Origin of the sequence: Hyalangium ruber, assembly GCF_034259325.1 — a bacterium.
Lineage (GTDB): Bacteria > Myxococcota > Myxococcia > Myxococcales > Myxococcaceae > Hyalangium_A > Hyalangium_A rubrum.
Genome location: NZ_JAXIVS010000005.1, coordinates 1 through 56,753, shown reverse-complemented (window position 1 = coordinate 56,753; position 56,753 = coordinate 1). Strand labels below are relative to the sequence as shown.

The window sequence follows — 56,753 nt, the reverse complement described above, 5'->3', positions numbered from 1 at the left end:
TGAATCCGATGATGGGCGGGATGATGCCCATGAACATGATGGGCGGGATGATGCCCATGAACATGATGGGCATGAACCCGATGATGGGCGGGATGATGCCCATGAACATGATGGGCGGCATGAACCCCATGATGATGGGCGGGATGATGCCCATGAACATGATGGGCGGCATGCCGATGATGATGCAGATGCCGATGATGATGCGTCAGATGGCGCCGATGATGTGCCGCATGACCTGCGAGATGACCAAGGACGGCATGATGTGCAAGATGATGCCGATGGAAGGTCAGGACATGGCGATGATGAAGGAGTGCTGCGACGCCATGACCAGCATGATGGCCATGGGCGCGCCGATGATGATGATGTGCAACGGCATGCCCATGATGATGTGCATGTCGAAGTAGCTCAGCCCACCTCTTCGGCGTACGTCATCACCAGGTACATGGTGAGATCGTCCTGCCCCACGTTCCGGTAGACGTGGGGCTTGTCCGCCTCGAAGAGGATGGCGTCCCCCGGGGCAAGCACGTGGCGCTCGGCGCCAATCTCCATCTCCAGCGTGCCCCGGGTGACGATCAGGTTCTCCAGCGTGCCAGGAGGGTGGGCGTCGGCCCGCTCCTCGCTCTGGGTCCTCAAGGTCAGCTCGTAGAACTCCACCCGCCGCGGCTCGTCGAACGGGAAGAGCGCCCGGGAGGCGAAACGCCCGTCATGCGAGGTGAGCCGCTTGGCTTGCTGCGCGCGCATCAGCCGCGTGCCCGTGCCACCCGTGTTGCTGATCAGCGCCGAGAACGGCAGGTCCAGCGCCCGGGCGATCTTCCACAGCACGTTGATGGTGGGCGCGCTCTGGCCCAGCTCGATCTGCCCGAGCATCGCCCGGCTTACGCCCGAGGCCTTGGACAGCCGCTCGAGCGACAGGCCGCGCTGCATGCGCAGCCTCCTCAGGTTGCGGCCCACCACGGGTGCCATGTCCTGGTCGGCATCTGGGTGTGCCACCTCGTACGCCCACGCCTCGTCGCCAGGGGCGGGAGGCATGGCGGGGGATCGCGTCGAGAGGAGCTCCTCGGAAGAAGACTCGGGGGACACGTCCGCGGGTGCCGAGGCCTCGGGCCCGGCACTCTTGCGGCGTGGTGGACCGCTTCGGCCTTTGCGTCCGCTGTTCTCCCGTACCGACTTCATACCGGCCAGACTACCACCCACACCCATACCGGCATCCACGGCCGAGCGGGGGTGGCTCGCGTCATCTGACACTGCTCGGCCTCGCGCTTCTTGCGGAAGTCTTGCAGGTCGATGACGGCGGCGTTCATGGGAGAACCTCTTTATCGGACAGACGTCCGTCAAAACGGATGTAGCTATATATCCGTTATAGCGGATGGAGTGTCAAGGGGGGCCCGGGAGGCGAGCGCCCGGCTCCACGTTTCGGGGTGGGGCGGCCTTCAGCCCTCGAACGAGGAGGCCCTGTTCCCCGAGCCCTGGCCCGCCAGCGGCTTGTAGGGGAAGTAGAGGTTGCGCACGAAGCGGGTGAAGACGTGCTCCTCGTTCCAGCGCTGCCGCGCCATGCCGTACACGCCCGGGGCGCGCAGGTCGTGCCCTGTCACCGTGGGGATGAACTCGCGCTCGCTGTAGAGGGCGAACACCTCATCCACCATGGCGCGGCTGCGGTAGGTGCGCAGCATGGTCCGGTAGACCAGCTCGTTCTCCTCCTGGGTGAAGGCCAGCCCCTGGATGGCGTGCGCCATCTCGTGGAAGACCAGGTGCGGCTCGGGGGCCAGCTTGTCCTGGCGCAGGGCGATGCGCGCCCGCTCCCAGTCCGGGTGATCCCAGAAGAGCCCCGCAGCCTGCGGCGAGACGGAGCGGGGGTAGCCGTAGCGCGCCATCGGCTGGCCGGGGGGAATGAGATCGATCGCCACGGGCCGTGAGGCCTCCAGCCGGCCGATGAGCTGCAGGTTGCCCGAGAGCTGCCGGACGATGTCGCCCTCCACGCGCTGGAGCTGCTCGGGCGGCGCGCCGTGGGCCACCATCGTCACCTTGGCCTTCACGTACGCCCGGGCACGCGCGGGGCCCTCCGGGGGAGGCTTGCCCTGGCGGGACTCGAAAACATCTCCGCCCGTCAGCAAGGTGAAGGCGGACAGGGGAAGCCGCTTCCCGTGCTCCGCCGCCAGCGGGGTGATCTCCGGCGTGGAACCGTCCAAAGTCTCATAGGTTGGCGACGTCATGGGTCGCTCCTCCAGAGGGTGGGCGAAAAAATACCAGGCAATATGGCAACTTGGGCGAGGGCTGTGCCGAAAACTCCTCCAACGACGTACGCCTATTCGACCCTCTGGAGTTGTCGACCATGACCTCCCCCATCCGCAACCGCGCTGACGGCTTCGTTCGCCCCAGCACCCTGGGCCCTCAGCCGACGGCCCTTACCCCTCCGCAGCAGAACACCGTCGCCCCCTCCCGTACCAGCAACTCGAGCGCGCAGTTCCGTTCCACCCTGGACCAGAGTGGCTTCGAGACGACGACGGCCGCTCCCTCCCAGCAGCAGACGGCGAGCAGCTTCGAGACGACGGCGGCCGCTCCTTCCCAGGACGTGGGCGGCGCGGCGCCGGTGAACAACGGCCTCGCCGTGGCGGAGCCCGCTCCCGCGGCGCCCCCCAACCCGCATGCGCAGCTCGATGCGCTCAAGCAGTCGTCGATCGAGGACAAGAAGGCCTTCCTCCAGCAGTTCGGCGTCGACGCCAAGCACCTGAACAAGGCCAAGGAGAGCGAGATCAACGCCGCCTTCGATAAGGCGATCGACTCGCTGAAGAACCCCGGCAAGGTGAAGTTCAAGTTCAAGATCGGCGGCAAGAAGTACGAGGCGAAGATCAACCTCGACGCGCGGACCGGTCAGCTGGAGATCAAGTTCAAGCGCAAGAAGGGCTTCTTCAGCAAGCTGGGCAGCGCCCTGAAGAAGATCGGGAAGATCGCCCTGCAGGTGGCCAGCTTCATTCCGGGCCCCATCGGCGTGGTCGCCCGCGTGGCCAACGCGGTGATCAGCGCGGTGAGCGCCTTCAAGAAGGGTGACATCCTGGGTGGCATCGCCGGCATGGCGGGCGCCATCGCGGGTGGTGCCGGCGCGCTCGCGGGCAAGGCGACCGCGGGCGTGGCCCGCACGGTGGCCAACGTCGCCACGGCGGTGCAGCGCGGCGCCACGGCGGTCAGCTCGGGCATCACCGCGGTGCGCAACGGCGACTGGAGCGGCCTGCTCGGCGCGGTGGCCAGCGGCGCGCGCGGCGTGGCGGACTCCATCGGCGGCATGGCCGGCGGCGTGGCCAACGGGCTGAACAAGGTGGCGGACTGGGCCACCCGGGGCAACCAGGTGCTGCAGACGGCTTCGGCCGCTCGCAACGGCGACATCCTCGGCGCCATCACCTCCGGCTCGGAGCTGGCCAACACCGTGGCGCCCAACAGCCGCGTGGCCCGCGTGCTCGGCAACGTCTCCAACGGCGTGTCTCAGCTCGGCAACGTGCAGAGCTTCCTGAACGCTCGGAACTGAGTCCGCGCCGCTCGCGGCTCGAAACGGGGAGGGGGCTCGAGGCTCCTTCCCCGTTCCTTTTCAGGGGGACGCGGGCTTCAGGAAGTGCTCGCGGAGGTGCCTCCACTCGGCGTCATCCATCACCCAGTCGGAGTAGAGGGCCACGCCCTGGTAGTTCGCGGGCAGGCTTCGGGCGGACAGGCCCGCGTGGATCCCCCGCAGGCCCGTGGGGACGTTCTCCACGTGAGGGTGGTGGTACCCCACGCCCGTGTCCTCGTAGGCGGGCAGCCCCAGGAGGACCGGAGTGCCGCCGGACCAGGCGAGGACCTCCTGGGTCCACTCGGTCATGAGCCACTGGTAGACCTTCGGCACGCGCAGCGCGGTGTCGTACATCATCACCGCGAGCTGATCCGTGCGCCGCGCCACCTCGCGGTAGTAGGCCGCGTCCCAATGCACCTCGGTGTAGGGGTGCCACCGCGTGGGAGGTGGGTAGGCCGCCACGGACAGGAGCTTGCCCGGAGGCAGCACGGCGCGGATCTCCTCCAGCAGCGTGAGCAGCTCCGGGTGACCGCTGGGCCAGGGCTCGATGTTGACGTGGACACCGGCCAGCCGCGGATGGGCCTGGAACAACTCCTGGATCGAACGGACGAAGCCCGCGCGCCAGCCGGGGATCTTCGGGAAGCAGTCGTCATCCAGCACGCCGCCGACCCAAGGCATTACACGGAACCCCTCCATGCCCTGGAGGAAGCGCTCGGTCTGCACCGAGTCGACGGGAGGCAGCTTTCCGTCGAGCTGGGCCGGAGCGACGTGGGGGAACACATCGGTGATGCGGTGCTCGCGGAGCCGCTGCGCCAGCTCCGCGACGCGCGCCGAGTCCCGGAAGTGCGGGATGCGGTCCTTCTTGTTGTTGCGCTCGAACCAGCTGTCGTCCCCCATCCAGCCGTGCTGCAGCCACATGCCGTTGCGCCCCAGGTCATGCCGGCCATCGGTGACGTCCTGCCCGGGGGACCAGAGGGCGTAGCCGAGGCACACGAGCAGGGCGAGCGTGATGACGGGCGTCAGGATGCGCCAGCCCGGGCGGCGCACGAGGCTCCAGATCTTCGCGGCGGCACTCACGGAGATTCCTTGTCGAGAGGGCTCAGAGGGGCTTGAGCGTGCCGCCGGACCAGCCCAGCACCCCCATCAGCCGCAGCGACTTGCGACGGCTGGCCATGTTCGCCACGAACTCATTGCTGAGCACCACGAGCGTGTTGCCCGAGGGAGAGACGAACACCCGATCCAGCGCCGCCTTCCGGGCGCCGGTCATGCGGGTGGAGTAGGAGAACGGCACCTTGCGCGTGAGCACCTTCTGCCGCGTCTCGCCCTTGCGCAGGTAGAGCTCCTGCTCCGAGGTGCCGCGCGCCTCTCCGGACTTGGGGTGGGTCGTGGTGCCCTGGAGGCGCTCTTCGAACTCGAAGGTGAAGGGGGCCTGGGGGCCCTGGTTCACGGTAAGGGTAGGGCCGTTGAACTGCGGGATGAAGGTCTGCCCCCGAGCGTCCAGCTTGATACCCAGCGCGTCGAGCTTCTTCTGGGCGGCCTCCTGACGCTTCTTGGACTCCTCCGGAGGGGTACACTTCTCCCGGTCGTAGATGGGGAAGGTGGAGAGCAGCCGGCCTCGCTCGTAGACCAGCACCACCAATCCTCCGTGCAGGGGATTGCCCTCGTTGGTGAGGTATCCCTCGCAGGCGACGGGATCGGTGTGGCTCCCATCGGTGATGGCGGCGTCGCGCAGGTAGAGCCGGAGCGCGAAGCGCTTCTCGTCGGAGGACCAGCCAATGAGCTGGGCCTCATGATCCTCCGTGCCTTGGGCCAGCGGATCCGTGGCGGCGTGGGCGGGGAGGGCGAGGAACAGGGCGCAGAGCCCCAGAGCGCGCAGGAGGACAGTCATAGGAGGCCATTGTACTGTGCGCCCTGCATGTTCGCCTTTCTCGCTCTCGCCATGCTCGCGCAGGCCCCGGTGCCTGCCCCGCCGCCGGCGATCGCCCAGCCTCCCGTGCTCCCCCAGCCCGACGAGCCCCCTCCGGAGGGCGAGCAGGCCCCGGAGGTCGTCCCTCCGCTGCCGGTGGCCACGCTGCCGCCCGCCACCCACGAGCTGTTCGAGCGCATCAAGCGCCGGGTGGCGCAGGTGCGCATCATCGAGCGCCGCTCGGGCACCAAGTCGTCCATCGGCTCGGCCTTCTTCGTGAGCGCCGACGGGCACGCCGTCACCAACTACCACGTCGTCTCCGACCTGGTGTTCCACCCGGAGGACTACACCGCCGAGCTGGTGCGCGATGGTCAGGAGCCCGTGCCGGTGAAGCTGGTGGACGTGGACGTGGTGCATGACCTCGCCGTCGTCCGCCTCGGCCAGCCGGTGTCGGACTTCTTCGCGCTGCTCGACAAACCGCCACCCCAGGGCACGCGCCTGTTCGCCATGGGCAACCCGCAGGACCTGGGCACCACCATCGTCGAGGGCACCTACAACGGCCTCGTCCAGGACGCGCTCTATGATCGGGTGCATTTCAGTGGAGCCATCAACCCGGGCATGAGCGGCGGGCCCACACTCACGGGCGAGGGCCGCGTGGTGGGCATCAATGTGGCCACCATGGGCAACCAGGTGGGCTTCCTCGTGCCGGTGGACCATGCCCGGGCGCTGCTGACGCGGGCGCTCGCGGTGAAGGCGGAGGACACCGGCTCGGAGGCGCTCCTGGCCACGGTGCGCACCCAGTTGCTGGACCACCAGCAGCGCATCACGGAGCGCCTGCTCGCCACGCCTCTTCCGCAGCAGTCGCTGGGCCCCTACCGTGTGCCCGGCCGGTGGCTGCCGTTCCTCAAGTGCTGGGGAGACACTCCGCATGATCCGGAGACGCCTTACACGGTGACCAACTACCAGTGCTCCTCGGAGGACGATCTGTACCTGTCCTCGCAACACCGCACGGGGGTGGTGGCCTACAACCACCAGCACGTCTCCTCGACGAAGCTCGGGGCCCTGCGGTTCTCGGCGCTCTCCAGCGCGTTCTTCGGCTCGGATCCGCCGAGCGTGGAGGCCACGCGCGAGGACGTGACGAACTTCCGCTGCCACTCGGAGTTCGTGCGCTCCGGAGCGCTCACGCTGAGGGCCGGGCTGTGCCTGCGCGCCTACAAGAAGTTCCCCGGGCTCTATGACCTGGTCCTGCGCGCCGCGACGCTGCCCTCGGCGGGGCAGGGCGTGGATACCAGCTTCACCCTGGCGGGCTTCTCGCCGGAGAACGCGCGGAAGCTCGCGCGCCACTACCTGGAGGGGCTCGCGTGGACGAAGTAATTTTCCTGGAGGTGCTGGAAGGGGACTCCCTCCACGCACGCCACCGGCTGGAGCGCTTCCCCGTCACGGTGGGGCGCGGCTACTTCAACGACGTCATCCTGGATGACCCCAAGGTGTCCGCGGCGCACCTGCGCATCGATCGCACTGAAGAGGGAGCGCTGGTGCTGCGCGACGTGGGCAGCCAGAACGGCACCTTCCGGGTGGAGCCCTGGGCCCCGCTGGCCGAGCTGACGCTGGCGCAGGACTCGCGGGTGCAGGTGGGCGACACGGTGCTGCGCTTCCGGGGGCGCACCTACGAGGTGCCGCACACGCTGGTGGGCGAGGCGCCAGTGGGGCCGCAGCAGCGCATCTTCGAGCGGCCCTGGAGCTTCGTGTCGGCGCTCGGAGCGGCCGTGGGCTTCTCGGTGCTCTCCTCGTACGTCACGAGCTACGACAAGACGGACTGGGGCGAGGTAGTGTTCTCGGTGCTGCTGCCGGTGGCGCTCGCGCTCTTCTGGGCGGGCGGCTGGTCCGTGGCGAGCCGGATCGCGCGCCGGCCGTTCCACTTCCGCGCCCATGGGACCATCGGCAGCGTGGTGCTGCTGGCCGTCATCGGCATTCCCGGCGTGCTCACGGTGCTGGGCTTCAGCCTCTCGCTGGGGCCGAGCCTCGCGTGGCTGGCGCTGCTGGGTTACCTGGGGGTGATGGGGTGGGGCCTGTTCTGGCACCTGCGCTATGTGACGCGGTGGGACTCGCGCCGTCTGGCGACGATGGTCACCGCGGTCGTGCTGGGCTTCGGCCTGCTTCTGCAGGCGCAGGAACTGCTGGGCAACGAGGACTTCGACACAGCGCTGGGCTTCCCGCGCACGCTGCTGCCCTCGGCGTTCCGCCTGGCGCCGGCCGCCTCCATGGACTCCTTCTTCGAGGAGACGGCCGGGCTCCAAGAGCAGGTGGACGCGCTCACGAAGGAGCCGTGAGGCGCTACATCCCTCGGACCGGGTGGGGCTGGTAGGGCGCCTCGAGCGCCTTTACCTCGTCCGCCGTGAGCTGGACCTCCACCGCGCGGATGGCCGCCTCCAGGTGCTCCATCTTCGTGGCACCCACGATCGGCGCCGTCACCGCGGGCTTCGACAGCAGCCACGCCAGGGACACCTCCGCCATGGGAGTGCCTCGCGCCTCCGAGACCCGCTTCACCGCCTCCACCACGTCCCAGTCGCTCGGGTGGTCGTAGAGCGCGTCCGCGAATGCGTCCGTGCTCGCGCGGGTCGTGGAGGCGCGGTCCTTCTGCGACTTGCGCGAGCCCGTCAGCATGCCTCGCGCCAGCGGGGACCAGGGGATGACGCCGATGCCCTCCGCCTCGCACAGGGGCAGCATCTCGCGCTCCTCCTCGCGGTACACCAGGTTGTAGTGGTTCTGCATCGAGACGAAGCGTGCCCAGCCGTGGCGCTCGGCCATGCCCAGCGCTCGCGCGAACTGCCACGCGAACATGGAGCTGGCTCCGAGGTAGCGGACCTTCCCCTGGCGCACGAGCTGGTCCAGCGCCGCCAGCGTCTCCTCGAGGGGGACGCGCGGGTCGTACCGGTGGATCTGGTACAGATCGATCGTCTCCACGCCCAAGCGCCGCAGGCTCGCCTCGCAGCCCTGGACGATGTGCTTGCGCGACAGGCCGCTCATGTTCGGCCCCTCGCCCATGTCGAAGAAGACCTTGCTGGTCAACACCACCTCTTCCATCCGCGCGTAGCGCTTCAGCGCTCGGCCCGTGACTTCCTCGCTCACGCCTTGCGAGTACATGTCCGCCGTGTCGAAGAAGTTGATGCCGCTCTCGACTGCTTTGCGGAAGAAGGGCTGCGCGGCCTCTTCGTCCAGCACCCACGGGCGCCATGCCGGGGTGCCGTAGCTCATGCACCCCAGGCAGATGCGCGACACCTTGAGTCCCGTGCGGCCCAGATACGTGTACTTCATCGATTGGCTCCTGTCCGAGAAGCAGGGCTGAACGCCCGTTCCAGTTTTGCTGCGTGGATGGCGGAATTTGCCTGAGAAATTGAAGGTTTAGATGGGGTTCAGGGGGAGCCCCATGGATGTCCGCCAGAAGCTGCAGATCCTCGCCGATGCGGCCAAGTACGACGCCTCGTGCGCGAGCAGTGGAGGGAAGCGCAAGACGCTCCCGGGAGGCCTGGGCAGTGTGGAGGGCACCGGCATCTGCCACAGCTATACGCCCGACGGGCGGTGCGTGTCGCTGCTCAAGATCCTCCTGACGAACTTCTGCATCTACGACTGCCAGTACTGCGTCAACCGCATCTCCAGCGACACGCCGCGAGCGCGCTTCACCCCCGAGGAGGTGGTGCGGCTCACGCTCGACTTCTACAAGCGCAACTACATCGAGGGGCTGTTCCTGAGCTCCGGCGTCCTCAAGAGCGCGGACTACACGATGGAGCAGCTCATCGAGGTGGCGCGCACCCTGCGTGAGGAGCACCAGTTCCAGGGCTACATCCACCTGAAGGCCGTACCCGGAGCCTCGCGCGAGCTGATCGACGCGGCGGGAAAGTACGCGGACCGCCTGAGCGCCAACATCGAGCTGCCCACGGATGGCGACCTGCGCAGGCTGGCGCCGGAGAAGAGCTTCGCCACCACGGGCGAGACGATGCGGGAGATCCACGCGCGGGTAGAGCAGTCGAAGGCCGAGCGTCAGGAGAGCCCCCAAGCGCCGCGCTTCGCGCCGGCGGGCCAGAGCACGCAGATGATCGTGGGCGCCACGCCTACTCCGGACGCGATCATCCTGGACACCGCCAGCAACCTCTACACGCGCTATGGGCTCAAGCGGGTGTACTACTCGGCCTACAGCCCCATCCCCAGCTCGGATGTGCGGTTGCCGGCGAAGTCTCCGCCGCTGGTGCGCGAGCACCGGCTGTATCAGGCCGACTGGCTGATGCGCTTCTACGGCTTCTCCGTGGGGGAGCTGGCCCCGCCCGAGCAGCCCGACTTGCCGCTGGACATGGATCCGAAGCTGGCCTGGGCGCTGCGTCGACGTGACGCGTTCCCCGTGGATGTGAACCGCGCGCCGCGCGAGATGTTGCTGCGGGTGCCAGGGCTGGGCGTGCGCACCGTGGACCGGTTGTTGCGCATCCGGCGGTGGCACCAGGTAACGCTCGCGGACCTGGGACGGCTGCGGGTGTCGCTCACCCGCGTGAAGCCGTTCATCGTGACGGCGGACCACCGGCCCACGGTGCTCCTGGACTCGCCGCGCCTGGCCGAGCGGGTACGGCCTCCTCCCACGCAGCTCTCGCTCTTCTCCAGCGCGGTGGCGGCGCGCACGGGAGAGCTATGACGCGCGTGGGCCTGGAGCCGGACCTCGAGTCGTTCCGGAGCGTGGCGCGGGCGCTGATCGCGCGCGGAGAGGCGCCCGGGCAGGTGCTCTTCGAGGAGGCGCGGGGCAGGCAGGGCTCGCTCCTGGCGGCGGAGCCCCTGCCGGATGCGGGCACCGGGCCCGCGTTGGCCGTGCCGAAGGCGTTCCTGTCGCTGGCGGAGCTCGTAGCGTGCCACCGGGAGCCGGGGCGGTGGGCGCTGCTCTACCGGGTGTTGTGGCGGCTCACCCACGGGGAGCGCCAACTGCTGGAGGTGGAGAGCGACGCGGACGTGTACCGGCTGAGGAGCCTGGAGAAGGCGGTGCGGAGGGATTCGCACAAGATGAAGGCCTTCGTGCGCTTCCGGCGAGTCGAGCGGGAAGGGCAGGAGCACTTCATCGCGTGGCACCGGCCCGATCACCTCATCGTCCGACATGTGGCGCCGTTCTTCGTCGAGCGCTTCGCGACGATGCGCTGGAGCATCCTCACGCCAGATGCCTGCGTGCATTGGGACCTGGAGCGTCTCACGTACGGGGAAGGCGTGCCTCGCTCGGAGGCGCCGGAGGGCGACGCGCTGGAAGCACTGTGGTCCACCTACTACGCCTCCACCTTCAACCCGGCGCGGCTCAACGTGAAGGCGATGCGCGCGGAGATGCCGAAGAAGCACTGGGCCACGTTGCCCGAGGCAAGGCTCATTCCCGCGCTGGTGCGGCAGGCGCCGGAGCGCACGGCCTCCATGGTGACTCCCGAGCTGGAGGTGTCCGAGGCCAGCCACTTCCTGCCCGAGCGCCGGGATCTGCCCGCGCTGGCGTCGGCGGCGAAGAGCTGCCAGGCGTGTCCTCTACACGAGCGCGCGACGCAGGCCGTCTTTGGAGAGGGGCCCCTGGGAGCACCGGTGATGTTCGTGGGCGAGCAGCCAGGCGATCAAGAGGACCGCGAGGGGCGACCCTTCATCGGGCCCGCGGGACAGCTCTTCAACGAGGTGCTGGCGCGGGTGGGCATCCGGCGCGAGGACACCTATGTCACCAACGCGGTGAAGCACTTCGGGTGGACCGGAGACGAGAAGCGGCGGCTGCACGCCACACCGAATCGGCGCGAGGTCCTTGCATGCAAGGCGTGGCTGGAGGCGGAGGTGGCCGCGGTGAAGCCCCGGATGATCGTCTGTCTCGGGGCAACGGCCGCCCAGACCTTCCTGGGGCCGGGTTTCCGCATCAACCGGAGCCGGGGCCAGGTCTTCGAGACACCCTGGACACCGTGGTGGATGGCGACCTTCCACCCCTCGGCGCTGTTGCGGATGCCGGATGAGCAGGCCCGCGAGGAGGCTCGGGCCCACTTCGAGGCGGACCTGCGCAGGGTGGCCGAGCGGCTTCGCTCGCTGTGACTGGTATTTCAGGTCTATCCTGAATTTATTGGGAAATAAGAAAAGCAGATGCTAGGCGGGGCGAACGATCAGCCGGCCACCTTCGGCTGAGAAGGGGAGCATCGCCATGCATTCGAGAGGGAGCCTCCAGAAGTCATGCCGGGCCGCGTTGGCCTGTGGGCTGTTCGGACTGACGGTCGGGAGTGGTTGCGGCGAGGAGCCAATCGCGGAGGCCGAGGCGCTGGGGACGGTTCAGGCGGGGATCCAGTCCGCGTCCGCGACGATCGCGGGCTACCCAGTCTGGGCACACTTCACCAATCCCCCGGCGTACTCGGGCCGGGACTACACGATCCACAACGAGCTGCGGCGGCTCATCGACGCGGCGCCAGCGGGCTCGAGCATCAAGGGGACGATCCACTCGCTGAGCATGGATGGCGTGGCCACCGCGCTACTGAACGCGCAGAACCGGGGCGTCTCGGTCATGGTGGTCATCGACGGGAAGAACGAGAGCTCCACCGATCCCGCGGTGGTGACGATCAAGCAGCTCACCTCGCGTAAGTTCTGCCAGAACTCCAGCGGTGGAACCGGCTGCATCAGCACCAGCGCTGATGGTGACATGCACACGAAGATGTTCACGTTCAGCGCGACCACGGATCCGAACTCCGTGGCTCGGAGCAACGTGTCCTGGTTCAGCTCGGCGAACCTGACGTACGCCTCCGGCTCGGATGCGTTCAACAACGCGATCACCGTCTACGGGGATGCGACCCTGATGAACGGGCTGAACGCCAACTTCTCGGACATGTGGAACCGGCGGCGCTTCTCGGGCAACGACTACTACGACTCGGCCTCGGGGCGTGGGTACTACCAGGCGACGGCGGCGGACGCGTACGCCTCTCCCGAGGGAGTGAACCAGACAGACACCATCGTGACGCGGCTGAACGACCTGACGCCGGATGCCAACTGCCGGCTCCGCGTCGGCATGGCCAACGTTACTGGGGGGCGCCCTGGGCTCGTGGAGCTGGTCAAGCGCTTCAAGGCCTCCGGGTGCGCGGTGTGGATGGTGGTGGGCGGAGACTCCACGGACGGGATCAGCATGGATCAGACCATCTACAACACGCTGCTTGATGCGGGCGTGGCCATCCGGAGGAAGGACAAGGTGCATGACAAGTTCTTCCTCGCGTACGGCAAGTATGGCAGCGCGTACCAGTACCGGGTCTACACGGGCTCCCAGAACTGGACGCAGGACGCGCTGAACGAGAACGAGGAGATCTTCGTCAAGATGGCGCCGGAGACTGGCACCACGCATCCGCTCTATGACGCGTACTACACGCACTTCAACGACGCCTATAACAACGGCGTGACGTGCAGCCGGAGCAACTATCCCTGCAGGTGAGGCGCGGGGGGCGGGCTACTTGCTGGCCGTGACCCCGGTCGAAGTAGAAGGGGCAGAGGAGCGCGGCGTGGAGAGCGCGTCCACGAGCCCCTGCGCCACGGCTGCTCCGAAGGCTTCCAGGGTGCGCTCCTCCTTCCAGCGAGCGGCCTCCTCGAAGTCGAGCGCGTGGTGCGTCTCGATGATGACGGAGGGAATGCGCGGCCGGCGCAGCACGTGGATGCGCCGCCCGGGCTCGTGACGGCTCACGAAGACGCCGGGCTGCGTGTCGCCGTCATACAGGCCCACGTAGTCGGCACCGTCGTAGGGTGGGAAACCCGCCTCCGTCATACGTCGGGACAGAGCGCGCGCCAGGGTCACGCGTCGGGTCTTCAGGGGCTCAGCGGTGTCGTCGGCCCAGAGCACGCTGTAGCCCGGGCCCGTATCCTGGCGGAGACAGGACTGGCCCGGAGTGGGCTCCCACCAGGTGGCCTCGCCGCGAGAGTCCGAGTGCAGGCTGACGAAGACGTCCGCGCCCCAGCGCTCCGCCTCAGCGACGCGGTCAGGGTAGGAGACGTCTTTCCCAGCCTTGCGGCTGAGTCGAATCTGGAAGCGTCCGGTGGCCTCCAGCCGTCGAGCGAGATCCTCGGTGACCCGGAGGGTGAAGTCCGCCTCGTTCTCACAGGTGACGGAGCTGTTGCCCGTGTTGCCGCGGAAGCCATGGCCCGGGTCCAGGTAGATGCGCTTCTTGCGGAAGCCCTTGGGCACACTCAACGGCTGAACCGTGAGCGGAGCGCCCAGGGCAGGCCAAACTTTCGAGGGCTCGGGAGGAGCGCTTGGGGCCGGCTGTGCGTACGCGCGCTCACTGAATCCGGTGACCAGGACCAGCCCCAGCAACGTTCCCACGATTCTCCGCATGGCGGTTCCGACACCCGTATTCATCCCGGCGTTCCCCATGCGCAGGTCCGTCCAAACCTGTCTGACAACCATACAGGTTTGGCAAGAGCGCACCACGGGGGTACTCGAACCCGTGAGCCGAGGGAGAGCGGGACGGCCGGCGCGGGAGGACCCGTCCGCTGACGGGGGGCCCCGCGCCGAGACGAGGGACCCGCGACCTGCGCCCCAGACCGTGCCCCTGTCACTTGGGACAAAAGAAAACGGGCGGGCCCCACATGGGAACCCGCCCGCCTCTCAACTCGCTACCGGACTTCAGTTAGGCATCTCGGCGCCCATGGCCCGGATCTCCGGCGAGGGCTCCGTGCCCGTGGCCGGCACCGGCGCCGCGGTCTGCTCGCCACCGGCCGGCGCGTTCGACGTGCCCTTGAACGGCGAGGACTCCAGCGCCGCCTTGAGCACCTCGTCCATCTGGCTCACGAAGATGAACTCCAGTTCCTTCTTCGCCTGATCCGGCACGTCCACCAGATCCTTGCGGCACCGCTCGGGCAGGATCACCCGCTTGATGCCCGCCCGGTGCGCTGCCAGCACCTTCTCCTTGATGCCGCCCACCGGCAGCACCAGGCCACGCAGCGTCGCCTCGCCCGTCATCGCCGTGTCGCTGCGCACCCGGATGCCCGTCATCAGGCTCGTGAGCGCCGTCAGGATGGTGACGCCCGCCGAAGGACCATCCTTCGGGATGGAGCCTGCCGGGAAGTGCAGGTGAACGTCCGTCTTCTCCAGGAACGTCGGGCTGATGCCCAGCGACTCCGCCTTGCTGCGCAGGTAGCTCAGGGCCGCCGTGGCGCTCTCCTTCATCACGTCGCCGAGCTGACCGGTGAGCGTCATGCCGCCCTTGCCGACCATCTTCGTCGCCTCGATGAAGAGCAGATCGCCGCCCGCCGCCGTCCAGGCCAGACCCGTGGCCACGCCCGGGACTTCCGTGCGCTCGGCCACCTCGGAGTAGAACGTCTCGGGCCCGAGGATCTCCTTCACCCTCTCGCCGTTGACCGTCTGCTTCTCCGTCTTGCCACCCGCCACCTCCACCGCCACCGCGCGGCACAGGTCCGCGATGCGGCGCTCGAGGTTACGCACACCCGCCTCGCGGGTGTACGAGGTGGTCAGCGTCAGCAGCGCCTCGTCCGTCACCTCGATGTGGTCCGACGACAGCCCGTGCTCCTTGAGCTGCTTGGGCACCAGGTGGATCCGCGCGATGCTCTGCTTCTCCTCGAACGTGTAGCCCGACAGCTCGATGATCTCCATACGGTCACGGAGCGGCCCAGGGATCGGATCCAGCTGGTTCGCCGTGGCGATGAACATCACCTTGGACAGGTCGAACGGCACATCCAGGTAGTGGTCGCTGAACGTGTTGTTCTGCTCCGGGTCCAGCACCTCCAGCAGCGCCGCGCTCGGGTCGCCGCGGAAGTCCGCGCCCAGCTTGTCGATCTCGTCCAGCATCATCACCGGGTTCTTCGTCCCGGCCTTCTTCATGCTCTGGATGAAGCGGCCCGGCAGCGCGCCGACGTAGGTGCGCCGGTGGCCACGGATCTCCGCCTCGTCACGCACGCCGCCCAAGCTCAGGCGGACGAACTTGCGCCCGGTGGCCTTGGCGACGCTCTGGCCGAGCGACGTCTTGCCCACGCCCGGAGGACCGACCAGGCAGAGGATGGGGCCGCGCATGTCGTTCTTCAGCTTGCGCACCGCCAGGTACTCGAGGATGCGCTTCTTCACCTTCTTGATGCCGTAGTGGTCCTTGTCCAGCACCTGCCGGGCGTTCTCGATGTCCAGGTTGTCCTCGGACACCTTCGACCAGGGCAGATCGGCGATCCAGTCCAGGTAGGTGCGCGCCACCGTGTACTCGCTCGAGGCCGCCGGAATGGTCTTCAGGCGGTTGAGCTCCTTGGTGGCCACCTTCTCCACGTCGGGCGGCAGGCCGGCCTTCTTCAGGCGCTCCTGCAGCTCGTCGAGCTCCTCCTCCTCCTCGCCCATCTCGCCGAGCTCTTCCTTGATCGCCTTGAGCTGCTGGCGCAGGTAGTACTCGCGCTGGGTCTTCGACATCTCGCCCTTCACGGCGGAGTCGATCTTGTTCGACAGCTTGAGGATCTCGCGCTTGCGGTTGAGCAGCTCCAGCACGAGCTTCATGCGCGCCTTGAGGTCCACCGTCTCCAGGACGGCCTGCTTCTCCTCGATGGGCACGTCCACGTTGGCGGCGATCAGGTCCGCCAGGTGGCCCGGGTGCGTAATCGACTCCACCAGCTCGGTGGCCGCCGCCGGCAGCTCCGGCATCAGCTCGATCACTTCACGGGCGAGCTTCTTCAGGTTGATGCCCAGCGCTTCCACTTCGACGTTCTCGGCCGCCGTCTTGTCCTCCACGGCGTCCACGCGGGCCTTGAGGTAGGGGGCCTCCTGCACCAGCTCCAGCACGCGGAAGCGCGCCAGGCCCTGCACCACCAGCGAGTAGTTGTCCTCGCCCATCTTCAGCAGCTTCACGATGCGGGCCACGGTCCCCATCGAGTAGAGGTCGCTGGCGCCCGGATCCTCCTCCTCGGCGCGGCGCTGGGTGACGACGCCGATGACCTGGTCGTCACGCACCGCGTCCTTGATGAGGGCGATGGTCTTCTGGCGACCCACCGCCAGCGGCAGCACGCCACCGGGGAAGAACACCGAGTTACGCAGGGGCAGGATCGGCAGCACCTGCGGGATGTCCTCTTTGTTGATCAGGCCCGGAGGAGCCATGGCCGTCGGCATGGCGCTGGCGGCGGAACCTTTCTTCTTGTCGTCAGACATGTTGGTTTTTGACCCTCGAAGGGCCCGACCGGGAGTGTCGGGCTGTTGAACACATCAAATTTCTTCTGTGGCAGTTGACCCAACGTAGCAACCAAAACGCGCATGGCAAACGCGACGTGCATTTTTCCGACCGGGAGTTCACCTGTCAGACGGTTCTCGCGGAGCCAGAGCGGGTGGGGCATGCTGCACCCCGGATCTATTCTGATGCGCCGCGTCCACGCGCGTTGCGCGTCGCGGAGGGAGTCCTCGTGAAGGCCCGTATTCCCCCTCGTCTCATCCTCCTGTTCGCCGCCCTGGGAGGAGTGGCGGCCTGTGAGTCGCCCGTGGACCGGCCGGGCTCGACCCTGCCCGGTCGCTGTGAGGCCGAGGCGCCCGTCATCGCTCCCCAGAAGACGGACATCCTGTTCGTCATCGACAACTCGGGCTCGATGGCGGAGGAGCAACAGGCCATCGCCACCGAGCTGCCCGCCTTCCTGGAGGAGCTGCGCCAGGGGGGCGGGGTGACTCAGGACTTCCGGGTGGGCGTCATCACCACGTCGGTGTATCTGCGGTCGTTCTTCAATAACCGCGAGAATTATCGGGAGTACCCGAATGAGGCGGGCCTGCTGCGGCCCGTTCCCACCCCGAGCGGGGGGACGGGCACCGAGCGCTACATCGAGTCCTCGGATCCGGAGGTGCTGGAGAAGTTCCGCCGGCTGGTGAAGCAGGGGGTAGAGGGCAGCGGCCAGGAGACGCCTTTCGAGGCGGTTCGGCTGGCGGTGGCCTCCTCGCTGGCTTCCGCGCCCCTGGAGGAGGGAGGGAACGGGGGCTTCCTGAGGGATGGGGCGCGCCTGCTGGTGGTGGTCGTCACGGACGAGGAGGACTGCAGCACCCTGCAGCGGCCGCCGCCGGTGCTCCTCACCCTGGACACCTCGAGGGATCTCTGCTCGGAGCAGGCTGCGGAGCTCACCTCGGTGGGGGACTACTTCAACATCTTCCAGGGGCTGAAGGACAGCACGGGCGCGGGGCGCGAGGTGCTGTGGGCCACCATCGGCCCGGTGGCGCTGAGCGACAAGCGGGCGGAGCTGGTGTCGGATGGCGCCTTCGTGCGCAACGCGGAGTGTCCGACCTCGTACGGTCCCGGCTTCCGGCACCGGGCCATGTCGGAGCGCTTCAACAGCCGGCTGGAGAACCTGGACTCCATCTGCAAGGCGAGCTACCGCGACACGCTGGTGGCCATCGCCGAGCTGGCGGCCATCTCGCAGAGCATCGAGGTGGTGAACCTGCCGGATCCGCTGCTGGCGCGCGTGGAGGTGACACGCGGCGACGGTACCGTGCAGACGTGCAGCGTGGCGGGGGGAGACCTGCGCTACGACCCGTCCGGGGAGGGCCGGCCCGCGCGCCTCTTCTTCCTGGGCAACTGTCTGCGCCAGTCGGATGACAAGGCCGTGGAGGTGAAGCTGCTGTGCGCCGGGTAACGGCGACGGCCAGGCACGCGCTGCCCGAGGGCAGGTGTACCTGGCCGTGTCCGCGCTAACGCGGTGAGCGCCCGGGGGGCTCTGGAATCAGGAGATGCCCTTGCGCAGCCGGTTCCAGTCGAAGTTGGCGGCCGGGTCGCTCTTGCGGCCCTTGGGCACCGCCACGTCCTTGTGGCCGACGATGTTGTTCATCGGCACCTTGTACTCCTGCTTCAGGTAGCCGGTGAGCTGGGTGAGGGACTTGTACTGTGCGTCGGTGAAGGGCGTCTTGCCGCTGCCGTCGTTGACGATCTCGATGCCGATGGAGCGCCCGTTCACGTCCGTGGGGACGCCGTGCAGCTCGCCCGCGCCCGCGTGCCAGGCGCGCTTCTGATCATTGACCAGCTGGTAGATCTTCCCGTCCTTGTCGATCATGTAGTGCGCCGACACGTCGGAGGCGGGGTTGCGCATGTGGGCCAGGTCCCCCGCGCCGTTGTTGGAGGCGGTGTGGTGCAGGACGATGGTGTCGATGTCCTTGCCACCACGCTCGTTGAAGTTGGGCGAGGGCGCGTTGATGACCGGCGGCTTCTTGAAGACGCCCGGCTTGGGCTCCGGCTTCGGGGGCGTCACCACGGGGCCCGCCAGCGCCTTCTTCATCGCCGCGTGGGTCAGGTCCCCGTAGTAGCCGGTGTTGGGCACCTTGTGGTCGGCCTGGAACTTCTTCACGGCCGCCTCGGTCTTGGGGCCGAAGGTGCCGTAGCCGGTGTTCACCTGCGCCCGGGTCATGTACTTGAGCTGCACCAGCGCGTCCTGCAGCTGCTTGACGCGGGGGCCCTCATCGCCCTTGCGGAGGCCCGCGGCGGGGGCGGTGACGGAGCTGGCGGTGGCGGCGATACGGGGGGCGGTGGCGGACGTCGCGCGAGTCACGGACATGGGAAATTCTCGGAGAAAGAGGAATTTGGAAACCTTGCGCTGATTATCGAATCAGCGTCTCCGGAGTTGCGTGGCCCCAGGGCCCGGCGCGGCGGGAGCCGAGAAATCGGCCTCGGAGCGATTGTCCACAGCGGAAATCCCGGGATTTTCCTCCGGCTGGAAGGCGGCCGGGTGGACAGAGCGATTCGACTCGTCCTGCCGGCGGATCCGGCCTGCAAGGTTGGGCTGAGGGGGAAAGGGCTCGTGATCCCGCGAGGATCGCGAGGGCCCTCGGCATTCGCACATGGCCACCGTCCCAGGTCCTTCGGGCCACCCGTCAGATCCATGAGCATACTGAACTTGTGTGTAGCGGGATCCGGCTCGGAGATTGACGGGATATGAGCGCGACGGCGGAACAGCGATCGGGAGCAGTGGTGGAGCAGCTGCGCGAGCGGATCCGCCAGCTGCAGGCCGCGCCCCGCAGCTACCTGGCGACGCTGCGCACCGGAGTGGACGAGGTAGACGCGCTGCTGCCCTCGGGAGGGTTCCCGCTGGGGCAGGCCGTGGAGCTCTGTGGCGAGGTGGCCTCGGGGCGTACGAGCCTGGCGCTGCGCGCGGTGGCGGCGGCGCACCGGGAGCGGCGGCTGTGCGCCTGGGTGGATGGGCCCAAGGAGCTCTATCCGCCCGCCGCCGCGGCGATGGGCGTGGACCTGTCCCGACTGCTGATCGTTCGTCCCAAGGAGCAGGCGCAGCTGGCGTGGACGGCGGTGCAGCTGGCCCGCAGCGGGGCGTTCGCGTGCGTGGTGGTGGATCTCACCCAGGGCCTGTCGGGCAGCGCCGGGAGCGGGAAGTCCTCCGGGGTGCGGCTATCGCTGGCGGAGGGCAAGAAGCTGGCGGATGCGGCCTTCCGGGGAGGCGGCCTGCTGCTGGTGCTGTCGTCTCCGAGCGCGCCGGCTGATGGCGTGACGCGCATTCGCACCGAGGCGCTGGGGCCCGAGGGGCTCGCGGTGGAGGTGGTGCGAAGCCGGCAGGGCGGCCTGGGCTCACGCTCGGTGATGCCGTGGGCCTCGCTCTACCCGGCGCTGGGGCCCGAGGGCGAGGAGGCGCCGCTGCTGGCCGGAGAGACGCCGACCCAGGCGGACCTCACCCCGGACTTCTATCGCGGGCGCGGTTGGGAGACGCGCAACGCGTGCGGAATCCTCGGCCAGCGCCCGGGGCGTGACGCGCCGATGCCGTCCCTCCGCTCGCGGGCGGGCACGCGCGGCTGAGAAGGGCAGAGGAGGAGGGGAACATGCGGTGGGGGTATCTGCACTTCTCGCGCTTTCCGGCGCAGCGCAAGGTCATCGAGGTGCCCTCGCTGGCGGGGCAGCCCTTCGCGCTCGAGGAAGAGGTGCGCGGCCAGCGGCGGGTGGCGTTCGCCTCGTCGAGCGCGCTGAAGGTGGGCGTGCGGACGGGGATGACGCTGACGGCCGCGACGGCCCTGGAGCCCTCGCTGCAACACTTTCCCTACCGAGCCGATGATGAGGCCCGCGCGCTGACTTCGCTGGGCGAGGCGCTGATGTGCGTCGCGCCGGGCTTCCAGCTCTCGGCGCCAGAGGGCATGTGGTTCGACGCGAGCGCGGCGCACCTCTTTGGCGGAGAGGAGGGGCTGTGCCTGCGGGCGCTAGAGGTCTGCTCGGGCCACGGCTACCGGGGCCGGGCGGTGGTGGCCTCGGAGCTGTTCACCTCCCGAGTGCTGGCTCGCTACGGCACGCGCCCGGTGCTGGTGGTGCCGGAAGGCGGGAGCGCTCGGGCGCTGGCGCCGCTGCCGTTGGCGGCCCTGGAGGGCAAGGAGAGCGAGGCATTCGCCGCGCTGGGGCTGCGCACCTTGGGAGAGGTGGCGGCGCTGCCCTCGGGGGCGGTGACGGCGCGAGGAGGCGCGGGCGCCCTGCGAGCCCACACGCTGTGCAGGGGAGGGGATGACACGCCCTTCGTCGCGGAGGTGCTGGAGGAGGTGCTCGAGGAGCGGATGACGCTGGACTGGCCCGCCGAGTCCTTCGAGCCCCTTCAGTTCGCGCTCAAGACGCTGCTGGATCGGCTCTGCGCGCGACTGGCGGGGCGGCGCCAGGCGGCGGTGCGGCTGCTCTTCACGTTGAAGCTCGATCCCACCGGCAAGGTGGAACTGCCGCTCACGCTGGCCCGGCCCGCGGCGCGCTCGAAGCTGCTGCTGGACCTGGCGCGCCACCAGATGGCGGACCTGCGGCTGGAGAACCCCGTGGCGAGCCTCTCCGTGCGGGTGGAGGAGCACAGCGAGGATCGGGGCCAGCAGCTCGTGCTGGGAGACACCCCGGAGGGAGACGCCGCGCTGGAGGTGGTGCTGTCGCGGCTGGCCACGACGCTGGGCGAGGAGTCGCTCTTCTCCGCGGCGCTGGAGTCGGTCCACCGCCCCGAGCAGGCGTACGCGGCGCGGGCCTTTCGTCCTCCGTCCTCGCCACGAGGCATGGCGGGGGAGTTGCTGCCGGAAGCGGAAGTGGAGGTGCCCGTGGACGAGGTGGCCCGGGAGCGTCCCTCACGCCTGCTGGAGCAGCCGGCCACGCTGGATGCCGAGGTGGCCGAGTCCGGCGAGCTGCTCGCGGCGTGGCTCTTGGGCAAGCGGCGCCGGGTGACGTCGATGGCGGGCCCCGAGCGCCTGAGCGGCGAGTGGTGGGCCGCCGACCCCTACAGCCGCGACTACTACCGGGTCCACTTCGAGGGCTTGGGGCCAGCTTGGGTCTTCCGGGATGCGAAGGACGGTCGCTTCTACCTCCAAGGCCTCTTCGACTGAGCCTGCCTCCACGGCTCCGCGTCCTCGCTTCAGTAACAATCGCCGAGTGACGAGTGGCGCTTAGCCGAGCACGCGCTTCACCATCGCCTCGGAGCGCTCGTACAGCTCGCGCGCGAGCGCGGCGTCCTGTGCCAGGCGGCTCGGTGTCCGCTCCCGGGAGTTGTCGTAGTAGCGGCCGCACACGCTCTCCAGCTCCGGGGCGGTGGCGCAGTACAGCGAGGTGCGCGCGCCCTCCTCGTTGGAGAGCATGAAGAGCTTCATCACCGGGCGGATGGGCCAGGGCGCCTCCCGCCAGATGTCGGACGCCACGACGCCGGGGTGCAGGGAGTAGGTCGTCACCCCGGTGCCGGCCAGCCGCCGCGCCAGCTCGGCCGCGTGCAGCACGTTCATCAGCTTGCTCACCCCGTACATTCGCAGCCGCTCCTGCACGCTCCGCGTGGGCCGCTCGAGCATGGCCCAGTCGATGCCGGGCACCCGCTGGTGCGCGCGGCTCGCCACGTTGACGATGCGCGCCCGCTTCGCCTCCTGCAGCCGGGGGAGCAGCAGCGAGGTGAGGAGGAAGGGCCCGAGGTGGTTCGTCCCGAACGTCACCTCGAAGCCGTCCTGCGTCACCCCGGGCGTCGCGGCGATGCCCGCGTTGTTGATGAGCACGTCGAGGGGCCGGCCAGTGGCGAGGAAGCGCTCGGCGGACTCCTTCACTGCGCGCAGCGAGGCGAGGTCCAGCGCGAGGAACTCCAGGTCGGCGCCCGGGTGCTTGCGGCGGATGTCCTCGAGAACGGGCAGGGTGCGCTCGGCCGAGCGCGAGGCCATGACCACCGCGGCTCCGCGTGAAACGAGCGCCTCCGCCGTGGACCGCCCGATGCCTGAGTTGGCCCCGGTGACGAGGAACGTCTTGCCCTTCAGGTCCTGCTCCGCCATGGATTCAACCCTTTTTTGCGCTGAGCGAGGAGGTTGAGCGTCACGTCCACGATCAGGTCTTCCTGGCCGCCTACCATAAGGCGTCGTCCGACCTCGACGAGGATCTCGATCGGCCTCACCCCGAGACGGCTTTCCTCACCGCAGGACGTTGACTGTGGCGCTTGACGTACTCCACCAACCGCGGATGGTCGTCGAGCAGCTTCAGCGTGTTTGCCAGGTGGAGGATGGACGCCATCACCACATCGGCGGCGGTGAACGCCCCTCCCACGAGGAATTCACGGCCGCCGAGGCCCCCTTGGATGACGTCGAGCACGGCCGTGAGGCGGGTCCTGTGCTTCGCGAGCGCTTCCTCCGAGTGCGCGCGGGCCTTCTGCTCTTCGGGCAACTGCGCGTGCCTGTAGAACGCCATCACCACGGGGTCGAGGCTCACCTCGGCGAAGACCATCCATTGGTAATAAGGGCCGCACTCCGCGGAGCCCACCGGTGGCGCCAGGTGCTTCTCCGGGAACCGGTCGGCCAGATGGAGGCAGATGGCCAGGGACTCGAGCAGCGTGACGTCCCCATCCACCAGGGCGGGGACTTCGCCCAGCGGATGCACCGCCAGGTATGCGGGGGTGGCGTTCTCCTGTCGAGCGAGGTCGAGCTTGACCAGCTCGTACGGTACTCCGAGCTCCTCCAGCAGCCATCGGGCACGGGTCGCTCGGGTTCTGGGGGCAAAATAGAGCTTCATGGGTGCGCTCCTGGGGGTGGCGGGAAGCGGCAACATGCGGCGACCGGGGCGCACAGACAATGCAGCCACAGGCGAACTCATTGTCAGGCTAGGCTTGACGGTCATGATCTCACCCGCCGACATGATGCTCTTCGCCGCGGTCGTTCGAGAGGAGAGCTTCACCCGGGCGGCGCGCCAGCTCGGCATCACCAAGCAGACCATCAGCGAGCGTATCCGCAAGCTGGAGGAGCGGCTTGGGGTGCGGCTTCTGGAGCGAACGACGCGGCGCCTGCGGGTCACTGGGGCCGGAGCGACGTACTACGAGCGTTGCGCCGCCATCGCCGCACAGATCGACGAGGCGAACAGTGAGGTGCAACAGCGGCAGGCGGAGCCAGTCGGCCTGTTGCGGGTCTCCTCGCCGATGCTCTACGGGCGGCGCTACCTGACCCCCGTGATTTCGGAGTACCTCGCCCGCCATCCCCAGGCGCGGGTGGAGCTGGTGCTGGCGGACCGCCGGGTCCACCTCATCGAAGAGGGGCTGGATGTCGCGATTCACATCGGCCCGCTCGACGACTCGTCACTCGTGGCGCGAAAGCTCGGCGAGGGTCCGGTCCATTTCGTAGCGAGCCCTCGCTTCCTGTCGAAGTACGGCACGCCGAGCGCCAGGGAGCTCCGCTCCGCACGCTGCATTGGCTTCAGTGCGTTCGAGACGTGGGAGGCCGAGGGAGTGAAGACTCGAATCGATCCGGTCCTGACCGTGAATGACCTCGAACTCGCGTGCGAGGCGGCGATCGCCGGGGTCGGCATCGCGCGCGTCCCGGCCATCCTCTGCCGGGATGCAGTCCGTGACGGCCGGCTGAAGGTCCTCTTCGGCCCCAGGCCCGCGATGCTGCGGGCCATCCACGTCGTCTACCCAAGTCGGCTGAAGCTTCCGGCAAAGGTCCGCCTCTTCGTGGATGCCATGGCAACGCTGGCCGAGCCGAAATTGCCGCTGCACGGCGGCTCGCGGCGAAAGCGCGCGTAGCCAGCCTCCACGGCCCCGCGTCCCTCTCTTCAGGAACGCGGGGCCGTGCTGCATGCCTTACGTGGACCCCCGGGGGTCTTTCAGGGACTGCTCACAGCCTCAGCGGCGGCTCCTGCGGCGCAGCCCCAGCAGGCCCAGCAGCGCCAACCACGACGAGGCGGGCGCCGCGCTGCATCCACCACCGGCGAAGGTGCGGGTGTCTTCCACCGTCCACGTGTACACGGCGGGCGTGGCATCCACGTTGCCCGCGGCGTCCACGGCGCGCACGCTCAGCGTGTGCTCCCCGGGCTTGACGTCGTAGGCGTCCTCACAAGGAGCGTAGTCCCTGCTATCCAGGCTGCACTCGTAGCGCACGCCATTCTCGTTCGACGCGTAACCGAACGCCGCGGCGTTGTCCTCGGTGCTCGAGGGAGGGCCGTGGCGGATGGTGGTATCGGGCGCCTGGGTGTCAGTGGTGAAGGTGACGGAGTTGGACACCGGGCTGGTGGTCCCCGCGGCGTTGGAGGCCGTGGCCGTCACGGTGTGTGGGCCATCGGCGAGCGGCGTGGACGGCGTGCAGCTCCACTCGCCGCTGTCATTGGCGGTGGCGGTGCACAGCACCGTCGAGCCCTCGCGCACCGTCACCACGCTGCTCGGGTCCGCCGCACCGCTCAGCGCGGGCGTCGAGATGGCGAGCACGGAGTCCGGCTTCGGACCCGTGATGACGGGCGCGGCCGGCGGCGTCAGGTCGAGGGTGAAGTTGATGGCGGGTGCGGTCTCCGTGGCACCCACGAGGGTGGAGGTGACCACGGCCGAGTGCGGCCCTGCGTCGACGCCGGAGAGGGTGCACGTCCAATGGCCGGAGGCATCGGCGGTGGCGGTGCAGGCCGGCGTGGTGCCGCCGTCGATGTACACATGCACGGTGGCGCCCGGCGAGGCGGTGCCCCCGATGTTCGGACCCGAGAGGCCACCCGAGGAAGGGCTCGTGATGGCGGGAATCCACTGGCAAATGGACAGCGCGTCCACGCGGTAGGTGACGGCGGTGTCGCTGTTGTCGCCGAGGTCGCAGTCCGTGTCGATGAGGGCCAGGCGCACCTCTCCCGTGCCCGCGTCAAAGTCGCGCAGCAGCGGGAAGCCGAGTGTCATGGCCTCATCACGCGTGGCGGAGGGCGGGACGGTCGGGGAGTCGATGCCGAGCGAGAAGCGCTGCACACCGGCGCCCGCGTCGACGTTGACGCCGAGGATGCCGGGGTACCAGTTGACGCCGCCCGAGTAGCTGACGGCTCCCGAGACGTAGTGCATGCGGTAGCGGCCCGGCACGCTCAGCACGGGCTGGGACGTGCTGGAGGCCAGCGACGGAGCGGTGAGGCTCGACACCTGCGTGCAGTCGGTGCGGCCGCGGCGGGTGAAGAAGGCCTGCACGCCCGTGTTCTGGCAGCTGGAGCCGCTCTCCACGGCGCAGGCGGAGTTGCAGCTGTCACCGGAGACGGTATTGCCGTCGTCGCAGGCCTCGGACGCGGCCTTGACGCCATCGCCGCACCGCACCGCGCACACCGACGGGTTGCCGGTGCAGCTGTAACCGGCCTCGATGGTGCAGTGGGTGGCGCAGCCATCACCGGCCGTGACGTTGGAATCGTCGCACTGCTCGCCCTCGCCGAGATTGCCGTCGCCGCAGTTCAGGTGGCAGATGGACGGCGCGTTGCCGTAGCAGCTGGACCCGGGCTCGAGGGCGCAGGTGGAGCTGCAGCCGTCGGCGGAGGCGGTGTTGCCGTCGTCGCAGCTCTCCGAGCCCTCGACGAGGCCGTTGCCGCAGACGTTGGCGAGCGCACAGGTGTTGTTGGCGGGGTTGCAGATGCCGTCGCAGACGCCGGAAGCCGTGCAGGCCTGGCCCACGTCCCACAGGCAGCGCGGGGAGCACGTGTCGCCCCCGGACAGGTTGCCGTCGTCGCACACCTCGGTGCCCGCCACGATGCCGTCACCGCACGTGGTGAGGCAGGCGCTGGGGGCGCCGCTGCAGAGGTAGCCGCTTTCGACCTGGCAGGTGCCGCCGCAGCCATCGCCGGCGGTGGTGTTGCCGTCGTCGCACCGCTCGCCGGACTCCACCGTGCCGTTGCCGCACGTCTGGAAGCACACCGTCCCGGGTGCCGGGCACCTCCAGCCGGTCTCGATGTGGCACGACGCATCGCAGCCGTCACCGGCGGTGGTGTTGCCGGTGTCGCACTGCTCGCCGCCCGCCAGGATGCCGTCGCCACACACGGTGCCGCAGGTGCTCGGCTGCCCGCTGCAGGAGTAGCCGGTCTCGACGCGGCAGCCCGGCGTGCAGCCATCACCGGCCGTCGTGTTGTTGTCATCGCACTGCTCGTTCGGATCCAGCGTGCCGTTGCCGCAGGTGGCGGCGCACACGGAAGACCCGCTCGAGGGCGTGCTGCAGGCGTAACCCGGCTCGACGCGGCACTCGGTGCCGCAGCCATCGAGGGGCGCCAGGTTGTTGTCATCGCACTGCTCACCGGGGTCCACCGTGCCGTTGCCGCAGGTCTGCACGCAGGGCTGGCCGACGGTGGGGCACGCGTAGCCCAGCTCCAGGGTGCAGGCATTGGAGCACCCATCCCCCAGGGTGGTGTTGCCATCGTCGCACAGCTCCCCGCTGTCCATCCGGCCGTTGCCGCACAGGGGGGCGCAGGCGGACGGAGCGTCCGCGCACTCGTAGCCGCGCTCGATGCGGCACGCCGCGGAGCAGCCGTCGGAGTTGTACCCGTTGCCGTCATCGCACTGCTCGCCGGGGTCGATGGCGCCGTTGCCGCAGGTCGTCACGCAGGGCTGTCCGGCGATGGGGCACGCGTGGCCGGCCTCCACCCGGCAGCTCCTGTTGCAGCCGTCACCCGAGGTGGTGTTGCCGTCGTCGCACTGCTCGCCCGCGTTCTGCACGCCGTTGCCGCAGGTGGCGGCGCACTGGCTGGGCTGGCCGGTGCAGGCGTAGCCGGGCTCCATGCCGCAGCTCGCGTTGCAGCCGTCGCCCGGGGTGGTGTTGCCGTCGTCGCACTCCTCGCGCAGCGAAATCACCCCGTCGCCGCACTTGTCGTCGTACGCGTCCACGAAGAGATAGCGGTAGGCGTTGGGCTCCTCGCCGGGATCGTTTTCATTGCACAGCTCGATGCGGTTGAGGCCGGCGCGCCAGGCCGCCGAAGTGCCGAACTCTCGGAAGATGTTCTTCTGCCAGGGCTGGCCGGGTGGGTTGTTGACGATGACGGGCGTGATGTTCACGCCGTTCACCTTGGCGCTGGAGAAGTCGTTGTCGTTGAAGGTGGCCAGCTGCAGACGGAACTGCGGGACGTGGGTCGTCGAAGGCACCATGAAGTCCTGGTACACGCAGGTGAACGAGTCCTGCGGCGCCATGAAGCGCGCCGTCTGGACCTCCTGCGGCCAGTCCGAGGCGTTGCGCGGGCCGGGGTCCGCGCCCGTGGTGGTGCCCACGTAGAACCAGTGGGGATCCTTCCCCGTCTCCAGACGGCGGTTGTTCGCGTCGACGCCGGTGTTGAACAGCGCCACGCCCGCGGGCACGCAGCGGCTCGGGTTGCCCGCGCAGGCGAAGCCGGGCTCCACCTCGCACAGCCGGCTGCACCCGTCACCCTCGAAGCGGTTGCCGTCGTCGCAGATCTCCTGTGCGAAGGACGGGTACTGGCGGTTGTTGAATACGCCGTTGCCGCACAGCGACAGGTCGCACGTGGCCGAGCAGCCGTTGCCGTTGTCCGTCACGTTGCCGTCGTCGCAGGCCTCGCCCGAGTCCGTCGTGTTGTTGCCGCACAGGCTCGCCAGGGAGCAGGCCCGGCCGGGGACGTGACACAGGTAGCCGGACTCGATGACGCCGGTGCTGGAACAGCCGTCGCCGTTCGTGGTGTTGCCATCGTCACATTGCTCGCCGGGCTGGAGCTTTCCGTCTCCGGCGAGGGGCCGCGACTGGCTCGCCAGCGTGGGCCCGGGGGGAGGAGGCTGCGAGACATCCGTCCCGCAGCCGGTGAGGGTGGAGAGGAGGGCGAGCGCGAGCGCCGCCGCGGAGATACCCGCGCGCGAGCGCTTCACGGCCGCCGACTCCTGGCAGAGAGCTTCAATGTCATACGTATCCATGAAATGTCGCCTCACTTCTCGAGGGTATCGGAGGTGGGCGCGCCCTGCTGCGTCTTCACGCCCTCGACGTCTCCAACGATCTTGAACTCCACGCGGCGGTTCTTCGCGCGGCCTTCCTGGGTGTCGTTGCTGGCGATGGGCTGGGCCGGACCGAAGCCCTTGGGGTCCAGGCGCTCGCGCACCACGCTCTTGCCCACGAGGTACTTCGCCACCGCCTCGGCACGGCGCTGCGACAACTCCAGGTTGTACGCGGCATCGCCCTTGTTGTCGGTGTGGCCCTCGATGCGCAGCTTCTGGATCTCCGGGTGCGACTGGAGGATGGCCGCCACCGTGTCGAGCAGCTTGTAGCTGCGCTTGCTGATGACGTCCTCGTTCTGCTCGAAGAAGACGGACTCGAGCATGCGGATCTGCCCCTCGTCGATCTGCGCCAACTGCTTCTCCTTGCAGCCCTTGTTCTTCTCGGGGCCCTTCTCGTCGGGGCAGTTGTCGAGCCGGTCGACGAGGCCGTCCCCATCGCGATCCTTGTCGGGGCAGCCGCGGTTCTCCTTCGGGCCCGCCTCGTTCATGCAGGCGTCGCGTGCGTCGGCGAGGCCGTCCTGGTCGTTGTCCGGATCCGGGCAGCCGTTGGCGTCCTCGAAGCCGTCCAGGTCCTCCGCGTCGCGCGGGCACGCGTCCTTCGAGTCGGCGAGGCCATCCCCATCCGTATCCGGATCATCTGGGCAGCCGTCGTCGTCCTGATAGCCGTTGGTGTTCTCCGCCTGCGCGGGGCAGCGGTCAGCCAGGCTGAGGATGCCGTCCTTGTCGTCATCGGTGTCGGCGCAGCCGTTGAGCTGGGCGAGTCCCTTGTCGGACGGGCAGCGGTCGGCCACGTTCTTCACGCCGTCGCCATCCGCGTCGAGCTCCGGGCACTGGGCCAGGGCGTAGGGCTGGCCCTCCACGCACCGGCTCACGGGAGCGGCCTCGGGGGTGAACGAGACGCCCGCGAGCACGCGGAACCGCGGAGTGCCGGGAGTCTCTCCGAAGCCGGGGCCGCCCATGGCGTACACCTCGGCTCCAGCGCCCAGGGGGGCACGCAGGCCGAGCAGCACTTCCAGGGAGGAGGGCGAGCGCGCCACGGGCAGCGCGCCGCGCACCACCAGCTCCTCCTTGAGGCCGAACAGGGCGGCGGAGAGGTTGAGGCCGCCATGCACCTCCACGCCCAGCTCGTCCTGGGGGCTCCGCGTGTTGCCGGAGAGCGCGTACGTCTTGGTGCGGACGAGCGCGCCCACATCAGCGCCCACGCGCCAGGTGTCTCCGAGCTGCTTGCCGAGGCCCAGGCGAGGGGAGAAGACGAAGCCCTGATCCCGGGTGAGGGCCGCCGAGCTGCCCAGGGGCAGCGCCGCGCCGAGGTGCACGCCCAGGTCGAGCGGTCCACCCCCCCGTTCGGAGAGGAGGCCGGCGCGTCCCTGCAGCCAGGGGGTGCCGAGTGCCAGGGTACGGGGCGCGGACAGGCCCAGCGCCGAGATGTCCGGGCCCCATTGGGCCACCACGGGCACCTGCGCGCCCAGCTCGAGCCAGTCGGTGACGGCGTAGGCGCCGCTCAGGTGCGCCGTTACGCGGTCGGAGATGATGGTGGCGCTCTGCTCGCCGTGCTCGAGGAGCACGAGCGGCTCGCGCTCATAATGCGCGGTGAGGCCGAGGCGGTACTGGCCCCGCTGCAGCAGGTCGCCCGTCGACAACACGAGACTGTCACGGGCGCCGGGATTGAGTTGCAGCCGCTCCAGCTCGAACGCTGGCAGGCCCGCAGGCTGCGCGAGCGCGGCCGAGGTGAGCAGCAGGGTGGCAACAGTGGACAGGCGCGTGTATCCCACCAGGGATTCTGGCAGGCGCTGGGTGTCACTCATGAGTTCTCCGCATCAGGTGTCATGCACGGAGATGGCGGTGCCGCCCGGGTTCGAGCGGTCGACAAGCACCCCGTGACGCATCACTGGGCTCCGCTGGAGACAGCCAGCGAGCGCCCCGCTCTTTACTGGAAGTGTCAGGAAGTGGATATAGGACTTTGTGCTTACACAGCGCGGGCTCAGCTCTGGGCCAGCCGGTCCACGAACCGCACCCGCTCCGCCATCGAGTCCACTCCCAGCTTCTGGATGATGCGGGCGCGGTGCACCTTGAGGGTCTTCTCTTTACCGTTCCAGCCAGTAGGCGGGACGGCGGGAACGCAAAGCCGCTTCCAAGAACTCTGAGAACGCGTCTTCGACCTTCTCGCAGTAGTACGGATCCGGCCATGCCTCGTGCCACGCGTCGAAGAGGGGATAGCGACCGTTCACCGGCTGGCTCACGTCGATCACGATGTAGTTGCCGTCTTGAACGTCGCACACGGCGTACACAGAAGCCGGGCCCAGCTTGTCCTCATCCTCTCCGTAGATGGCAACGCGCGCTCGTACGATCTTGGATAAGGGAAGGATCCGATAAGGCGAAACCGGACGGGGCTTGAGCAACTCTGCTCCATCGCAGTGCAGATAGAAGGCCCGCAGGTCTGGATCCAGCTTCCAGCCTACGCGCTGCTCGAATGCCTCGATCTCCGCAGGCGTGGCGGGTGGATGCGGGAAGTGATCGCGTGAAATCTCTTCAAGCAAGCTGTCAATGGGCGTCGGCATCGTCACTAATCCACGTAGGGAAGATCAGGTCCGACCGTATTCCAGGGCGGCAGCCCGTCGTAGCACCTCGGATACTCCTTGTTCAGTAGGTCGTGAATGGTGGGGGGCGTCGGCAGGATGTTGTCGGGATCAACTGGATCGCCGCCATGCTTGAGATCGCGGAGATGATGGCCGGGCCAAGACGCGTCTTCTCCCGCTGGCCAGTCTCCAAATTTCTCGCCCCAGTCCTTCCGAAAGGAGTCGCGGAACTTCTCCCACCGAGTGCGGGCTGCTTTCGTCGCCTCCTTCGAGAGTACGGGATAGGCACAGCAACAGTGAGTGATCGCGTAGCGTCCGCCCGCGTTGTGGAGCGTCCCCTCCCAATCCAGCTTGAGATCAGCAATCCACATGCAGCCTTTGAGGGCGTAGCCCTCGGCTGCACACTGCCTGTGGCAGTAGGTCATCCACCGCTGACTGCACTGCCACGGGCCATAGTAAAAAGTGGGCTTGAAACTCCCAGCAACGACGCTGATCCGTGGCCCTTCCAGTTTGGAGCGCGCTGCCTGTGCCCCCGGTGATGGGATGGCCCCGGTCGTTCCGCACCCGCTTACGAACAGGAGCAACGCCCCGACAACTGTCCAGCGTGGCCGCATGATCATCCTTCCGCTCTGGCGCGCGCTTAACGAATGCTGGAAGTCAGAACTACCAAATCCAAGAGCGGCTTGGGCTCAAGGCGGACGAGTTCAATATGGCGCCTGCCGCTGGCTTGACGACAAAGGAGCGGCTGGAAGAGATGCTCGACTCAGCCGTCTTCGCATTCCTCATCATGACGCCGGAGGATGAACAGGCTGATCAAACGCGGCGAGCCCGTGAGAACGTCGTCCACGAAGCAGGGCTCTTCCAAGGGCGCCTCGGATTCAGGCGTGCGATCATCATGCTGGAGGATGGTTGTTCCAGTTTCTCGAACATCGCCGGGCTTACCTACATCCCCTTTCCGAAGGGGAACATCAAGGCCGCAAGCGAAGAGGTCCGCCAAGTCCTGGAGCGAGAGCGCATTCTCTCAGTGAGGTAGCCTGAAGAAACTTCACGGCACAGAGCGGCATCAATTCTTTCAAGAATTCTGATTATTAATCATCCGTAAGCCCTTGAAACCACAGAGGGCATCAATTCTCCGCTACGAATAGAGGTTTCGCACCGCCCGGCGTGGGTTCAATTCCCGCCGCCTCCACAGGGCAGCGGGAACTGTAGCAAGGCCCCGGCAGCCATCAGGCGAGCCGGGGTTTTCTTTTCCCCTGAATCCGCCAGAGGCAGCCAAGCGGATGAGACCGGGGCTCAGCGGGAGTCCGGCGGACTCGACGTGGGCGGAGGCTTGCTGGGCGGAGTGAGGGCAGGGGAGTAGCACTGACCTTGGCTGTACACGTAGCCGTTCTCCATGCACTCCTCGGCGGCCATCGGGAGGGTCTCCACCCAGCAACCACCGTTGATGGCCACCTGCTTGCGACCGGGACAGCGGCCCTTCTCGTCGGGTCGGGTCTGCCCAGGAAGAGGCTTGGGAGGCATGTCCCGGGCCATGGCCTCCGTCTTGGAAGGGACATGGATGGAGGCCAGGGGAGCGGTTGGCGCGGAGTCCCCCACGGCGGCAGTGCCCGCATCGGGCACCTCGGAAGCAGAGGACTGCTGCCCGCGCGCAGCCAGCCGCTCGAGCCGTGCATGCACTGCCTGCAAGGCCCCCACGAGGATCCCGAGCATCCCCAGGGCCAGCCAGGGTCTCCACGCCAGGACACGGGTCCGGAAGCCGGCCTCCTTCGGGAGTGGCACCACGCCCGAGGGTGCCTCCTCTGGCGGCGGTGTCGCCCGGGTGGGTACAGGAGCAAGGGCCTGCTCACGGGGTAAGGGCAAAGGCTGCGGTGCTTGCGCGGTGCGCAGAGGGAGATCGGCCTCGGGGCCCGCGTGCTCCGCGGCGGCTTCCAGCGCCTGGGCGAGCTCCGCTGCCGTGCCACGGGCCTCGGGAGACTCCGAGAGGAGGCGGAGGATCCACTCCCGCAGCCGTGGGTGTACTCGGGGATTGCGCTCCAGGAAGGGCCGCGGATCCGGGCACAGCAGGTGCCAGCACTCCGCCGCATCCTGATAGGGCTCAATGTCCGGGAGGTACTCCCCGATGACGAGGCGGAAGGCCGTCACGCCCAGGGAGAACAAGTCATCGGCCGGAGTGGCCGGGTAGTAGGCATCGCGGGCCCGGATGGAGGCCAGCAGGAACAGATTGGCCTCGGGAGAGCGGTAGGCGACCGTGCCCGGAGGCAGGGATTGCCACGTGAGGCGGGGGGCTCCCTGGAAGTGACCCGCGCCGAAGTCGATGAGCACGGCGCTGCCATCCGCGCGTACCAGGACGTTGGCGCCTTTGACATCGCGGTGGACGGCGTTGGCGGCGTGGGTGGCGGCGAGCGCGCGAGCCACCTGGGCCAGCAGTCGGAGCACCAGCCTGCAGGAGGCGGCATGGTGCTCGGCCCAGGCGTAGAGCGGAGTGCCCTCCACCCACTCCATGACGAAGAAAGGGTGCTCCGCTCCGGAAGCGTGGCGCCAGTGCCCGTGGCCCCGCAGGAGCGGGACGCTCGGGTGGCGGATGCGAGAGAGCAGGCCCACCTCCCGCGCGAAGCGAGGATCCCACGGGTACACGGCCAGCTTGAGGGCCACGGGGCCTGAGTCCTCCTGGCCCACCCGGACGGCGCGGTAGACGACTCCGTAAGTGCCTTGGCCCTGTCGCTCCACCACGCGCCAGTCGCCCACCTGAGTTCCCGGGAGGAGGTGGAGGGAAGGGGCCTCCGGGACGGACTTGAAGCTCATGAAGGGACCTCCCGGTGGAGGGGTGGCACCTCCCTCCACTCAGAAGGATCCTATGTTGTACGTAGGCAGCCGTCAGCAGACTTTCTTGGTCGTATTCTGGAAGGATGGCGAGCGATTACCGGGATGCGTCAGGAAGGTGCTCGAGAACCTGCTTCGCACGCGCTCTCAGCGCACCTTCGACCTCGAGCACCTCCACGTCCAAGGCGTAAGGATTATCGAGGAGGAGCTCCTTCAGCTTCTCGTCAACCGCCAGGCGCAGCTCCTCGTCCTCCGAGGCGGAGAGCGCGATCCGGTCCGGCCGCTCGATCCCGACCAGCACGATCAGATCGAGCTTCTGGAGGGCTCTGCGTACGCGCGGGAGCCACGCGTCAACGTCGAACGCGTCACAGTCCTCGTGGGCCAACAGGTATCCGATGAAGTCCACCGGACACCGGTCGAACAACACGTCGCGAGCGTCATCCTCCAGGTTGGCGATGGACCGTGCGAGCTGCGCTTCGAAATCCTCGACCGACGGGGGCGTCGCGAACGCGTACCCCTCTTCCTCCAGCTGGTGGTACGGCTCATCCACCGTCACATAGGAGGGGAGGAGGTCGGACAGCTCTTCGATGAGGGTGGACTTTCCCGAGCGGTGAGTGCCAGAGACAGCGATTCGCATGCACGAGCGCTCTAGCAGTTGGATCGATACGGCGTCAGCCTGTGAGTTGACCCCTGAGCCACTGGAGGCCAATGCTCGCGGCTCCCTCCTTGGAGCCCTGCCTATGCGCCCCCTGCTGTTTGTCCTCCTGCTCGTCCCGCTTGCCGGATGCGATCTGCTGGGTTCCTCGACTTCCGGTCCAGCCGATGCGGGACAGGAGCCCGATGCGGGCCCGCCCGGCTGGACGGTGCCCACCACCTTCACGCCGGAGCTCATCACCGCAGCGCAGCCGCAGGTTCCCACGAACCTCGCGCAGGCCCCGGACGGCACGCTGTACTCGGTCATCGAGGGGAGGATTGCCGCCAGCAGTGATCGCGGAGTCACCTGGGAGCTGCGCGGCGCCGCGCCGCCCTTCCAGCTCTTCGTGGCCTCCGACGGGGCCCTCTGGAGCTCTTCCGCTACGGACATCGCCCGCTCGAGCGATGGCGGGCGCACCTTCACGTCCATCGCGCTGCCGGCGGGGGTCCAGCGGGCCACCGCGAGCGTCAGCGCGGTGCTGGCGGCGGACGCGGCGTGGCTGCTGTGGGCCACCGAGCCGCCCCGCCTGTTCCACTCAGCCGACCAGGGGGCGTCGTTCACCGAAGTCATCCTGCCCCGCACCTTCGAGTACGTGTCGGTGACTGGCAGCGGGCAGCGGCTCTACCTGGTAGGAGACGATCGCTTCGTCTACCGCACCCGTGATGGGAGCAGTTGGGAGCCGATGGGGGAGCACGCTGGCGCCCGCGAGCCCTTCGAGAGCGCCGCCGGCACCCTGCTGCTGGAGCGCAACGACGGCACCACCAGCGAGCTGCTCCGCTCCACCGATGAGGGCCTGACCTTCACCCGCGGCCCGATCACCCAGGGCTACCTCTACGCCCAGCAGCCCGGCGGCGCCCTGGTGCGGGTGGGTCGGAATGGGCAGGTGGACGAGAGCACGGACGAGGGCACCACCTGGGCCCCACGCGTGCCGTACACGGGCGCGTTCACCCTCACGGTGGTGGCCTTCCCCGACGAGCTGGTGGCCACCACCGCCCAGGGGGTCGTCCGGCTGGGCGCCACCGCCACGGCCTGGAGCTACGACCGCGTCCCAGGACTCTCCAACCGCCCATCGGTGGATGTGACCGTGGCGGGCAATGGGCGGGTGGCGGTGCTCCAGAGCGACGGCCCGAAGTCTACCGTCTACGTGAGCGACGACGGCGTGCAGTGGTATCGCGGGCTTACCTTCGACGGGGGGATGCGCTGTGTGGCCTTCAGCCCCGACGGCGAGCGGCTCTTCGTGGGTGGCACGGCGGCTCGGTTCTGGATCCTCGACAAGGAGGGCCGGCAGATCCAGATCGAGAGCACGCTGAACCGCCCCACCGAGACCATCCACCAGGCTCAGTGGGTGCCGAACGATCCTCGGCCCGTGCTCGTGGTGTCCACCGCCAACGAGCAGGACACCTCCGGCGTGATGATGCAGGCCACCCCGGGGAACGGCTCCATGGGCTGGACCGAGATCAACCCCATGCGCCTGGAGTCCAACCCCCAGGCCCGCTTCACCCTCGGCTACCACGGCTTCGCCTGGACCAAGCCCACCTACCGGGGCCCCTCCGCGTTCGCCAGCTACCGGCGCTGGTTCGGCACCAACGCCTGGCAGTCCGGCATGCGGGTGCGCTTCAGCTTCGGCCTCGCCGACGAGTGGATAGACGCCGACGGCGCGCCCCGGCCCCTGGGCGCCGCGATCTCCATGTCCGCCGTGGGGGAGTACGGGCAGACGCTGGCGGTGCTCTACCCGAACAGCGAGCTCTACCTGGGCGGTTTCTCGAACACCCTCCAGAAGGTCACCCTCCCCGCGGGGCTCCCCGAGCTCCAGTCCGCCAAGTTCGGCCCCGATGGACGGCTGTGGCTGGCCACCACCTTCGGCCTGTACCGGACCCAGGAGTCGTGGCTGCCGCCGCGCTAGCAGACGGGACGAAACGGGATGGGGCCGTACTCCAAGCGGTGCGGCCGGCTCACCTCCGAGGGGGTGTCCCGTCTCCTGCCGCTCGTGCCGCCTTCGGGATGAAGCGTTCGCGGGGCGTCCCGTCCACCGCCATGAGCCGCTCCGTCGGAAGTTTCAGGATCAGACCGGAGTGGCTGAGGCCGTGATCGTAGATGGCGCCCAGCAGCCCTGCCATCGGATCTCCCACGACGTCCGCTCCGATGGCATTGAAGCCGAGGGCCAGACCCTCGCCCATGCTGCCGGTCCAGCGACCCACGCGAATGAGCAGGGGCCCCGCATGGTGCTTCCCTGTCCTCGGCAGCACCTGCTCGATCCATTGGCGGGGGATTCCGGTCTGCCGCTCCTCGGCAGGGAGGTTGTGCATCTGATAGGCCGTTGGCTTCGATACGAACCAGCCCATGAGCGCCCGTGCGACCACCGTGTTGCCGCCGCTCGGCGTTTCGCTGAGATCGATGATCACCCGCTGATCCGGCCGCGCTTGCGCCATCGCCGCATCGAAGGCCGCGATGGTCCCCTCATTGCCAAGGGAGTCATGGATCGTGATCAGCAGATCGGCCCCCGCGGGCGTGGCGGAGAGGAGAGGGCGCTCGCGGGTAACCGTATAGAGGTTCGGCAAGGTCAGCTGCCGAGGTGGGCTCGCGTCGCGCTGAACCGAGAGGACCCGTGGCCGATCCCGTTTCCCGGCGGCCAGGACGCGCGCGGCAAAGCCCGCTCGCTCCTCGGTGGAGGTCAAGCCGAGGTTCGCCCAGAAGGCCTCGACCGCTCGTGCTGTCGGAACACCCTCGATGGCCGTCAACCGGTCTCCCGGTTTGATCCCCGCGCGCTCGGCGGGTGAGTCCTGCCGCACGGCCTCCACTCTGAAATCGGGTCCGCGCTTCTCGATCCAGAGATCGGAATAGCTTGGGACGACCGCCCAGCTGTCGGCGAAGGAGCTGCCGGTGATGGCGTGATGATCGGCGAGGGTCAGCAGCGCTCGCTCCGCGAAGCGAAGCAGCGAGCGCTTGTCTCGGACCTGCTCCGCTTCGGCACGCAGCTTGGCGGAGAGAGGCATCCGCCCGTCGGGAAGACGGTCCAGATAGGCGTAATGGGCGTTGACCCGCTTCTCGATCGAGCGCGCGTCCTCGCGGAAGCCGCTGCCTTCCGCGGTGGCGGGCTCGGCGGGCTGGGGCTGCGAAAAGGCCGAGCCCGCCGCGGTCAGCGCCAGCGCGAGCACCATCGTCGTCATCCGCTTCATTGCACCATCCTAGTCGTCACCCTTGTCCGTCACGTGCGCGGCTGCAGGCCGGCGGAGACCGTCTCCAGCCGCACAGACCCATTTGACACGCACGGCCGTTACAGTGGCATGTTCCTAGAGGAAGCCCATGTCACTCACGCTCGGATTGATGGCCCTGCTCGCGGTCTCGCCCGCTCAAGTCATTGAAGTCGAGGTGTTCGTGCCGCTGTGCGATGGGGCACAGCTGGCCTGTGGCCGCGGCGGCGCTGGGGACCCCCGCTCCCTGGAGGCCAACCTGTACTGGGGCGCAGCCTATGGGGCGGAGCGTTTCCTGAAGCGCGCTCCCGGGTTTCAGGTGCGGAGCCGGCGCGATGGCCCGCCAGACGCCGTGGTCCTGCGTGAGCTGGTGCTCGAGCGGACCGCTGGCCGTGGTGAGCGCACGGTCCGGCTCTCGCTTCGGGCCTACGCGGGGGATCGGATCGATGATGCCCTCGAGGACTTCCTGCGAGCGGCCGCTGGTGGCAGCTCCGCTGACCTCGTGGTCTGGGCGGGGCATGACCGGCTCATGGACCGGGCTCCCCCCGAGACGCGGGCGCCCGTGGGAGCCAAGCCGCGGCCCGTCGCCATCCTGGCCTGTGAGAGTGAGCAGTACTTCGGGCCCGTCCTGCGGTCCCTCGGTGTGGAGCCGGTTCTCCTCACCCGCACCTTCATGGCGCCGGAGGCCTACCTTCTCGAGGCACTCGCGGCGACGGTCGCCCGGCATGGCCCCACGGACTCGGAGTCCCTCCGCGCCGCGCTGGTGGCGGCCTACGCCCGCTACCAGCGCATCACTCCACGGGCCGCCGGGACGGTCTTCTCCCGGCTCGCTCGGAGCCAGGGAGTCACGCCGCCGCGACTCGAGCCCGCCCCCGCGGTGCAGCCAAGGCAGTGAAGCACCGCGGAGGTGCTCACCAGGAGGTGTGGCGGTAGTCCTTGAAGAAGTTGCCCCACACGAAATCGCCGGTGTCCTCCGCGGAGATGACCGGGTCCACCACGCGCGCCGCGCCGTCGACGATGTCCAGCGGGGGCTGGAAGTCGAGCTCCTTCACCTTGCGCTCGGCGTGCATCGCGGGGTCCTCGTCGGTGACCCAGCCGGTGTCCACCGCGTTCATGAAGATGCCGTCCCGGGCATAGTCCGGCGCGGAGGTCAGCGTCATCATGTTCAGCGCGGCCTTGGCCATGTTCGTGTGCGGGTGCTTGTCCGTCTTCGTCCCGCGCGAGAAGCTGCCCTCCATCGCGGAGACGTTCACGATGTGGCCGGGCTTGGAGCGGTCGCGCATCATCAGCGGCTTGAGCTTGCCGCAGAGGATGAAGGGGGCCACCGCGTTCACCAGGTGGACCTCCAGCATCTCGGCCGTGGAGACCTCCGCGAGCTTCATCCGCCAGGAGTTCATCTGCCGCAGGTCCACCTGCTGCAGGTCCGCGTCCAGCCGCCCCTGGGGGAAGAGGGCCTGGGTGTCGCCCTCCTGCTCGAGGGCATACGGGAGCAGCGACAGCGCGGCGGACGAGTGGATGCCGAGCGCGGGATCGCTGCTGCGCCAGGTGGGCACCAGCCGCGAGGCATCCCCGCCGCCTTCACCGAGGGCGGGCTGCACCGCCGCGATGCACGCCTCGTGTCCGGCGAGGAGCGGGCGGACCTCGGCCGGCAGCTCGTGGAAGGGGCGCAGCTCGCCGTCCAGCAGGTGAGCGTAGAAGCCGGGTGGGCGGCGCACCGTCTGGGCCGCGTTGTTGATGAGGATGTCCAGTCGGTGGTGCGTCTGCTCGAGGTGCCGCGCGAAGAGCTCGACGCTGGGCGCGTGTCGCAGATCGAGGCCGTGGATGTGCAGGCGGTGGGACCACTCGGCGAAGTCGGGCTCTCGCGTGTAGCGCTGGGCGGCGTCCTTGGGAAAGCGGGTGGTGGCGATCACCTGCGCGCCCGAGCGAAGCAACATCAGGGAGGCCTGATACCCGATCTTCACGCGAGCGCCGGTGATCAGCGCGACCTTGCCGGACAGCTGCGTGCGCTGCGTGCGCTTGGCGTAGTTGAAGTCCGCGCACGGGGTACACATCGAGTCATAGAAGAAGTGCAGCTTGCGGTACTCGGCCTTGCAGACGTAGCAGTTGCGAGGGACCTCGAGGATGCGCTCGGGCCCCTCCGAGGGAGGGGGCGGCGGAAGCTGCGGGACGGTGAAGACGGGAGCGCGGCGCAGCGAGCGGATCTCGGTGGTCGCGCGGATGTCGCGGTCGTGCGTGCGCTTGGCCTGCTTCCGTTCGCGCCGGAGCGCCTTGGCCAGGCGCGACTTGGTGTCGCGATCCGGATGCACCACGCGGCTGGCGTAGGCCAGCAGCGCGTTGCGATCGTCCTCGGGGAGACTGGCCAGCAGGAAGCGGTTCTCGGCCACTGCGGCGAGGAGCTGCGTACATCGACGCACCTCATCCAATGACAAGGTGGCGGGCGGGAGGGCGGCGGGGGGCGTCTGAGTGGTCTCTTCGTCCTTCATCACTCCGAGGCATAGCGCCCAGGGCGGTGCGAGAAAAGGGCCCTGAAGGGGTTAGGTCGAGCTTGATGGGAAGGAGGGGAGCCAGGCGGAGGGCATCTTCGAGCTGTCCTCCGCCATGAGCGGCAGCTCGAGGGTGAAGGTCGCGCCCTGCCCGAGGCCGGCGCTGGAACAGGTGAGCCGGCCGTTCAGCTCCGCGGTGGCCAGGGCGCTGATGTGCAGGCCGAACCCGTGCCCCATCCTCTTGGTCGTGAAGCCCTGGCTGAAGAGGCGGGGCAGGTGTTCCGGGGCGATGCCTACACCGTTGTCGGCCACCTCGATGAGCAGCCACCCTCCTTCGGCTTTTCCCCGCAGACGGAGGGTGAGGCACTTGTCCGGCTGGGGGCTCGCCTCCAGCGCGTGGCGCGCGTTGCTCAGCAGGTTGATGAGGATCTGCAAGAGCTTGTGCCGGTCCACGACCAGCGGAGGAACCTGGGCATAGTCCTGCTCGATGCGGATGCCCCGCTGCTCGAAGGAGACGGCATGCAGACGCAGCGCCTCGTGGATGAGCTGAGGCACCGCCACCTGCTCCACGGCGCCCGCGGTGCGCGCGTGCTTCTGCTGCATGCTGATGATGGACTTGATGTGGTCCACGCTCCCGGTGAGGGCGAGCATCTCCTGGAGCATCGCCTCGCGCTCGTTCTGGAGCTCATCGGCCAGCGCGGTGAGATAGGTGGCCAGCTTCTGGGCTTGTGGATCCTGCCCCAGGGCGGAAGTGGGCACCGAGGTGTACTCGCGCAGGAGGCGCGCGGCCTTGCTCACACCCGAGACGCGGGACTGCCGGAGCCCATCCGTGACGAGGGACGTGGAGATGTTGACGCTGTTGAGGGTGTTGCCCACGTTGTGGAGCACGCTGGTGGCGACCTCGGCCATGCCCGCCTGGCGGGAGACATCCACCAGGGTGCGGTGCATCTCCTCCAGCCGGACCTCGGCCTGCCGGCGAGCGGTGAGATCGCGGCCCATGAGCGTCAGTCCCACCACCTGCCCCGCCTCGCTGAAGATGGGGTTGACGCTGATGTCCACCAGGGACTGGGAGGCGCCCGGGAGCAGCTCCTCGAAGCGCGCGCGTTTTCCCTGCAGTGCCTGAGCCAGGTGTGGCGCCCAGCGCTCGAACTGCTCGGGACCCATCGGGCCGAAGAACGCCATGCCCGGCTCGAGCTCCACGCCAAAGCGCTTGCGGTAGAGGTGCTTGAGCGCGGAGTTGATGGTCAGCACGCGCCCCTCGAGGTCGACCGAGGCCACCAGATCCTCGGTGCTCTCGATGAGGCTCAGCAGCTTGCGTTCTCCCTCCCGCAGCTCCTTCAGCGTCTGCTCCAGCGAGCGCTGGGCCGCATCCTTCGCGGCGTTGTGCAGTGCGCCCAGTCCCCAGGCCCCCATGAAGGAGAACGCCGCGAAGAAGTGCGCCAGCCAGAGGGGTGGGGACGGGATGGAGAGGCCGGCCAGCGTGACGTAGAGCGGGTAGAGCAGCGCGATGACCAGGAGATAGATCAGCGTGAAGAGCAGCCCCACCCGCGCACCGCCCAGGTACACGGCGAGCGCGGGGAGCAGCATGGACACCGCATGGGTGCTGGCCGAGGGAACATCCCCCGAGAAGGTGGCCCCCACGACCACCAGTCCGATGCACCCCAGCAAGAGCGCGGCGGGGAGGGCAGGGGTGGAGGACTTGCGCGCCAACAGCAGCGTTCCCCCATAGAGCAGGGCCGCGGTGAGGGGCTGGTAGGGAGGGAGGTTCAGCAGCAGTGCCCACGCCGCATAGAGCACATTGAGCAGGAGCAGGAAGCAGGCGGCGCCCACCAGGATGCGATAACGGACGAGCTCCCACGGGGAGGCCCTTCGCAGGTTCTCCGAGAGCAGGAAGTCCAGGCGCCCCAGGAGCTTCGCGTGTGGCGTGGGGAGCGTGGACGGCGGCTCGGGCGGCTGGGGAAAGGCAGGAGTCGGAGCTGCTGGAGCAGGGGGGAAGAGTGCCATGTCCCGTGGACGCGCGAGGGGGAGTCTCGCGATTGTGCTCCAGGGGATCCGATGGCTCCAAAGTCCTACACCTCCCTAGGGCGTGAAGCGCTGGTGGGTGGTCCCATGGAATGCCTCAGCGTGGACCGCCGAGGGTTCGGACGAAGAACAGCTGGATGTCGTCGAAATAGTAGCGATCCGCGGGCGGCTGGGGATTGTGGGGCTGTCCCGGCATGATGAGCAGCTCGAAGTGCTTGCCTGCGCGGATCAGCGCGTCGGCCATGCGCATCGTCGTGGAGAGGGACGCGTTCACGTCGCTGGAGCCATGCATCATCTTGAGCGATCCCTGGAGGTTCCCGGCCAATGCCAGGTTGGACCCGGCCTGGTAGCCGGCGGGATTCATGCTGGGGAGGCCGAGGTAGGGCTCGTTGATGAGCGCCTCTTCCTCCAACGCGCCCGGGGCCCCCGCGTAGCCCGCCTTGAAGACCTCCGGAGCCATCAGCATGCCGCGGAGGGCGAAGTAGCCGCCCCACGAGTGGCCGAAGATGCCGACACGCTCCATGTCCATCCAGGGACGGGTCGCGGCGGCCTGCTTGAGGCCCGCGACGTAGTCGGGAATCTCGCTCTGGCCGACCCGGCCATAGGTCGCGTCCTGAAAGGCTTTGCTCCGGCCCGGAGTGCCCCGGGGATCGAGCACCATGACGATGAAGCCCATCTGCGCGAAGCCATTGGCTTGGAGCGACGCGGAGGTGCCGATGAAGTTCCAGGGCACGACCGTGATGAATTGTCCCGCATAGATACAGGCGATGACCGGGTAGCGCCTGGCCGGGTCGAAATCGCGTGGCTTGTAGAGCACGCCGTGCAGGGGTGTGGTGCCATCGGCGGCCAGCACGGTGAGTGCCTCCGGAGGCGTGTAGCCCCACTCCTCGAGGGCGCTCGCATCGGCCGTCGTGAGACGAAGGCGTGTCTTGCCGTCCGTGGAGACCATGTCCCGCAGCCGCGGCTGCGTCCGCGAGGACCATGCGTCCACGTAGTAGCTGCCCGAAGGCGAGAAGGCGATCCTGTGCATGCCGGAGCCTGACGACATCCGCTTCAGCGCGTCCCCCTTGAGGCTTCCCCGGTAGAGCAGGTGCTCGTACGGTGCGGCGCTGTCGGCGGAGGCCAGCAGGAAGAGCGCGTCGCCCTTCGGCGCGACGCCGGCCACCTGGTGAATGGGAAAGGCACCCTGGGTGACCTGGCGCACGAGCTTGCCCGCGAAGTCGTACAGATAGACGTGCCGCCATCCGTCGCGCTCGGACAGCCAGAGGAAGCCGGTGCCGTCCGGCAGCGGTGTGACCTGGCGTGCCGAGCCCTCCTCGGCGAAATCCAACCCGGCCACGAAGCTCTCCGGCCGCTCCTCGCGGAGCACTCGCCGGCGCTTCCCCGAGGCAGGCTCTACCGCGGAGAGGTCCAGTCGCTTGCCGTCGCGGGACAGGTGAAGGATCAGCGCCTCGCTGCTGCCAGGGCGCCAGCCAGCGAACCAGTCATAGGTCTCTCCTTCCGTGGGAGGGATGCGTGTCACGCGGCCGGTGGCCGGTTCAACCACGTAGAACGCCTGCTGCCCCAGGGGCGTGCCCGCCTTGACGTAGGGAATCCGGGTCACCTGCTCGAGCGCACTCGAGTAGTCCACGATCGGGATCTTGTGGACGCCGCGCAGATCCTCGCGCCAGACCACCAAGAAGCGGCTGTCGGGAGACCAGGCTTTCTTGGGAATCTGCCAGCCGTGGTTCTCCTCTCCGCTGCGTTCGAGCCGCGTGCGTCCGTCGCCACCCAGCACCGCGAAGCCGCCGTCGCGCTGCACCGCGATGGCTTGACCGTCGGGAGCCAGGAGGTTGTCCCGGGACAGTGACAGGGCGTTCAGGCTGGCCGGAGGCAGCGCCGTGACGAGGCCATCCGACAGGCCCAGTCCGAAGAACTGTTCCTCGATCCGGAAGACAATCCCTCGCTGGTCCGGAGCGATGGCGAAGTCCAGCTGATCCGGCAGTTGAATCGGCTTCCCCATCAGCCGCGAGAGCTGGGTCCGCAGCTCGGCGCTGGACAGCAGCGGCTTCATGGATCCCGTTCGAGCATGGACCAGCACCCAGGTGCCTGCGTCCGGCCCCACCGCCGACCAGAAGATCAGCCGGTCTCCCTCACGGAGCCATTGCTGCGGGATCAGGCTGTCACGAATGAGCTCCGGGAGCCGCTTGTACCGATAGGAGAGATCCAGCCGCGCCTGCAGCTGCTTGTCCGGTGTGGCGGAGGCTGAAGCACCGGGCTCGAGCGCCAGCGTGGGTGTACCGGCGAGGGCGGTGAGCAGAATGCCGAGGCGGAAGAGGAGGCGTCGCATGACCGCAGAGTAGGAAGCGGGATCATGCACGACCAATATATCTTTCACCCCGGATTCAGACGGATATCGTCTGGATATGGAATTCCGCCAGCTTCAACTCTTCGTCGCCGTCGCGGAGGAGCTGCACTTTGGCCGGGCCGCTGCCCGGGTAGGAATGGCCCAGCCACCGTTCAGCCAGCAGATCCGCAAGCTCGAGGCCGGGCTGGGGGTGGAGCTCCTCACTCGGACGAGTCGCCACGTGGCCCTGACCTCCGCGGGGAGCCGCTTCCTGGAAGACGCCCGGGAGCTGCTGGCGAGGCGCGCGGAGGTGATCTCCACGGTCCGGCGGGCGGCTCAGGGAGAGACCGGAACCCTGAGGGTCGGCTTCGGTGCGTCGTCGGCCTTCGGGATTCTCCCTCGCATCGTGCTCCGATTCCGGTCACGGTTTCCGGAGGTGAAGCTCGAACTCGACGATCGCGAGAAGCTGGACATCGGCGTCGCGCTCAGCACCGGCGAGCTGGATCTCGCCATCGTCCGGGCCCCTTTTCGGCATGAGGGAGTGACGGTCGAACAGCTGCTCCGGGAACGTTTCGTGCTGGCGCTCCCGGCGCGGCACCCCAGAGCACGCCAGAAGGCCGTCGCCCTGGCGTCACTGGCGAGCGAACCCTTCATCCTGTTTCCCCGGCACTCGGCGCCAGGCCTGCACGACACGATCACGAGCTTGTGTCTCGGCGCGGGCTTCTCGCCGTTCATCCATCAGGAAGCCAGCTCCTGGCCCTCGGTCGTCGGCATGGTGCAAGCGGGGCTCGGGATCACCATTGCTCCGATGTCGGCTCAAGCCATGCGGCCGAAAGGGGTGGTGTTCCGGGAGCTGAGCGGCGGCTCCGGATGGGCGGAGCTGGCGGTCGCCTTCCGAGGTCCGCAACTCATGCCCGCGGCGGCGCACTTCCGCGCGATCGCGCACGAAACCGTCACGCTGCCATTGTTCATCAGCAACTTCAGGCAGCACGCGAATCCGGGCAAATACATTCGAGCCCAATGATGTGCTGGGATTCTAATTGGAGCGGCACCTGTCAAGCAGTGCCTTTGCGACTTTGGGTGCCAAGGTTGGCTTTGTGGGCCATGCCATGAGCACATTGGAGATGCCAAAGCTCTCTAAGTTGCGTGAAATTCTAGGAACAAAAAATGGGAAGTGGCCACCGACTTTTTCCGTAATGGAGAGCGGCTCACCGGTGACGCGCTTGAGGAGGCAATTAAGCCATGGCGGTAGCTGACGAATGGGGCAAGGTCGACAGTGCTTTCGGGAGTCTAGAGTGTTATCGCGTGCTTCATCCGACGCTGGCGGCAATGAGGAGGCTGGTCGACATGATCAAGCATGACCCGGCGTTCGCCGACGTGCATCCGGTTGTGTCGCATGCGTCGCTGGTGCTCTCTCGGGGCCGCGCGAAGCGAGGCGTGAACGTGGCCTGGCATGAGGACGACGTATACGCGGTGTCGTTCGTTGATTCACCGCTGAAGTTTTCGGGGCAAAGATTGGTTCGCGAGGACGACGTGGTTCGGGTGCTGTGCGAGTACCTCAGCGAACTCGGCGATACCTGATCCTACAGTCGTAGTTCCCCCTTGCCAGCGTAGTTGTCGCCCGGACCGCGAGGTCGGCAGAAGCACTCGCTCCGGCCGCCATCAGGCGAGCCGGGTGTTCTTTTTCCCCTGAAGTCGCCAGAGACAGCCAGGCGGATGAGACCAGGGCTCAGCGGGAGTCCGGCGGACTCGACGTGGGCGGAGGCTTGCTGGGCGGAGTGAGGGCAGGGGCGTAGCACCGGCTTTGGCTGTACACCCAACCGTTCTCCGCGCACTCCTTGGCGGTCATCGGGAGGGTCTCTACCCAGCAACCACCGTTGAGGGCCACCAGCTTGCGGCCTGGGCAGTGGCCCTTCTCATCGGGTCGAGTCTGCCCGGGAAGAGGCTTGGGAGGCATGTCCCGAGCCATGGCCTCCGTCTTGGAGGGGACATGGATGGAGGCCAAGGGCGCTGTTGGCGCGGAGTCCCCCACGGCGGCAGTGCCCGCATCGGGCACCTCGGAAGCAGAGGACTGCTGCCCGCGCGCAGCCAGCCGCTCGAGCCGTGCATGCACTGCCTGCACGGCCCCCACGAGGAGCCCGAGCATCCCCAGGGTGGCCAGGGCCAGCCAGGGTCTCCACGCCAGGACACGCGTCCGGAAGCCGGCCTCCTTCGGGAGTGGCACCACGCCCGAGGGTGCCTCCTCGGGCGGCGGTGTCGCTCGGGTGGGTACGGGAGCCAGGGCCTGTTCACGGGGTAAGGGCAAAGGCTGCGGTGCTTGCGCGGTGAGCAGAGGGAGATCGGCCTCGGGGCCCGCGTGCTCCGCGGCGGCTTCCAGCGCCTGGGCGAGCTCCGCTGCCGTGCCACGGGCCTCGGGAGACTCCGAGAGGAGGCGGAGGATGCCCTCCCGCAGCCGCGGGTGCATTCGGGGATTGCGCTCCAGGAGGGGCCGCGGATCCGGGCACAGCAGGTGCCAGGACTCCGCCGCATCCTGAAAGGGCGCCATGTCCGGGAGGTACTCGCCCGAGACGAGGCGGAAGGCCGTGACGCCCAGGGAGAACAAGTCATCGGCCGCAGTGGCCGGGTAGTAGGAATCGCGGGCCCGGACGGAGGCCAGCAGGAACAGATTGGCCTCGGGGGAGCGGTAGGCGACCGTGCCCGGAGGAAGGGATTGCCAGGTGAGGCGGGGGGCTCCCTGGAAGTGGCCGGCGCCGAAGTCGATGAGCACAGCGCTGCCATCCGCGCGCACCAGGACGTTGGCGCCCTTGACGTCGCGGTGGACGGCGTTGGCGGAGTGGGTGGCGGCGAGCGCGCGAGCCACCTGGGCCAGCAGTCGGAGCACCTGCCTGCAGGAGGCGGAATGCTGCTCGGCCCAGGCGTAGAGCGGGGTGGCCTCCACCCACTCCATGACGAAGAAAGGGTGCTCCGCTCCGGAGGCGTGGCGCCAGAGCCCGTGGCCCCGCAGGAGAGGGACGCTCGGGTGGCGGATGCGAGAGAGCAGGCCCACCTCCCGCGCGAAGCGAGGATCCCCCGGGTACACGGCCAGCTTGAGTGCCACGGGGCCTGAGTCCTCCTGTCCCACCCGGACGGCGCGGTAGACGACTCCGTAAGTGCCCTGGCCCTGTCGCTCCACCACGCGCCAGTCGCCCACCTGAGTCCCCGGGAGGAGGAGGGAAGGGGCCTCGGAGACGGACTTGGGGCTCATGAAGGGATCTCCCGCTGGAGGAGAGAGCACTTCTCTCTCCTCGGGAAGATCCTATGTTGTACGTAGGAAGCCGTCAGCAGACTTTAGCGGTCGTGTTCTGGCGCTCACGCGTCCTGAGGCACGGTGGCCTGATAGGGCAGGCGGTGGCGGTTAGGACTTGGGGAGAATGACCAGATCCTCGTCCTGCTCCAGTCGGTACACCCCATCGGCGCCCCGGCAACGCTCGGCGTGCATCCGGATCTTGTCATCGAGCCTGCGCACCTCGTCCGGGCTCAGGGCTGAAAGCTGCGCTGGCGTGTAGCAATCCTCGAGCACGAAGAAGCGACAGAGCGTGTACATCTCCTCGAAGGTCTTCGCGGAGAACCCGTTCACGGTCGCAACGACTTCGTGCGGGAGCCGCTTCTGCTGCAACGTCGCGAGCAGCTGCTCGCTGGAGATGACGGTCTGCGTGAAGTCGCGGTGCAGCTGATAGTTCGGTCCTCGGGCAGCGCCCAGAACGATCAGGCAGTACCCCCCAGGGCGCACGAACGAGAGCAGTCTGTCGATGAACCCTCCCCAGTCGGCGAGAGGCACGTGGTACAGCACGTGTGAGCAGAGGACGAGATCGTACTGCTCCGATGACGCGTAGCGCTCCAGGGGCTCGTGGAGGATCTTCGCCCCCTCGAGCTGGAGCCCGGCGATCTGATCCCGATTGGGCTCGAGCAGGGTGAGCGAGCCGAAGTGCGGCGCGATCCGCTGGGCCACCGTGCCCGGCCCCGCGCCCACGTCCAACAGCGAAGGACGCTTGGGCAGGCGGGGCAGGATCCGCTCCTCCACGACCCGCCCGATGTTTTCGTGGTGCCTGGCGGTTGAAGCGAGCAGGCGGAACGCCGTGGCGTAGTCCTGCGGTGACATCGTGATTCCCATGTGCGCTCTCCTTGGTGCTGCCCACAGTAGCCAGCACCCGGCATGTCAGTCAGCTGCGTACTGCTAGAGCCAGTGGCCCAACACTCCGCTATCTGGCGTAGTAGAGGCCGGCCTCGGAGAAGTGGATCCCCGAGGACACCTGGTTGTTGGGCCCTCGGAAGACCTCATGCAGGACTCCGAAGCTCATCACCTTGTAGGACTGCGGGTTGTTACTGAAGAGCAAGTTGCAGTTGGCCGCGGTGGGATGCTGGGTGCAGTACTCGTTCAGCTTGGTGACCGCGAGCAGGAACTTGGACTGGGGGATGTGAAGCCTGAAGAACTGCAATCCAGTCCACGTGTGCGTCCTGAACGTCTGGGAGTACGGAGACACCGTGATGTACTCGTTGGTCTGCCATGGCGTGGTCAAGAAGGGGACCTGGCTGTCGTGCAGCACCTGAGGGGACCAGGAGGACCTGTTGTCGTAAACGCCAAGGACGTACGCCAGGATCTTCCCGCTCGTCGTATCGTACAGATACAGGAACATGCTGAGCTGAGCGACGCCCAGGTCTCCCGTCCCCGGATTGTCCGGCGGTCCCCAGCGGAGGAAGAGCGGCATCTCCGCGTGGAACTGCAACATGAGATCGGTCGCCGGATTCCAATCGAAGGCCTGGGGGGCGTAATAGATAGACGCCGGACTCAGCTGCGGATCGATGAAGGTGTAGCCGTATGCCGTGTGCGGCCCGCCGCCGATGATGGTCTGATAGGGGAATGTCCACGTGTTGATGAACGAGCCCACGTCGGCGCACTTGAGCTGAAAGCCGGACGTCGTGTTGGCGTCCGTGTTGAGCTTGCCGCGCTGCCATCGCCACCAATCCGTCGAGTAGGGCGTCTCCGGGTTGTAGTTGGTGACCGGCAGCGTGCCCAGGTGGCCGAAATTCGTCGTGATCGGCGTGTTGACGTCGTGGATGTAGCGCACCGCCATCTCGAAGCGGTTCAAGGTCGGCGCCGGATATGGCTCGTTTTGGGTGAGCCTGACCTTGAACCTCCCGGTGATGTCCCAGTCCATGATGCATTCAGGGGCCGCGATCGCAGTGAACTGCGAGTTGTAGACATCCGCGGAGTGGGCTGGCGTCACCGTCATGAAGAGTGCGCAAGAGACGAGCGCGGCGGCGAGCCTGGAGATCCTGAGAGTGCGCTGCATGGTCAACCCTCCTCGAGAAGGCAACGATTCACGGGAGGTGAATTTAGCATTGCCGCGCGGTTGAACTCCCGGGCGCGTGAAGGCAGCTACAGGCGCAGGACCGGACTCGGGGTGGGATAGGCCCCCGAAGTTCCATCCCCGAGCTGGCCGTCCGTATTGTAGCCCCAGGCCCACAGGGTGCCGTCATCACGCAGTGCCAGGGAGTGGAGGAACCCCGTGGAGATGGCGGTGATGCGCGTGAGCCCAGGCACCTGGATGGGGGTGAGCCGTGGCGTGGTCGAGCCGTCACCCAGCTGGCCGATGAAGTTGGCCCCCCAGGCCCACACGGTGCCGTCATCGCGCAGCGCCAGGGAGTGGCTGTAGCCGGCGGCGACGGCCGTCATGCCCGTCAGCCCAGGGACCTGGGCCGGCTCCTCGTAGGAAGAGGTGCGCCCATTGCCGAGCTGGCCTTGAAAGTTGTTCCCCCAGGCCCAGACGGTGCCGTTGTGACGCACGGCGAGCGCGTGCTGGGAGGTCATGGAGAGGGCGGTGATGCCGCTCAGCCCGGAGACCTGGGCGGGAATATTGCTGGCGGCCTCTCCCCAGGCCCAGACGGTGCCGTCATTGCGCAGGGCCAGAGAGCGGAACGTGCCGGCAGCCAGCGCGGTAAAGCCACTGGGCGCGAGCACCTGAACAGGGGTGGAGCTGCTGTCGCCGAGCCCAATCCCGAGCTGGCCTTCATGGTTGCCGCCCCAGGCCCAGACGGTGCCGTCATTGCGCAGGGCCAGAGAGTGGGAGTGGCCGGCGGCCACGGTGGTGACGCCTGTCAGCCCTGACACCGGGACGGGAGTCGGACGGGTGCCGCCCATGGGGCTCCCATCGCCGAGCTGGCCAATGTCATGGCTTCCCCAGGCGCGCACGGTGCCGTCACCGAGCACCGCCAGGGAGTGGTAGAAGCCCGCGGAGAAGGCGCTGATGCCCGTGAGCCCGGGCACCTGGAGCGGCGTGGGACGATGCGTGGCGTGCTCATTGCCAAGCTGGCCCTCTCTATTGGAGCCCCAGCTCCAGAGGGTGCCATCGCTGCGCAGGGCCACGGAGAAGTAGCCGGCGGCGGCGGCGGCACGCCCGCCCGTCAATCCGGAGACCCGGACGGGCGTGAAGCGCTGGTTGGTGGTCCCATTGCCCAGCTGGCCATCGTTGTTGGAGCCCCAAGCCCGCAGGGTGCCGTCCTGGAGCAGGGCCAGGCAGTGGCTCGAGCTCGCGATGGCGCTCACGCCCGTGAGCTCGGGTAGCTGGACAGGCGTGGGGCTCCGGATGAGGGTCGAGCTGCCCAGCTGGCCCTCACTGTTGGTGCCCCAGGCCCAGACGGTGCCATCGCTGCGCAGGGCCAGGGAGTGCTGATAGCCGACCGCGACGGAGGTGATGCCCTCCAGCCCGGGCACCTGGCGCGGGCTCCTGGGGGAGGTGTCGTCCTCATCGCCAAGCTGGCCTCGGTAGTTGTTTCCCCAGCCCCAGACAGTGCCATCGTTGCGCCGGGCCAGAGCGTGGTTGGCGCCCATCACCACGGCGGTGACGCCCGTCAGGCCGGGCACCTGGGCCGGAGTGGGGCGTTGGGGGGTGGTGCCATCGCCGAGCTGGCCGAGGCCGTTGGAGCCCCAGGCCCAGACGGTGCCATCGTTGCGCAGAGCCAGAACGGAGGAGCCGCCGGCGGAGAGGGCGGTGACGCCCGTCAGGCCGGGCACCTGGACTGGGGTGGAGCGTTGGGTGGTGGTGCCATCGCCGAGCTGGCCGACGCTGTTGGAGCCCCAGGCCCAGACGGTGCCATCGTTGCGCAGGGCCACGGAGAAGTCGCCGCCGGCGGAGAGGGCCGTGATGTTCGCGAGTCCGGGCACCTGGACTGGGATGAGGCGTTGGGTGATGGTGCCATCGCCGAGCTGGCCCTCTTTATTGGAGCCCCAAGCCCAGACGGTGCCATCGTTGCGCAGGGCCAGAGAGTGGTTGATGCCCCCGGCGAGGGCGGTAACGCCGGTCAGGCCGGACACCTCGACGGGAGTGGCGCGCACGGTGGTGGTGCCATCGCCGAGCTGGCCCTCGCCATTGAACCCCCAGCTCGCGGCCGTGCCGTCGCTGAGCAGCGCCAGGGAGTAAGTGCCGCCCGTGGCGATGGAGACGACGCGGCAGCGCTCGAGCGACACGGTGAAGGCCAGGGAGGCGGAGCCTCCCTGTTCGTCAACGGTAGTGACGGGGATGGTGGCCTCGCGCACGAGGCATGAGGGGGGCGTGTTGGGCGTCTCCTCACCACCACCTCCGCCACAGCCGGCAACAGCGGCGAGCAGGAGCAGGGTCGATACCTTCACGAGGCTCATCCACTTCAAGGGCTGCGTCATCGGCATCATGGCTATTTCCGCATGCTGTTTATTCTTCTTTGGCCACCCGCGAATCCAGCCGCTCCCCGAGCGCACGGGCCTCCTGCTCCTGCCCTTGCGCCTGGAGCGTGGCAGGCGCGAAGTCTCTTGGTAGAGCCTCGCCAGGGCACTGTGGATCCGCCCGACCAGCGGGTGCTCCTCACCAAGCCACGTGGAGGACTCCAAGGACTCCATGAGGGAGGCCTCCGCCTCGGGCACGCGGCCGAGCATGAAGAGCACCTCGGCGTGCTTCAGCCTGCAGTGGAGGTGCCTGGGCCACTCGGAGCCCAGTGCTTTCTGCCGCGCGCACCGCGCCAGGAGCGGTTCAGCCTGGAGGAAGTCTCCACGGTTATAGGCGTCGATCCCCGCCTCCGTGGTGTCGACTCCACCTCCGCTGAAGATGAGCACGGCCAGAAGCCCGCCTCCCAGGACTACGAGCAGAACTCTTTTCATTGCGTGAGCTTCACTGTGACCTCCTGCCGAGGCAAGCTCCCTGCCGTGTCGAGACGCTCCCAACTCCCTCTCATGCTCCTGGCCTCGGTGCTCCTGCACGCCGTGGCCATATTCGTGCTGTCGAGGGGCTGGTTCACGGAGCCCGAGCAGCGGACGGTGCCTCCGAGCGCCCTGGAACTGGAGATCGTCTACGCGTCTCCCTCTCCCGCCACTCAACCGCTCGCTGAGCCCGAAGTGCAGCCGCCCCCTCGGACGAGCGCAAAGCCTCCGAGCAAGGTGACGCGCCAGCCGCAGCCTGCCACGGTGGCCCGGGCGCAGGAGGACGCTGTCGCACCAGAGAGTGTCAAAGCCCCAGCGCCGGTGGCTGCTACCCCCCAGCAGCAGGATGCCCCTCGTGCTGCGCCTCGGCTGACGCTCCTGCCGAAGGACCTGCCGGGAGGGGTACCTGTGATGGAGGAGCCGCCGTCCCGGGGGCACATTGTGCGCAACCGGCCAGAAGAGCTTCCGGATCCGCAGGCCGTGGCGGAGTACCAGGCGGAAGAAGCGAAGGCCCGCATCGATGGCTGGGCCGCGGACACGCTCGCGGCGGCACGGGCGGATCGTGGAGCGACCACGCCGTACTTCCGGCAGCTGCAGCGCTCCTTCTCGCAGCAACTGGTAGATCCTCCGCCACCCAACGCGGAGGTCATCGGCGCGCGGATGGCGCGGGAGCAGGTCGAGGCCGTCCAGCGCTTCGGCAAGACGGGCAGCCCCGTGGTGGCGCCCGAGAAGAGGGACCACCTCCTCGAGCAGCGGAACCGGCTCCAGGCTGCAGTCGAGGCCGGGCGCGCCGCGAACATGTACATGGTGGATGTCACCGCGCCCATCCTCGCGCTCGCCGCGGTCGTCGAGGTCTGGCAGGAGCCAGATGGCAAGCTCCGCGACCTCAAGGTGCTCAAGAGCTCCGGCGATCCGACCTTCGATGTCTGGGCGCTCTCGCGGCTGCGGAACGCCTTGGCCAAGACGAGCGCACCGCCCGACGCGGGGGTAGGCATCCACGACGATGGAATCCGGAGCCGCTGGCGCCTCGAGGAGTACCTCGGCAACCCGAGGGTGCAGATCCACCTGATCGGCGTCTACTGATGGCTCAGCCCGCCATCGCATCCTCAGAGCCCCCATGCGCGCAATCACCTTCTACGAGTACGGCCCTCCCTCCCTCCTGAGGCTGGAGGAGCGCCCCGACCCCGTGCCCGGCCCGGGCCAGGTGCGGGTGCGAGTGCGGGCCTGCTCGATGAACGCGGCCGACTGGCACATCCTCCGGGCCGACCCCTTCCTGGCGCGTCTGGCGGTGGGCCTCTTCAAGCCCCGCTACAACGTGCTGGGCTGCGACCTGGCCGGGGTCGTCGACGCCGTGGGGCCCGGGGTGACGCGCTTCAAGGCCGGGGACGCGGTGATGGGCGAGCTGGGCAGCAGCGGTTGGGGTGCCTTCGCCGAGCGCGTCTGCGCGCCCGAGGGTGTGCTGGCCTTGAAGCCCGCCAACATCGGGTTCGACGAGGCGGCGGCGGCGCCGCTGGCCGGGGTGACGGCCGTGCAGGGCCTGCGACGCGAGGGCTGCCTGAAGCCGGGCGAGCGGGTGCTGATCAACGGGGCCTCCGGCGGCGTGGGCACCTATGCCGTGCAAGTGGCCAAGGTGCTCGGCGCGGAGGTCGTCGCGGTGTGCAGCCCCCGCAACGTGGAGCAGGTCCGCTCGTTGGGCGCCGACCAGGTCATCGACTACACACAGACTGACTTCACCCAGAGTGACGCCCGCTACGATCTCATCCTGGCGGTCAACGGCTACCACCCGCTGTCCCACTACAAGCGCGTCCTGGCCCCTGGCGGGCGCTTCCTGATGACAGGCGGTGCGGGCAGGCAGATGGCCGCGGCCGTGCTGCTGGGCCCCCTGCACTCGTTGCTCAGCGGCAAGCGCCTGGGCTACGTGACCATGAAGAGCAACCTCGAGGATCTGGAGTTCCTGCGCGACTGCCTGGGCGACGGGCGGGTGCGCTCGGTCATCGACCGGACCTTCCCCCTCGACAAGGTGCCTGAGGCCCTGGCCTACCTTGAAGAAGGGCATGCCCGGGGCAAGGTCGTCATCCAGGTGGCGCTTCCCAGCGAGGGCAGAGCCGAAGCCACAAGAGGCGAGCCCAGCGCCTGAGCATGACTGCCACCCCGGTGGCACAGGTGCTGGCTCAGGGGAACCGGAAGACGCGCAGGTTCTCTTCCCCCTTGCGCAGCGAGAGCAGAGAGGAAGAGGAGGGCTGCTGAGGAGTGCCGGAGTGCCGAGTGCCACGTCTGCGTGCGCACCGCGTAGCCCAGTAGGGAAGACGCCTGCTCAAGCCGCCCTACCATGAAGAGGCGGCAGACGACGGGCCACTGCTGCGGATGACACAAAACCAAGAGCTCTGGGTGGTCCCCGCGTCGGGGCCAACCTCGCAGACAGCGAGGGCAGTGCCATGGACGCAACAACGCACCGATGGTATGCGAAGGCTTCACCCCGAGACACAGCTCAAAAGAGAGGGATTTCACCATGCAAGGGATGATGAGACTTTCGGCCCTGACCGCAGCGCTCTGCGCCATGCTTGCAGCAGGGGGATGCAGCCCCCAGACGGACGGAGCGCCGCAAGAGCCTGGGACCGAGGTCGAGGCGGGCGAAGTCGCACAGGAATTGACGCTTTGTGGGACCACCTGTCCCGCGGGCCAGCATGTGACGAGCCAGCAATGCAATACGGCCGCCTGTGGCGGCTCGTGTAGTGGCTACTACAACCAGGTCACCTGCGCCCCCAACACCGATACGTTCACGCAATGCGGCGGGGGTTGTCCCAGTGGCTGGCAGCCGACGAGCGTGGGGTGCTCCTCGTCCTGCGCGGACTTCTGCAACGGCATCTACATGAATGCCACCACGTGCACTCGCGGCTGCGTCCCGCACGCTGGGACCACGGGCCGGAAGATGATCACCACCTCCGCCGAGAGCGAGTATGCCTACCGGGCCGGATGGTGTGGCATCGGCACCACCTTCCCCCCCATGTGCTTTGAAGGGACTTACTACCTGTCCCAATCGCTCGACACCCGAGGCTGCCTGCGCGCGGGAAGCAACGGCACGTGCCAGGACCCCGATGCCGTGTGGCGGGTGAGCTGCCGGTCCTTCATCCAGTGCACCTACAACTGCGATGGAGTGTGTGTTCCGACGGCCTGCTGATGCCTCGGACGGACGGGGATCTGTGCGGGGGGCGGCCCGAGTCGATGAGGCGAAGTGCCGTCCCTACCGCGACCGTCTCTTCTTTCGTCCGCCAAGATGGCTCAGAAGTCTTGAAACCAGGACATGGGTGGACAGGCCGCGCAGCCCCCGGGGGGACAGGCCTGCGTGCTTGCGAGCAGGCAGTTAGCCCAGCCGACCTACTCACCATGGCCTCTGGACTTTGCCCAACGCACCGGATTGGATCCCCCCTTGTGAAGCAGGCGGGGCTCTGATCGGGCCCGGGTGAAGACATGCGACGAGTGCTCGGATGCATCGCGGTGGTGGTCCTGTGTTGTGCAGCCAGTACGGCGGCTGGAGAGGCGCAACCGGATGCGCGGGTGCAGGAGGCGCAAAAGGCCTTTGACGAGGCGACAGCGCTCGACAAGGCAGGCAAGTACCCCGAGGCCGTGGCGCGGGGCGAACAGGCGCTCGCGCTGCGGGAGGCGGTGTTCGGAAGCACGCACCTGGAAGTCGCTAGCTGTCTGCACCTGCTCGGCAAACTGCAACGGATTCAGGGCAACTTTGACGTAAGAGCTCGCCGTGCCCCCCTCCGGCTCAGAGATGACCTGGGCCGCCCGCGCAGAGTGGGTGCAGAACGGACGACCACGCGGCGAAAAGACGAGCCTTGAGGGGCCTGCCATGTCGTCTATACG

At 68.1% G+C, this 56,753-nt stretch carries 46 protein-coding genes (1 of these 46 running past the window's edge); 20 read left to right on the top strand and 26 right to left on the bottom strand.

All coding sequences use genetic code 11. The annotated features are described in order from the left end of the window. Nucleotides 1-404: the 3' portion of a hypothetical protein gene (locus SYV04_RS15805; protein WP_321546609.1), read on the top strand. It extends 61 nt beyond the left edge of the window; only the last 404 of its 465 coding nucleotides appear in the window; its start codon lies off the left edge, out of view; it ends in the stop codon at nt 402-404. A 1-nt stretch (nt 405) separates the two neighbouring features. Here SYV04_RS15805 and SYV04_RS15800 read toward each other — a convergent pair whose 3' ends face one another. From SYV04_RS15800 to SYV04_RS15790, 3 genes are all read right to left on the bottom strand, one after another. Continuing rightward, complete coding sequence (locus tag SYV04_RS15800; protein WP_321546608.1) at nt 406-1,029, bottom strand: helix-turn-helix domain-containing protein; 624 nt, start codon at nt 1,027-1,029, stop codon at nt 406-408. Nucleotides 1,030-1,169: 140 nt separating this feature from the next. Further along, the gene (locus SYV04_RS15795; RefSeq protein ID WP_321546607.1) at nt 1,170-1,301 is read right to left on the bottom strand and encodes a hypothetical protein; all 132 of its coding nucleotides are present in this window, start codon (nt 1,299-1,301) and stop codon (nt 1,170-1,172) included. A gap of 129 nt (nt 1,302-1,430) precedes the next feature. Beyond that, the gene (locus tag SYV04_RS15790; RefSeq protein WP_321546606.1) at nt 1,431-2,210 is read right to left on the bottom strand and encodes a hypothetical protein; all 780 of its coding nucleotides are present in this window, start codon (nt 2,208-2,210) and stop codon (nt 1,431-1,433) included. A 119-nt stretch (nt 2,211-2,329) separates the two neighbouring features. On the opposite strand from SYV04_RS15790, the gene SYV04_RS15785 reads away from it, so the two are divergent. Beyond that, on the top strand, nt 2,330-3,517 hold the full coding sequence (locus SYV04_RS15785; protein WP_321546605.1) for a hypothetical protein: 1,188 nt from the start codon (nt 2,330-2,332) through the stop codon (nt 3,515-3,517). Nucleotides 3,518-3,577: 60 nt separating this feature from the next. Here the strand turns inward: SYV04_RS15785 and SYV04_RS15780 are convergent, their stop codons facing one another. Next, nucleotides 3,578-4,612 (bottom strand): glycoside hydrolase family 18 protein, encoded by a 1,035-nt coding sequence (locus tag SYV04_RS15780; RefSeq protein ID WP_321546604.1) that lies wholly within the window; start codon nt 4,610-4,612, stop codon nt 3,578-3,580. Between the two features lie 22 nt (nt 4,613-4,634). Continuing rightward, nucleotides 4,635-5,423, bottom strand: a complete 789-nt coding sequence (locus tag SYV04_RS15775) for a hypothetical protein (protein WP_321546603.1) — start codon at nt 5,421-5,423, stop codon at nt 4,635-4,637. A gap of 27 nt (nt 5,424-5,450) precedes the next feature. On the opposite strand from SYV04_RS15775, the gene SYV04_RS15770 reads away from it, so the two are divergent. Next, the gene (locus SYV04_RS15770) at nt 5,451-6,815 is read left to right on the top strand and encodes a S1 family peptidase (RefSeq protein WP_321546602.1); all 1,365 of its coding nucleotides are present in this window, start codon (nt 5,451-5,453) and stop codon (nt 6,813-6,815) included. Next, nucleotides 6,803-7,771 carry an FHA domain-containing protein gene (locus SYV04_RS15765; protein WP_321546601.1) on the top strand — a complete coding sequence of 323 codons (969 nt, stop codon included), beginning with the start codon at nt 6,803-6,805 and terminating at the stop codon, nt 7,769-7,771. The genes SYV04_RS15770 and SYV04_RS15765 overlap by 13 nt, the downstream gene beginning before the upstream one ends. A 4-nt stretch (nt 7,772-7,775) precedes the next feature. On the opposite strand, the gene SYV04_RS15760 is transcribed toward SYV04_RS15765, so the two are convergent. Further along, on the bottom strand, nt 7,776-8,756 hold the full coding sequence (locus SYV04_RS15760) for an aldo/keto reductase (protein ID WP_321546600.1): 981 nt from the start codon (nt 8,754-8,756) through the stop codon (nt 7,776-7,778). A gap of 112 nt (nt 8,757-8,868) precedes the next feature. Here SYV04_RS15760 and SYV04_RS15755 point away from each other — a divergent pair, with 112 nt between their 5' ends. From SYV04_RS15755 to SYV04_RS15745, 3 genes are all read left to right on the top strand, one after another. After that, a complete protein-coding gene (locus tag SYV04_RS15755) occupies nt 8,869-10,119 on the top strand; it encodes a putative DNA modification/repair radical SAM protein (RefSeq protein WP_321546599.1) in 1,251 nt (416 codons plus the stop codon). Then, on the top strand, nt 10,116-11,516 hold the full coding sequence (locus SYV04_RS15750; RefSeq protein WP_321546598.1) for a UdgX family uracil-DNA binding protein: 1,401 nt from the start codon (nt 10,116-10,118) through the stop codon (nt 11,514-11,516). Before SYV04_RS15755 ends, SYV04_RS15750 begins: the two co-directional genes overlap by 4 nt. Nucleotides 11,517-11,622: 106 nt before the next feature. Next, the gene (locus SYV04_RS15745) at nt 11,623-12,888 is read left to right on the top strand and encodes a phospholipase D-like domain-containing protein (RefSeq protein WP_321546597.1); all 1,266 of its coding nucleotides are present in this window, start codon (nt 11,623-11,625) and stop codon (nt 12,886-12,888) included. Between the two features lie 15 nt (nt 12,889-12,903). Here the strand turns inward: SYV04_RS15745 and SYV04_RS15740 are convergent, their stop codons facing one another. Further along, the gene (locus tag SYV04_RS15740) at nt 12,904-13,782 is read right to left on the bottom strand and encodes an N-acetylmuramoyl-L-alanine amidase family protein (protein ID WP_321546596.1); all 879 of its coding nucleotides are present in this window, start codon (nt 13,780-13,782) and stop codon (nt 12,904-12,906) included. Between the two features lie 291 nt (nt 13,783-14,073). Further along, nucleotides 14,074-16,584 carry an endopeptidase La gene (lon, locus tag SYV04_RS15735; RefSeq protein ID WP_321546595.1) on the bottom strand — a complete coding sequence of 837 codons (2,511 nt, stop codon included), beginning with the start codon at nt 16,582-16,584 and terminating at the stop codon, nt 14,074-14,076. Nucleotides 16,585-16,832: 248 nt separating this feature from the next. Between lon and SYV04_RS15730 the strand changes: the two genes are divergently transcribed. Then, a complete protein-coding gene (locus SYV04_RS15730; protein ID WP_321546594.1) occupies nt 16,833-18,041 on the top strand; it encodes a vWA domain-containing protein in 1,209 nt (402 codons plus the stop codon). Nucleotides 18,042-18,128: 87 nt separating this feature from the next. Here the strand turns inward: SYV04_RS15730 and SYV04_RS15725 are convergent, their stop codons facing one another. After that, complete coding sequence (locus tag SYV04_RS15725; RefSeq protein WP_321546593.1) at nt 18,129-18,953, bottom strand: peptidoglycan recognition protein family protein; 825 nt, start codon at nt 18,951-18,953, stop codon at nt 18,129-18,131. 377 nt (nt 18,954-19,330) lie between these two features. Here SYV04_RS15725 and SYV04_RS15720 point away from each other — a divergent pair, with 377 nt between their 5' ends. Further along, nucleotides 19,331-20,200, top strand: coding sequence for an ImuA family protein (locus SYV04_RS15720; protein WP_321546592.1), 870 nt, complete (start codon nt 19,331-19,333; stop codon nt 20,198-20,200). Between the two features lie 23 nt (nt 20,201-20,223). Beyond that, a complete protein-coding gene (locus SYV04_RS15715) occupies nt 20,224-21,735 on the top strand; it encodes a Y-family DNA polymerase (RefSeq protein ID WP_321546591.1) in 1,512 nt (503 codons plus the stop codon). A gap of 60 nt (nt 21,736-21,795) precedes the next feature. Here SYV04_RS15715 and SYV04_RS15710 read toward each other — a convergent pair whose 3' ends face one another. Genes SYV04_RS15710 through SYV04_RS15705 form a run of 3 tightly spaced genes read right to left on the bottom strand, consistent with a single transcriptional unit; the run spans nt 21,796 to nt 23,383 of the window. Continuing rightward, nucleotides 21,796-22,653 carry an SDR family oxidoreductase gene (locus SYV04_RS15710; protein WP_321546590.1) on the bottom strand — a complete coding sequence of 286 codons (858 nt, stop codon included), beginning with the start codon at nt 22,651-22,653 and terminating at the stop codon, nt 21,796-21,798. Continuing rightward, nucleotides 22,635-22,772 (bottom strand): hypothetical protein, encoded by a 138-nt coding sequence (locus SYV04_RS43745; RefSeq protein ID WP_422723943.1) that lies wholly within the window; start codon nt 22,770-22,772, stop codon nt 22,635-22,637. The genes SYV04_RS15710 and SYV04_RS43745 overlap by 19 nt, the downstream gene beginning before the upstream one ends. Then, nucleotides 22,769-23,383, bottom strand: coding sequence for a glutathione S-transferase family protein (locus tag SYV04_RS15705; RefSeq protein ID WP_321546589.1), 615 nt, complete (start codon nt 23,381-23,383; stop codon nt 22,769-22,771). The genes SYV04_RS43745 and SYV04_RS15705 overlap by 4 nt, the downstream gene beginning before the upstream one ends. On the opposite strand from SYV04_RS15705, the gene SYV04_RS15700 reads away from it, so the two are divergent. Further along, nucleotides 23,382-24,386: a LysR family transcriptional regulator gene (locus SYV04_RS15700; RefSeq protein ID WP_321546588.1), complete on the top strand. Its 1,005-nt coding sequence runs from the start codon at nt 23,382-23,384 to the stop codon at nt 24,384-24,386. The two genes, SYV04_RS15705 and SYV04_RS15700, sit on opposite strands and share 2 nt — an antisense overlap. Before the next feature lie 99 nt (nt 24,387-24,485). Here SYV04_RS15700 and SYV04_RS15695 read toward each other — a convergent pair whose 3' ends face one another. From SYV04_RS15695 to SYV04_RS15680, 4 genes are all read right to left on the bottom strand, one after another. Beyond that, nucleotides 24,486-28,487: a DUF4215 domain-containing protein gene (locus SYV04_RS15695; RefSeq protein ID WP_321546587.1), complete on the bottom strand. Its 4,002-nt coding sequence runs from the start codon at nt 28,485-28,487 to the stop codon at nt 24,486-24,488. An 11-nt stretch (nt 28,488-28,498) separates the two neighbouring features. Next, the gene (locus SYV04_RS15690; protein ID WP_321546586.1) at nt 28,499-30,370 is read right to left on the bottom strand and encodes an OmpA family protein; all 1,872 of its coding nucleotides are present in this window, start codon (nt 30,368-30,370) and stop codon (nt 28,499-28,501) included. A 279-nt stretch (nt 30,371-30,649) separates the two neighbouring features. Then, nucleotides 30,650-31,123, bottom strand: a complete 474-nt coding sequence (locus tag SYV04_RS15685) for an SMI1/KNR4 family protein (RefSeq protein ID WP_321546585.1) — start codon at nt 31,121-31,123, stop codon at nt 30,650-30,652. A gap of 5 nt (nt 31,124-31,128) precedes the next feature. Continuing rightward, on the bottom strand, nt 31,129-31,566 hold the full coding sequence (locus tag SYV04_RS15680) for a hypothetical protein (RefSeq protein WP_321546584.1): 438 nt from the start codon (nt 31,564-31,566) through the stop codon (nt 31,129-31,131). 245 nt (nt 31,567-31,811) lie between these two features. On the opposite strand from SYV04_RS15680, the gene SYV04_RS15675 reads away from it, so the two are divergent. After that, nucleotides 31,812-32,174, top strand: coding sequence for a TIR domain-containing protein (locus SYV04_RS15675; RefSeq protein WP_321547050.1), 363 nt, complete (start codon nt 31,812-31,814; stop codon nt 32,172-32,174). A 260-nt stretch (nt 32,175-32,434) separates the two neighbouring features. Here the strand turns inward: SYV04_RS15675 and SYV04_RS15670 are convergent, their stop codons facing one another. Beyond that, on the bottom strand, nt 32,435-33,943 hold the full coding sequence (locus SYV04_RS15670; protein ID WP_321546583.1) for a serine/threonine protein kinase: 1,509 nt from the start codon (nt 33,941-33,943) through the stop codon (nt 32,435-32,437). 115 nt (nt 33,944-34,058) lie between these two features. Then, nucleotides 34,059-34,598 (bottom strand): AAA family ATPase, encoded by a 540-nt coding sequence (locus tag SYV04_RS15665; RefSeq protein ID WP_321546582.1) that lies wholly within the window; start codon nt 34,596-34,598, stop codon nt 34,059-34,061. Nucleotides 34,599-34,701: 103 nt separating this feature from the next. On the opposite strand from SYV04_RS15665, the gene SYV04_RS15660 reads away from it, so the two are divergent. Further along, nucleotides 34,702-36,558, top strand: coding sequence for a WD40/YVTN/BNR-like repeat-containing protein (locus tag SYV04_RS15660; RefSeq protein WP_321546581.1), 1,857 nt, complete (start codon nt 34,702-34,704; stop codon nt 36,556-36,558). A 49-nt stretch (nt 36,559-36,607) separates the two neighbouring features. On the opposite strand, the gene SYV04_RS15655 is transcribed toward SYV04_RS15660, so the two are convergent. Continuing rightward, complete coding sequence (locus tag SYV04_RS15655) at nt 36,608-37,831, bottom strand: S41 family peptidase (RefSeq protein ID WP_321546580.1); 1,224 nt, start codon at nt 37,829-37,831, stop codon at nt 36,608-36,610. Nucleotides 37,832-37,958: 127 nt separating this feature from the next. Here SYV04_RS15655 and SYV04_RS15650 point away from each other — a divergent pair, with 127 nt between their 5' ends. Next, nucleotides 37,959-38,741 carry a hypothetical protein gene (locus SYV04_RS15650; RefSeq protein WP_321546579.1) on the top strand — a complete coding sequence of 261 codons (783 nt, stop codon included), beginning with the start codon at nt 37,959-37,961 and terminating at the stop codon, nt 38,739-38,741. A 16-nt stretch (nt 38,742-38,757) separates the two neighbouring features. On the opposite strand, the gene SYV04_RS15645 is transcribed toward SYV04_RS15650, so the two are convergent. The 3 genes from SYV04_RS15645 to SYV04_RS15635 form a co-directional block, all read right to left on the bottom strand. Continuing rightward, on the bottom strand, nt 38,758-40,329 hold the full coding sequence (locus SYV04_RS15645; protein WP_321546578.1) for an SDR family oxidoreductase: 1,572 nt from the start codon (nt 40,327-40,329) through the stop codon (nt 38,758-38,760). Between the two features lie 51 nt (nt 40,330-40,380). Beyond that, a complete protein-coding gene (locus tag SYV04_RS15640) occupies nt 40,381-42,333 on the bottom strand; it encodes a sensor histidine kinase (protein ID WP_321546577.1) in 1,953 nt (650 codons plus the stop codon). A gap of 115 nt (nt 42,334-42,448) precedes the next feature. Continuing rightward, nucleotides 42,449-44,680: a S9 family peptidase gene (locus SYV04_RS15635; RefSeq protein ID WP_321546576.1), complete on the bottom strand. Its 2,232-nt coding sequence runs from the start codon at nt 44,678-44,680 to the stop codon at nt 42,449-42,451. A 76-nt stretch (nt 44,681-44,756) separates the two neighbouring features. Here SYV04_RS15635 and SYV04_RS15630 point away from each other — a divergent pair, with 76 nt between their 5' ends. Together SYV04_RS15630 and SYV04_RS15625 are read left to right on the top strand one after the other, a co-directional pair. Continuing rightward, nucleotides 44,757-45,701, top strand: a complete 945-nt coding sequence (locus SYV04_RS15630) for a LysR family transcriptional regulator (RefSeq protein ID WP_321546575.1) — start codon at nt 44,757-44,759, stop codon at nt 45,699-45,701. A gap of 218 nt (nt 45,702-45,919) precedes the next feature. Next, complete coding sequence (locus SYV04_RS15625; protein ID WP_321546574.1) at nt 45,920-46,258, top strand: hypothetical protein; 339 nt, start codon at nt 45,920-45,922, stop codon at nt 46,256-46,258. Between the two features lie 148 nt (nt 46,259-46,406). Here SYV04_RS15625 and SYV04_RS15620 read toward each other — a convergent pair whose 3' ends face one another. The 4 genes from SYV04_RS15620 to SYV04_RS15605 all read right to left on the bottom strand — a co-directional run bounded on the left by SYV04_RS15620 (nt 46,407) and on the right by SYV04_RS15605 (nt 52,382). Continuing rightward, nucleotides 46,407-47,921, bottom strand: a complete 1,515-nt coding sequence (locus SYV04_RS15620) for a serine/threonine-protein kinase (protein ID WP_321546573.1) — start codon at nt 47,919-47,921, stop codon at nt 46,407-46,409. A gap of 150 nt (nt 47,922-48,071) precedes the next feature. Continuing rightward, entirely contained in the window at nt 48,072-48,827 is a 756-nt protein-coding gene (locus SYV04_RS15615) for a class I SAM-dependent methyltransferase (protein ID WP_321546572.1), read from the bottom strand. Between the two features lie 88 nt (nt 48,828-48,915). Continuing rightward, nucleotides 48,916-50,007 (bottom strand): hypothetical protein, encoded by a 1,092-nt coding sequence (locus SYV04_RS15610; protein WP_321546571.1) that lies wholly within the window; start codon nt 50,005-50,007, stop codon nt 48,916-48,918. An 86-nt stretch (nt 50,008-50,093) separates the two neighbouring features. Then, entirely contained in the window at nt 50,094-52,382 is a 2,289-nt protein-coding gene (locus tag SYV04_RS15605; RefSeq protein ID WP_321546570.1) for an RCC1 domain-containing protein, read from the bottom strand. Between the two features lie 507 nt (nt 52,383-52,889). On the opposite strand from SYV04_RS15605, the gene SYV04_RS15600 reads away from it, so the two are divergent. The 4 genes from SYV04_RS15600 to SYV04_RS15585 all read left to right on the top strand — a co-directional run bounded on the left by SYV04_RS15600 (nt 52,890) and on the right by SYV04_RS15585 (nt 56,729). Continuing rightward, on the top strand, nt 52,890-53,966 hold the full coding sequence (locus SYV04_RS15600; protein ID WP_321546569.1) for an energy transducer TonB family protein: 1,077 nt from the start codon (nt 52,890-52,892) through the stop codon (nt 53,964-53,966). Nucleotides 53,967-54,000: 34 nt separating this feature from the next. Beyond that, the gene (locus SYV04_RS15595; protein WP_321546568.1) at nt 54,001-55,020 is read left to right on the top strand and encodes an NAD(P)-dependent alcohol dehydrogenase; all 1,020 of its coding nucleotides are present in this window, start codon (nt 54,001-54,003) and stop codon (nt 55,018-55,020) included. A gap of 549 nt (nt 55,021-55,569) precedes the next feature. Beyond that, entirely contained in the window at nt 55,570-56,061 is a 492-nt protein-coding gene (locus SYV04_RS15590; protein ID WP_321546567.1) for a hypothetical protein, read from the top strand. A gap of 290 nt (nt 56,062-56,351) precedes the next feature. Continuing rightward, on the top strand, nt 56,352-56,729 hold the full coding sequence (locus SYV04_RS15585) for a tetratricopeptide repeat protein (RefSeq protein WP_321546566.1): 378 nt from the start codon (nt 56,352-56,354) through the stop codon (nt 56,727-56,729). Nucleotides 56,730-56,753: the final 24 nt, after the last annotated feature.

Bases quoted from the DNA above. Each gene is read 5' to 3' on its own strand.
- SYV04_RS15800 (WP_321546608.1), bottom strand. From the start codon at position 1,029: ATGCCTCCCGCCCCTGGCGACGAGGCGTGGGCGTACGAGGTGGCACAC.
- SYV04_RS15795 (WP_321546607.1), bottom strand. From the start codon at position 1,301: ATGAACGCCGCCGTCATCGACCTGCAAGACTTCCGCAAGAAGCGCGAG.
- SYV04_RS15790 (WP_321546606.1), bottom strand. From the start codon at position 2,210: ATGACGTCGCCAACCTATGAGACTTTGGACGGTTCCACGCCGGAGATC.
- SYV04_RS15785 (WP_321546605.1), top strand. From the start codon at position 2,330: ATGACCTCCCCCATCCGCAACCGCGCTGACGGCTTCGTTCGCCCCAGC.
- SYV04_RS15775 (WP_321546603.1), bottom strand. From the start codon at position 5,423: ATGACTGTCCTCCTGCGCGCTCTGGGGCTCTGCGCCCTGTTCCTCGCC.
- SYV04_RS15770 (WP_321546602.1), top strand. From the start codon at position 5,451: ATGTTCGCCTTTCTCGCTCTCGCCATGCTCGCGCAGGCCCCGGTGCCT.
- SYV04_RS15760 (WP_321546600.1), bottom strand. From the start codon at position 8,756: ATGAAGTACACGTATCTGGGCCGCACGGGACTCAAGGTGTCGCGCATC.
- SYV04_RS15755 (WP_321546599.1), top strand. From the start codon at position 8,869: ATGGATGTCCGCCAGAAGCTGCAGATCCTCGCCGATGCGGCCAAGTAC.
- SYV04_RS15750 (WP_321546598.1), top strand. From the start codon at position 10,116: ATGACGCGCGTGGGCCTGGAGCCGGACCTCGAGTCGTTCCGGAGCGTG.
- SYV04_RS15745 (WP_321546597.1), top strand. From the start codon at position 11,623: ATGCATTCGAGAGGGAGCCTCCAGAAGTCATGCCGGGCCGCGTTGGCC.
- SYV04_RS15740 (WP_321546596.1), bottom strand. From the start codon at position 13,782: ATGCGGAGAATCGTGGGAACGTTGCTGGGGCTGGTCCTGGTCACCGGA.
- lon (WP_321546595.1), bottom strand. From the start codon at position 16,584: ATGTCTGACGACAAGAAGAAAGGTTCCGCCGCCAGCGCCATGCCGACG.
- SYV04_RS15725 (WP_321546593.1), bottom strand. From the start codon at position 18,953: ATGTCCGTGACTCGCGCGACGTCCGCCACCGCCCCCCGTATCGCCGCC.
- SYV04_RS15720 (WP_321546592.1), top strand. From the start codon at position 19,331: ATGAGCGCGACGGCGGAACAGCGATCGGGAGCAGTGGTGGAGCAGCTG.
- SYV04_RS15715 (WP_321546591.1), top strand. From the start codon at position 20,224: ATGCGGTGGGGGTATCTGCACTTCTCGCGCTTTCCGGCGCAGCGCAAG.
- SYV04_RS15710 (WP_321546590.1), bottom strand. From the start codon at position 22,653: ATGGCGGAGCAGGACCTGAAGGGCAAGACGTTCCTCGTCACCGGGGCC.
- SYV04_RS15700 (WP_321546588.1), top strand. From the start codon at position 23,382: ATGGGTGCGCTCCTGGGGGTGGCGGGAAGCGGCAACATGCGGCGACCG.
- SYV04_RS15705 (WP_321546589.1), bottom strand. From the start codon at position 23,383: ATGAAGCTCTATTTTGCCCCCAGAACCCGAGCGACCCGTGCCCGATGG.
- SYV04_RS15695 (WP_321546587.1), bottom strand. From the start codon at position 28,487: ATGGATACGTATGACATTGAAGCTCTCTGCCAGGAGTCGGCGGCCGTG.
- SYV04_RS15690 (WP_321546586.1), bottom strand. From the start codon at position 30,370: ATGAGTGACACCCAGCGCCTGCCAGAATCCCTGGTGGGATACACGCGC.
- SYV04_RS15685 (WP_321546585.1), bottom strand. From the start codon at position 31,123: ATGCCGACGCCCATTGACAGCTTGCTTGAAGAGATTTCACGCGATCAC.
- SYV04_RS15680 (WP_321546584.1), bottom strand. From the start codon at position 31,566: ATGACCTACTGCCACAGGCAGTGTGCAGCCGAGGGCTACGCCCTCAAA.
- SYV04_RS15670 (WP_321546583.1), bottom strand. From the start codon at position 33,943: ATGAGCTTCAAGTCCGTCCCGGAGGCCCCTTCCCTCCACCTCCTCCCG.
- SYV04_RS15665 (WP_321546582.1), bottom strand. From the start codon at position 34,598: ATGCGAATCGCTGTCTCTGGCACTCACCGCTCGGGAAAGTCCACCCTC.
- SYV04_RS15660 (WP_321546581.1), top strand. From the start codon at position 34,702: ATGCGCCCCCTGCTGTTTGTCCTCCTGCTCGTCCCGCTTGCCGGATGC.
- SYV04_RS15655 (WP_321546580.1), bottom strand. From the start codon at position 37,831: ATGAAGCGGATGACGACGATGGTGCTCGCGCTGGCGCTGACCGCGGCG.
- SYV04_RS15650 (WP_321546579.1), top strand. From the start codon at position 37,959: ATGTCACTCACGCTCGGATTGATGGCCCTGCTCGCGGTCTCGCCCGCT.
- SYV04_RS15645 (WP_321546578.1), bottom strand. From the start codon at position 40,329: ATGAAGGACGAAGAGACCACTCAGACGCCCCCCGCCGCCCTCCCGCCC.
- SYV04_RS15640 (WP_321546577.1), bottom strand. From the start codon at position 42,333: ATGGCACTCTTCCCCCCTGCTCCAGCAGCTCCGACTCCTGCCTTTCCC.
- SYV04_RS15635 (WP_321546576.1), bottom strand. From the start codon at position 44,680: ATGCGACGCCTCCTCTTCCGCCTCGGCATTCTGCTCACCGCCCTCGCC.
- SYV04_RS15630 (WP_321546575.1), top strand. From the start codon at position 44,757: ATGGAATTCCGCCAGCTTCAACTCTTCGTCGCCGTCGCGGAGGAGCTG.
- SYV04_RS15625 (WP_321546574.1), top strand. From the start codon at position 45,920: ATGGCGGTAGCTGACGAATGGGGCAAGGTCGACAGTGCTTTCGGGAGT.
- SYV04_RS15620 (WP_321546573.1), bottom strand. From the start codon at position 47,921: ATGAGCCCCAAGTCCGTCTCCGAGGCCCCTTCCCTCCTCCTCCCGGGG.
- SYV04_RS15615 (WP_321546572.1), bottom strand. From the start codon at position 48,827: ATGGGAATCACGATGTCACCGCAGGACTACGCCACGGCGTTCCGCCTG.
- SYV04_RS15610 (WP_321546571.1), bottom strand. From the start codon at position 50,007: ATGCAGCGCACTCTCAGGATCTCCAGGCTCGCCGCCGCGCTCGTCTCT.
- SYV04_RS15605 (WP_321546570.1), bottom strand. From the start codon at position 52,382: ATGATGCCGATGACGCAGCCCTTGAAGTGGATGAGCCTCGTGAAGGTA.
- SYV04_RS15595 (WP_321546568.1), top strand. From the start codon at position 54,001: ATGCGCGCAATCACCTTCTACGAGTACGGCCCTCCCTCCCTCCTGAGG.
- SYV04_RS15585 (WP_321546566.1), top strand. From the start codon at position 56,352: ATGCGACGAGTGCTCGGATGCATCGCGGTGGTGGTCCTGTGTTGTGCA.